53 protein-coding genes (1 of these 53 only partly in view) are annotated in these 56505 nt (G+C 71.9%); 33 read left to right on the top strand and 20 right to left on the bottom strand.

Annotated features, from left to right (window positions below):
• Window positions 1–2008, top strand: the 3' portion of a protein-coding gene (locus tag I4J89_RS38200) for a putative bifunctional diguanylate cyclase/phosphodiesterase (RefSeq protein ID WP_309238659.1). It extends 251 nt beyond the left edge of the window; 2008 of the gene's 2259 nt are visible here — the last part of the coding sequence; the start codon falls outside the window, past its left edge; it ends in the stop codon at window positions 2006–2008.
• Window positions 2009–2010: 2 nt separating this feature from the next.
• On the opposite strand, the gene I4J89_RS38195 is transcribed toward I4J89_RS38200, so the two are convergent.
• Window positions 2011–3300, bottom strand: coding sequence for a WD40 repeat domain-containing protein (locus I4J89_RS38195; RefSeq protein ID WP_196419070.1), 1290 nt, complete (start codon window positions 3298–3300; stop codon window positions 2011–2013).
• A 417-nt stretch (window positions 3301–3717) separates the two neighbouring features.
• On the opposite strand from I4J89_RS38195, the gene I4J89_RS38190 reads away from it, so the two are divergent.
• The 3 genes from I4J89_RS38190 (at window position 3718) to I4J89_RS38180 (ending at window position 7823) form a co-directional block, all read left to right on the top strand.
• Entirely contained in the window at window positions 3718–4266 is a 549-nt protein-coding gene (locus tag I4J89_RS38190; protein WP_196419069.1) for a hypothetical protein, read from the top strand.
• Window positions 4267–4344: 78 nt separating this feature from the next.
• Complete coding sequence (locus tag I4J89_RS38185) at window positions 4345–6579, top strand: GH92 family glycosyl hydrolase (protein ID WP_196419157.1); 2235 nt, start codon at window positions 4345–4347, stop codon at window positions 6577–6579.
• The gene (locus tag I4J89_RS38180) at window positions 6576–7823 is read left to right on the top strand and encodes a glycosyltransferase (protein ID WP_196419068.1); all 1248 of its coding nucleotides are present in this window, start codon (window positions 6576–6578) and stop codon (window positions 7821–7823) included. Before I4J89_RS38185 ends, I4J89_RS38180 begins: the two co-directional genes overlap by 4 nt.
• A gap of 51 nt (window positions 7824–7874) precedes the next feature.
• Here the strand turns inward: I4J89_RS38180 and I4J89_RS38175 are convergent, their stop codons facing one another.
• Both I4J89_RS38175 and I4J89_RS38170 read right to left on the bottom strand, forming a co-directional pair.
• Window positions 7875–8357 carry an SRPBCC family protein gene (locus I4J89_RS38175; RefSeq protein ID WP_196419067.1) on the bottom strand — a complete coding sequence of 161 codons (483 nt, stop codon included), beginning with the start codon at window positions 8355–8357 and terminating at the stop codon, window positions 7875–7877.
• The gene (locus I4J89_RS38170; RefSeq protein WP_196419066.1) at window positions 8341–8700 is read right to left on the bottom strand and encodes an ArsR/SmtB family transcription factor; all 360 of its coding nucleotides are present in this window, start codon (window positions 8698–8700) and stop codon (window positions 8341–8343) included. Before I4J89_RS38170 ends, I4J89_RS38175 begins: the two co-directional genes overlap by 17 nt.
• A gap of 156 nt (window positions 8701–8856) precedes the next feature.
• On the opposite strand from I4J89_RS38170, the gene I4J89_RS38165 reads away from it, so the two are divergent.
• The 3 genes from I4J89_RS38165 (at window position 8857) to I4J89_RS38155 (ending at window position 10716) form a co-directional block, all read left to right on the top strand.
• On the top strand, window positions 8857–9264 hold the full coding sequence (locus tag I4J89_RS38165) for an STAS domain-containing protein (RefSeq protein WP_196419065.1): 408 nt from the start codon (window positions 8857–8859) through the stop codon (window positions 9262–9264).
• An 85-nt stretch (window positions 9265–9349) separates the two neighbouring features.
• Window positions 9350–10153 (top strand): ATP-binding protein, encoded by an 804-nt coding sequence (locus tag I4J89_RS38160; RefSeq protein ID WP_196419064.1) that lies wholly within the window; start codon window positions 9350–9352, stop codon window positions 10151–10153.
• Complete coding sequence (locus I4J89_RS38155; RefSeq protein WP_196419063.1) at window positions 10150–10716, top strand: uridine kinase family protein; 567 nt, start codon at window positions 10150–10152, stop codon at window positions 10714–10716. The genes I4J89_RS38160 and I4J89_RS38155 overlap by 4 nt, the downstream gene beginning before the upstream one ends.
• Here the strand turns inward: I4J89_RS38155 and I4J89_RS38150 are convergent.
• The gene (locus tag I4J89_RS38150) at window positions 10704–11099 is read right to left on the bottom strand and encodes a hypothetical protein (protein WP_196419062.1); all 396 of its coding nucleotides are present in this window, start codon (window positions 11097–11099) and stop codon (window positions 10704–10706) included. The genes I4J89_RS38155 and I4J89_RS38150 overlap by 13 nt on opposite strands.
• A 35-nt stretch (window positions 11100–11134) precedes the next feature.
• Between I4J89_RS38150 and I4J89_RS38145 the strand changes: the two genes are divergently transcribed.
• Complete coding sequence (locus tag I4J89_RS38145; protein ID WP_196419061.1) at window positions 11135–11845, top strand: nucleotidyltransferase domain-containing protein; 711 nt, start codon at window positions 11135–11137, stop codon at window positions 11843–11845.
• A gap of 142 nt (window positions 11846–11987) precedes the next feature.
• Here I4J89_RS38145 and I4J89_RS51755 read toward each other — a convergent pair whose 3' ends face one another.
• Window positions 11988–12710, bottom strand: a complete 723-nt coding sequence (locus I4J89_RS51755) for a GAF domain-containing protein (RefSeq protein ID WP_196419060.1) — start codon at window positions 12708–12710, stop codon at window positions 11988–11990.
• Between the two features lie 124 nt (window positions 12711–12834).
• Here I4J89_RS51755 and I4J89_RS38135 point away from each other — a divergent pair, with 124 nt between their 5' ends.
• Window positions 12835–13716 (top strand): LLM class flavin-dependent oxidoreductase, encoded by an 882-nt coding sequence (locus I4J89_RS38135; RefSeq protein WP_196419059.1) that lies wholly within the window; start codon window positions 12835–12837, stop codon window positions 13714–13716.
• Between the two features lie 18 nt (window positions 13717–13734).
• Here I4J89_RS38135 and I4J89_RS38130 read toward each other — a convergent pair whose 3' ends face one another.
• The 3 genes from I4J89_RS38130 to I4J89_RS38120 form a co-directional block, all read right to left on the bottom strand.
• Window positions 13735–14082 carry an STAS domain-containing protein gene (locus I4J89_RS38130; RefSeq protein ID WP_196419058.1) on the bottom strand — a complete coding sequence of 116 codons (348 nt, stop codon included), beginning with the start codon at window positions 14080–14082 and terminating at the stop codon, window positions 13735–13737.
• A complete protein-coding gene (locus I4J89_RS51750) occupies window positions 14079–14885 on the bottom strand; it encodes an ATP-binding protein (protein ID WP_196419057.1) in 807 nt (268 codons plus the stop codon). Before I4J89_RS51750 ends, I4J89_RS38130 begins: the two co-directional genes overlap by 4 nt.
• 201 nt (window positions 14886–15086) lie before the next feature.
• Window positions 15087–16136, bottom strand: a complete 1050-nt coding sequence (locus I4J89_RS38120) for a glutamate-cysteine ligase family protein (protein WP_196419056.1) — start codon at window positions 16134–16136, stop codon at window positions 15087–15089.
• Window positions 16137–16331: 195 nt separating this feature from the next.
• Here I4J89_RS38120 and I4J89_RS38115 point away from each other — a divergent pair, with 195 nt between their 5' ends.
• Window positions 16332–16925, top strand: coding sequence for a hypothetical protein (locus I4J89_RS38115; protein ID WP_196419055.1), 594 nt, complete (start codon window positions 16332–16334; stop codon window positions 16923–16925).
• 61 nt (window positions 16926–16986) lie between these two features.
• Here I4J89_RS38115 and I4J89_RS38110 read toward each other — a convergent pair whose 3' ends face one another.
• On the bottom strand, window positions 16987–17895 hold the full coding sequence (locus I4J89_RS38110) for a helix-turn-helix transcriptional regulator (protein WP_196419054.1): 909 nt from the start codon (window positions 17893–17895) through the stop codon (window positions 16987–16989).
• 162 nt (window positions 17896–18057) lie between these two features.
• Between I4J89_RS38110 and I4J89_RS38105 the strand changes: the two genes are divergently transcribed.
• The 5 genes from I4J89_RS38105 (at window position 18058) to I4J89_RS38085 (ending at window position 24729) form a co-directional block, all read left to right on the top strand.
• Complete coding sequence (locus tag I4J89_RS38105; protein ID WP_196419053.1) at window positions 18058–20772, top strand: family 78 glycoside hydrolase catalytic domain; 2715 nt, start codon at window positions 18058–18060, stop codon at window positions 20770–20772.
• Window positions 20773–20790: 18 nt separating this feature from the next.
• Window positions 20791–22104 carry an ABC transporter substrate-binding protein gene (locus I4J89_RS38100; RefSeq protein WP_309238658.1) on the top strand — a complete coding sequence of 438 codons (1314 nt, stop codon included), beginning with the start codon at window positions 20791–20793 and terminating at the stop codon, window positions 22102–22104.
• Window positions 22101–23018 carry a carbohydrate ABC transporter permease gene (locus tag I4J89_RS38095; protein ID WP_196419052.1) on the top strand — a complete coding sequence of 306 codons (918 nt, stop codon included), beginning with the start codon at window positions 22101–22103 and terminating at the stop codon, window positions 23016–23018. Before I4J89_RS38100 ends, I4J89_RS38095 begins: the two co-directional genes overlap by 4 nt.
• Entirely contained in the window at window positions 23015–23851 is an 837-nt protein-coding gene (locus I4J89_RS38090) for a carbohydrate ABC transporter permease (RefSeq protein ID WP_196419051.1), read from the top strand. Before I4J89_RS38095 ends, I4J89_RS38090 begins: the two co-directional genes overlap by 4 nt.
• A gap of 71 nt (window positions 23852–23922) precedes the next feature.
• Window positions 23923–24729: an SAM-dependent methyltransferase gene (locus I4J89_RS38085; RefSeq protein ID WP_230860310.1), complete on the top strand. Its 807-nt coding sequence runs from the start codon at window positions 23923–23925 to the stop codon at window positions 24727–24729.
• A gap of 45 nt (window positions 24730–24774) precedes the next feature.
• Here I4J89_RS38085 and I4J89_RS38080 read toward each other — a convergent pair whose 3' ends face one another.
• Entirely contained in the window at window positions 24775–25299 is a 525-nt protein-coding gene (locus I4J89_RS38080) for an RICIN domain-containing protein (protein WP_196419050.1), read from the bottom strand.
• A 344-nt stretch (window positions 25300–25643) separates the two neighbouring features.
• Here I4J89_RS38080 and I4J89_RS38075 point away from each other — a divergent pair, with 344 nt between their 5' ends.
• Genes I4J89_RS38075 through I4J89_RS38065 form a run of 3 tightly spaced genes read left to right on the top strand, consistent with a single transcriptional unit; the run spans window position 25644 to window position 28128 of the window.
• On the top strand, window positions 25644–25925 hold the full coding sequence (locus I4J89_RS38075) for a helix-turn-helix domain-containing protein (protein WP_196419049.1): 282 nt from the start codon (window positions 25644–25646) through the stop codon (window positions 25923–25925).
• Complete coding sequence (locus tag I4J89_RS38070) at window positions 25922–27025, top strand: LuxR C-terminal-related transcriptional regulator (protein ID WP_309238657.1); 1104 nt, start codon at window positions 25922–25924, stop codon at window positions 27023–27025. The genes I4J89_RS38075 and I4J89_RS38070 overlap by 4 nt, the downstream gene beginning before the upstream one ends.
• Complete coding sequence (locus I4J89_RS38065) at window positions 27025–28128, top strand: hypothetical protein (protein ID WP_196419048.1); 1104 nt, start codon at window positions 27025–27027, stop codon at window positions 28126–28128. Before I4J89_RS38070 ends, I4J89_RS38065 begins: the two co-directional genes overlap by 1 nt.
• Window positions 28129–28138: 10 nt before the next feature.
• On the opposite strand, the gene I4J89_RS38060 is transcribed toward I4J89_RS38065, so the two are convergent.
• On the bottom strand, window positions 28139–28648 hold the full coding sequence (locus I4J89_RS38060) for an FBP domain-containing protein (RefSeq protein WP_196419047.1): 510 nt from the start codon (window positions 28646–28648) through the stop codon (window positions 28139–28141).
• Between the two features lie 33 nt (window positions 28649–28681).
• Entirely contained in the window at window positions 28682–29263 is a 582-nt protein-coding gene (locus tag I4J89_RS38055; RefSeq protein ID WP_196419046.1) for a DUF998 domain-containing protein, read from the bottom strand.
• 105 nt (window positions 29264–29368) lie between these two features.
• Here I4J89_RS38055 and I4J89_RS38050 point away from each other — a divergent pair, with 105 nt between their 5' ends.
• Entirely contained in the window at window positions 29369–30145 is a 777-nt protein-coding gene (locus tag I4J89_RS38050) for an SDR family NAD(P)-dependent oxidoreductase (protein ID WP_196419045.1), read from the top strand.
• On the opposite strand, the gene I4J89_RS38045 is transcribed toward I4J89_RS38050, so the two are convergent.
• Together I4J89_RS38045 and I4J89_RS38040 are read right to left on the bottom strand one after the other, a co-directional pair.
• Window positions 30132–31727 carry an acyl-CoA synthetase gene (locus I4J89_RS38045; protein ID WP_196419044.1) on the bottom strand — a complete coding sequence of 532 codons (1596 nt, stop codon included), beginning with the start codon at window positions 31725–31727 and terminating at the stop codon, window positions 30132–30134. The genes I4J89_RS38050 and I4J89_RS38045 overlap by 14 nt on opposite strands.
• 14 nt (window positions 31728–31741) lie before the next feature.
• Window positions 31742–34699: a type II toxin-antitoxin system Rv0910 family toxin gene (locus tag I4J89_RS38040; RefSeq protein WP_196419043.1), complete on the bottom strand. Its 2958-nt coding sequence runs from the start codon at window positions 34697–34699 to the stop codon at window positions 31742–31744.
• Between the two features lie 110 nt (window positions 34700–34809).
• Between I4J89_RS38040 and I4J89_RS38035 the strand changes: the two genes are divergently transcribed.
• The 5 genes from I4J89_RS38035 to I4J89_RS38015 all read left to right on the top strand — a co-directional run bounded on the left by I4J89_RS38035 (window position 34810) and on the right by I4J89_RS38015 (window position 38709).
• Entirely contained in the window at window positions 34810–35472 is a 663-nt protein-coding gene (locus tag I4J89_RS38035; RefSeq protein ID WP_196419042.1) for a TetR/AcrR family transcriptional regulator, read from the top strand.
• Window positions 35472–36626 (top strand): acyl-CoA dehydrogenase family protein, encoded by a 1155-nt coding sequence (locus I4J89_RS38030; RefSeq protein ID WP_196419041.1) that lies wholly within the window; start codon window positions 35472–35474, stop codon window positions 36624–36626. Before I4J89_RS38035 ends, I4J89_RS38030 begins: the two co-directional genes overlap by 1 nt.
• Window positions 36627–36642: 16 nt before the next feature.
• A complete protein-coding gene (locus I4J89_RS38025; protein ID WP_196419040.1) occupies window positions 36643–37200 on the top strand; it encodes a hypothetical protein in 558 nt (185 codons plus the stop codon).
• Between the two features lie 143 nt (window positions 37201–37343).
• On the top strand, window positions 37344–38387 hold the full coding sequence (locus I4J89_RS38020) for a M14 family zinc carboxypeptidase (protein WP_309238656.1): 1044 nt from the start codon (window positions 37344–37346) through the stop codon (window positions 38385–38387).
• A 175-nt stretch (window positions 38388–38562) separates the two neighbouring features.
• Window positions 38563–38709 (top strand): hypothetical protein, encoded by a 147-nt coding sequence (locus I4J89_RS38015; RefSeq protein ID WP_196419039.1) that lies wholly within the window; start codon window positions 38563–38565, stop codon window positions 38707–38709.
• Window positions 38710–39704: 995 nt separating this feature from the next.
• Here I4J89_RS38015 and I4J89_RS38010 read toward each other — a convergent pair.
• Window positions 39705–40466, bottom strand: a complete 762-nt coding sequence (locus I4J89_RS38010; protein ID WP_196419038.1) for a hypothetical protein — start codon at window positions 40464–40466, stop codon at window positions 39705–39707.
• A 714-nt stretch (window positions 40467–41180) separates the two neighbouring features.
• On the opposite strand from I4J89_RS38010, the gene I4J89_RS38005 reads away from it, so the two are divergent.
• From I4J89_RS38005 to I4J89_RS37990, 4 genes are all read left to right on the top strand, one after another.
• Window positions 41181–43529, top strand: a complete 2349-nt coding sequence (locus I4J89_RS38005) for an ATP-binding protein (protein ID WP_196419037.1) — start codon at window positions 41181–41183, stop codon at window positions 43527–43529.
• A gap of 146 nt (window positions 43530–43675) precedes the next feature.
• Window positions 43676–44491 (top strand): SAM-dependent methyltransferase, encoded by an 816-nt coding sequence (locus tag I4J89_RS38000; RefSeq protein ID WP_196419036.1) that lies wholly within the window; start codon window positions 43676–43678, stop codon window positions 44489–44491.
• Window positions 44492–44535: 44 nt separating this feature from the next.
• Window positions 44536–46053 carry an alpha/beta hydrolase gene (locus tag I4J89_RS37995; RefSeq protein ID WP_196419035.1) on the top strand — a complete coding sequence of 506 codons (1518 nt, stop codon included), beginning with the start codon at window positions 44536–44538 and terminating at the stop codon, window positions 46051–46053.
• A 273-nt stretch (window positions 46054–46326) separates the two neighbouring features.
• Window positions 46327–46662, top strand: a complete 336-nt coding sequence (locus I4J89_RS37990; RefSeq protein WP_196419034.1) for a DUF6082 family protein — start codon at window positions 46327–46329, stop codon at window positions 46660–46662.
• A 467-nt stretch (window positions 46663–47129) separates the two neighbouring features.
• Here the strand turns inward: I4J89_RS37990 and I4J89_RS37985 are convergent, their stop codons facing one another.
• From I4J89_RS37985 to I4J89_RS37975, 3 genes are all read right to left on the bottom strand, one after another.
• Window positions 47130–49148 carry a HEAT repeat domain-containing protein gene (locus I4J89_RS37985; RefSeq protein WP_196419033.1) on the bottom strand — a complete coding sequence of 673 codons (2019 nt, stop codon included), beginning with the start codon at window positions 49146–49148 and terminating at the stop codon, window positions 47130–47132.
• Between the two features lie 130 nt (window positions 49149–49278).
• The gene (locus I4J89_RS37980) at window positions 49279–49941 is read right to left on the bottom strand and encodes a hypothetical protein (protein ID WP_196419032.1); all 663 of its coding nucleotides are present in this window, start codon (window positions 49939–49941) and stop codon (window positions 49279–49281) included.
• Between the two features lie 73 nt (window positions 49942–50014).
• Window positions 50015–50236 (bottom strand): hypothetical protein, encoded by a 222-nt coding sequence (locus I4J89_RS37975; protein WP_196419031.1) that lies wholly within the window; start codon window positions 50234–50236, stop codon window positions 50015–50017.
• A gap of 90 nt (window positions 50237–50326) precedes the next feature.
• Here I4J89_RS37975 and I4J89_RS37970 point away from each other — a divergent pair, with 90 nt between their 5' ends.
• The 4 genes from I4J89_RS37970 to I4J89_RS37955 all read left to right on the top strand — a co-directional run bounded on the left by I4J89_RS37970 (window position 50327) and on the right by I4J89_RS37955 (window position 52881).
• The gene (locus I4J89_RS37970) at window positions 50327–50830 is read left to right on the top strand and encodes a macro domain-containing protein (protein ID WP_196419030.1); all 504 of its coding nucleotides are present in this window, start codon (window positions 50327–50329) and stop codon (window positions 50828–50830) included.
• A gap of 17 nt (window positions 50831–50847) precedes the next feature.
• Entirely contained in the window at window positions 50848–51174 is a 327-nt protein-coding gene (locus I4J89_RS37965) for a nitroreductase/quinone reductase family protein (protein ID WP_196419029.1), read from the top strand.
• A 61-nt stretch (window positions 51175–51235) separates the two neighbouring features.
• Complete coding sequence (locus tag I4J89_RS37960) at window positions 51236–51760, top strand: RNA polymerase sigma factor (protein ID WP_196419028.1); 525 nt, start codon at window positions 51236–51238, stop codon at window positions 51758–51760.
• The gene (locus I4J89_RS37955) at window positions 51757–52881 is read left to right on the top strand and encodes a CU044_5270 family protein (protein ID WP_196419027.1); all 1125 of its coding nucleotides are present in this window, start codon (window positions 51757–51759) and stop codon (window positions 52879–52881) included. The genes I4J89_RS37960 and I4J89_RS37955 overlap by 4 nt, the downstream gene beginning before the upstream one ends.
• 10 nt (window positions 52882–52891) lie before the next feature.
• On the opposite strand, the gene I4J89_RS37950 is transcribed toward I4J89_RS37955, so the two are convergent.
• Window positions 52892–53986: a glycosyltransferase gene (locus tag I4J89_RS37950; RefSeq protein ID WP_196419026.1), complete on the bottom strand. Its 1095-nt coding sequence runs from the start codon at window positions 53984–53986 to the stop codon at window positions 52892–52894.
• Between the two features lie 148 nt (window positions 53987–54134).
• Here I4J89_RS37950 and I4J89_RS37945 point away from each other — a divergent pair, with 148 nt between their 5' ends.
• Window positions 54135–55406 (top strand): M20 metallopeptidase family protein, encoded by a 1272-nt coding sequence (locus I4J89_RS37945; protein WP_196419152.1) that lies wholly within the window; start codon window positions 54135–54137, stop codon window positions 55404–55406.
• 630 nt (window positions 55407–56036) lie between these two features.
• On the opposite strand, the gene I4J89_RS37940 is transcribed toward I4J89_RS37945, so the two are convergent.
• Entirely contained in the window at window positions 56037–56369 is a 333-nt protein-coding gene (locus I4J89_RS37940) for a gamma-glutamylcyclotransferase family protein (protein WP_196419025.1), read from the bottom strand.
• Between the last annotated feature and the right edge of the window lie 136 nt (window positions 56370–56505).

Genomic DNA, 56505 nt, shown 5'->3' with positions numbered 1-56505 from the left:
GCTCGGTTTCACGGTGGCCTGCGCCGGCTTCGTCTCGCTCAGCCACGGCCTCACCGAGGCACACTTCACGTTCTTCATCGTGGTCGCCGCGCTCGCGCTCTACCGCGACTGGGCGCCGTTCGGGGCGTTCCTGGTCGCCACCACCCTGCACCACGGCGTCTTCGGCACGCTGGTCGGCGACCACACCTACGACCACCAGAACGCGACGGCGCACCCGCTGATCTGGGCCCTGGTGCACGGCGTCGCGGTGCTCTTCGCGGCCGGCTTCCAGTTGATCTCCTGGAGCCTGAGCGAGACCGAGGAACAACGCGCCCAGGAGAACCTCGACGAGAGCCAGGCACAGCTCAGCGTCGCCTTCGACGAGACGCCGGTCCCGATGGCGATGATCGACCCGGACGGTGTGCTCGTACGCACCAACGCCGCCTTCCGCGAGTGGCTGCGCCTGCCGGCCGAGCTGCCGGCCGGCTTCGCCCTCACCGACCTGCCGATCAAGTCGGTCGACGAGGCCGGCGCGCGACTGTTCGAGACCCTCACCGGACGGACCGAGCCGGTCACCGTGACCCACCAGTACCGGCGCGCCGACGACGGCTCACTGATGTGGGTGCAGGTGCACAGCACCGGCCTCTACGACCGGCACGGCCGGCTGCGGATGGTCTTCGTGCACTGCCTCGACGTGACCGCGGTCCGCGACCACGAGGCCGAACTGCACTACCAGGTGCGCCACGACTCGCTCACCGGCCTGCTCTCCCGCAAGGCCTTCGAGCACGACCTCGCCGGGCTGCTCGACCGCAGCCGGGAACCGGTCAGCGTCATCTACCTCGACGTGGACCGGTTCAAGACGATCAACGACGGGTCCGGGCACACCACCGGCGACGACGTGCTGCGCGCGCTGGCCGTACGCCTGCGCCAGGTGGTGCCGGCCGGCGCCCTGATCGCCCGGCTCGGCGGCGACGAGTTCGTCGTCGCGCTGCCCGGCCCGGCCGGCACCGGCCTGCGGGTCGGCAACGGCATCCTCGCCGCGCTCGCCGAGCCGCTGCCGATCGGCGCCCAGGAACTGCCGGTCTCGGTCAGCGTCGGCGTCACCACCGCGTTCGGCCCGGCCGCCGTCGACGACGTGGTGCTGGCCGCCGACACCGCCATGTACGCCGCCAAGCGCGCCGGCGGCAACCGGGTTCAGGTGTTCACCGACGCCCTGCGGGTGCCCGTGCAGGAGCGGATCGCCGCCGAGACCCGCCTGCGCCGGGCCCTGGCCGCCAGCCCGCGCCACACCCTGCCGCTGTGGTTCCAGCCGGTGGTCTCCACCGTCACCGGCCAGATCATCGGCGCCGAGGCGCTGGTCCGGATGCGTACCCCGGAGGGCACCATCCTCGGACCGCACGCCTTCGTCGGCGTGGCCGAGGAGACCGGGCTGATCGTGCCGCTCGGCGAGCACGTGCTGCGCTCGGCGATCGACCACCTGCTGCACTGGTCGGACCGGCTCGGCTACGTCTCGGTCAACGTCAGCCCCCGCCAGCTCGCCGAACCCGACTTCGTCCCGATGGTCGCCGGCGTCCTCGCCGGGGTGCCGCATCTCGACCCGTCCCGGGTGGTCCTGGAGATCACCGAGACCGCCCTGCTGTCGTCCGCCGGCGACGTGAGCGAACGGCTGGCCGCCCTCAAACAGCTCGGCGTCCGGATCGCCCTGGACGACTTCGGCACCGGCTACAGCTCACTGACCTGGCTCAAGTCGCTGCCCGCCGACATCGTCAAGCTGGACCGCTCGTTCGTGGCCGGCCTGGCCGGCGACCCCCGCAAGTCGTCGATCATCTCGGCGGTGCTGTGGCTGGCCCACTCGCTGGGCATGTCCACCATCGCCGAGGGCGTCGAGGACCTCGCGGACTGGTCCGCGCTGCAGGCGGCCGGCTGCCCGGCGGTGCAGGGCTACTTCTTCAGCAAGCCGCTGCCCGCCCCCGACTTCGACCGCATGCTGGCCTCCGCCGGCCGCACCTCGTCGCTGATCCGGTCCTGACGTCAGCGGAAGTCGCGGATCGGCCAGAGGCGGACCCTGCCGTCGGCGTACGCGGCCGCGAGCAGCACACCGTTCCGGTCATAGGCGATCGTGTCCGCCGGATCGGCGCCGCCGATGAGGGTGTGGACGTGCAGACCGGTGCTGGCGTCGAAGATCTGGACGGTCCCGTCCCGCGGAGCGGCCGCCAGGCTGTTGCGGATCAGCGGGTTGAACGCCAGCGAGCTGACCCCACGCGGCGTACGGACCGGGCGGACGGGCCGGCCGTCGCTGGAGTCCCAGACCCGGGTGGCGGCACCGGCCTCACCGGTGACCACGGTGTTGCGGGTCAGCGGGTCGAACGCGAGGGCGGTCACCTGGCGAAAGGAACCATCCAGCTCGCGGACCGGCTTCCCGTTGCTGGTGTCGAAGACGGTGACCGGGCCGTCGCGGCCGGCCACCGCCAGGGTGTTGCGGGTGAGCGGATCGAAGGCCAGCGCGGTGACCGCCGCCGGCGGCCCGCTCAGCACGCGGATCCGCAGTCCCGTCCCGATGTCCCAGAAGGTCACCGGGCGCCCGGCGACGCCGGCCACCAGCACGTCGCGGTTGTGCGGGTCGAAAGCGAGCACCGCCTTGCCGCCCGGACCGGCGCCGGGCAGCGTCCGCAGCGGGCTGCCGTCGGTGTGGTCCCAGAGCCGGATCAGCCCGTCCGGCCCGGTGGTGGCGAGAACCTGCCGGTTGAGCGGGTCGAAGGCGACAAGCGTCGGCTGCGGATCGCCGGTGTCGATCGTCCGGGCCACCTCGCCGGCGGCGGTGTCCCAGATCCGGACGACACCGGCCGCGTCGGCCGTCGCCAGCCGGTCCCCGAAGAACCGGGGAAAGCTCAGCGACACCGGTCCGGACGGATGTCTCGGCGTCAGCAGCCGCGGCTCGTCCGGATGGCCGGAGGCCGCCTTCCGCACGACCAGCAGCGTGACCGCCCCGGCGGCCAGGACCGCCCCGCCCGCGATCACGGCACGCCGCGACGGGCGCCATCCGGCGTCCTGCTCGCCGAGCTCGGCCCGCAGCCGTTCCCAACGGCGCCGCCACTCCGCGACGTCGCCGTCACAGGCCTGCACGTAGGCCTCGACGGTCGGCCACTTGGGCAGGTGCCGGCCGCCGGCGGCGTCGGACAGCGCGGTGCTCGACCGGCCGGTACGCGTCGCCATCGTGCTGTATTTCGGTGACCCGGCGGCCACCCGGAGCGCGCGCAGCGCGGCAGCGAACTCGGCGAGCGGGCCGTCCGCCGGATTGAGGGGACGCTCCGGACGTGGCATGTGACCCAGCGTCACAGCCGTCCGCCGGGCCGGGCAAGAAACCGTCGGATGTCCGCCGCAGGGCGCGTTGTCCGCCCCGGCAACACATTGTCCGCCCGGGCACCGGCGGCCGGGGAATCGGCTAGGACCGGATGCGGGCCCGGTGTCGCGCCGGGCGACACCCGCACGCGGAGGTCTGGTCAGATGACCAATACGGATCCGGAGGACTCGAGGGCGGCGGCTCAGCCGTCTCCCGAACAAAAGCATCGCCGACCGGAGGAGCCCACGCCTCCGAAGCCCGCGCCCGAGAAGGCGCCCGCGCCCGAGCAAGCGCCCGCCCCGGTGGCCGTGCCCACGCCGCCGGACGAGCCCGGCGCCCACCCAGAGAGCCGAGCCGCTCGCAGCGCCGCGGAGAAGGCTCAGACCTGGAGCGCCGTCGTGTCCGCGGTGCTCTCGGTGGTCGCGATCGTGCTGTCCACGATGGCGTTCGCCGACCAGCGCGGCCGGCAGCGCAAGCAGATCGCGGCGCGTATCTCGATCGTGGAGGGCCTGCTGCCCACCCGGGTGGAGGGACAACTCGGCGCACCCGGGATCGTGATCCGGAACCGGGCGCCGTCACCGATCTTCAAGTCCTGGCTCCTGGTGGAGGTGGCCGGCAAGATCGGAGTCTTCTACCTCGACGCGATTCCCCCATGTGTCGTACTCGGGCTGCCGAAAGAGATCTTCACCGGCAAGCCCGTCCCGGACCGCACCGTGGTCGTGGCGTTGTGGTTCACCGACGACGAGGGCCGCGGCTGGCAACGGCTTGCCGGCGGAGACCTCGACCCGTTCGCCGTACCGGACTACCGGGGCGCGGCGACGTCGCTGCCGGCCGGCCGGGGCCTGCCGCCGGCCACGGCCATCGACACGACGCTGAACTCCGAGCCGGCCCGGCTGGCTCGCGGCATGGTGATCCGTGACGCGTCGGACTGCAGCGAGGCGACCTGACCCCCGCGTAACACCTCAGCGGAAGCAGTTCACCTGCCGGAAACCACAGCAGGGGCAACGGCCGGTTAGAGTCCGGCCATTCTTGACAACGTTGATCCTTTCATCGGCACCGCGGCCACCGACCTGCCTCGCGCACACGGTCTCGCCGCCACCTGGTGGTGGCCGAAACCGCAGGTGGGCAACACCCACCCGGGCGCCACCTCGCCGCTGGGCATGGTTTCCGCCTGCGCCTACTCGGGCGCCTACCCGACCGGCTACGGCCGGTACGCCAAGAACACCGAGGGCGTGCCGGAGGAGATGTTCGGCCGGTTGCAGGCCTCCGGGTTCACCCACTTCCAGCAGTCCGGCACCGGCGCGATCCGCAAGTACTACAACTACGTCCGGGTCACCCCGATGGTGCAGCCCCTCGACGACCTGGGCGGGTCCTGGCCGCTGGAGGACGAGCGGGCCGGGCCCGGCTACTACGCCGCCAACCTGGACACCGGCGTGCGCTGCGAGATCACCGTGGGGGAGAAGGTCGCGGTGCACCGCTACACCTTCCCCGACCACGACAGTGCCCGGGTGGTCGTCGACCTGTCCTGCGGCGGGCTGGCCATCGACCTGGGCCGTACCGTCCCGCTGCGCGCCCAGGTGGAGAGCATGGGACACGGCCGGGCCCAGGGGACCGTGGTCATGGAAGGCGTGCCGCTCTCGGTGTACCTCGAGGTGGACAGCCCCGGCTGGCGGCAGATGCTCTGGTACGACCAGCGGCTCATCCCCGGCGGCACCCGCCTGGACTTCGACAGCATCCGGCACACCACGCTGCGCCCGTTCGGCATGCTCTTCATGGGACCCACCCGGGCCGGGCAGAGCGTCGAGGTGCGGATGGGCTTCTCGCTGCGCGGGTGCGACCAGGCCCGGCAGAACCTGGAACGCGAGTGCGGCGTCGCCCGGACCGCCTTCGAGACCGTCCGCGCCCGCACCCGCGCCCGCTGGCGCGACCACCTCGGCAAGGTCGAGGTCGACGGCGGCACCGACGCCCGCCGCACGGTCATGGCGACCGCCCTCTACCACTCCCTGATCAAGCCGTGCGTCGCCGACGACGAGAGCCCGTTCTGGCCCAGCTCCGGCCCGTACGCGTTCGACATCTGCACCATGTGGGACATCTACAAGACCCAGCTGCCGCTGCTCTCGGCGCTCGTCCCGGACCGCTACGGCGACCTGCTCGAATCGCTGATCCGGGTCTGCGAGGAGGAGGGCAACTTCCCGATCGGCTACCGGATGGCCCGCGGCGCCGACCGGTTCTTCCGGCAGGCCAGCGCCCTGGCGCACACCGCGCTCGCCGACGCGCACGCGCTGCGCCGGCCGGGTATCGACTGGACCTGGGCGCTCGTGCACATGGTCGACGACCTGCGCCGGCTCTACGGCGAGGACTTCTTCGAGCACGGCGTGGCGCACCCGATCACACACACCCTGGATCTCGCGTACGCCCACCACTGCACCGCCCAGCTGGCCCGCGCGCTGGGCGACCACCGGCTCGCCGCCGACCTGGAACGCCGCGCCGGTGGCTGGGTGAACGCGTTCGACCCGGCGACCGGACTGCTGCGCGACTCGGAGTTCTACGAGGGCGGCAAGTGGAACTACTCGTTCCGGCTGCTGCACGACATGGCGGCCCGGATCGCCCTGGCCGGCGGGGACGACGTGTTCCTGGACCGGCTCGACCGGTTCTTCGGCTTCGGCGCCGACCCGGTCAAGCAGCCCGGCCGCCGCCCGCCGCCCGCCGAGATGGCCGCCGGCTACGCCCTGAACCGCTTCGAAGGGCTGAACAACGAACCCGACATGGAGGCACCCTGGGCCTACCACTACGCGGGCCGTCCGGACCGTACCGCGCAGATCGTGCACGCCGCGCTGACCTGGCAGTTCGGCACCGGACCCGGCGGTCTGCCGGGCAACGACGACTCCGGTGGCCTCAGCTCCTGGTACGTCTGGGCGTCGCTCGGCCTGTTCCCGGTGGCCGGCCAGAACCTGTTCCTGGTCAACGCCCCGGCCTTCGAGCGGGCCGCGCTGCACGTCGAGGGCGGCGAGTTCGTCATCGAGACCAGCGGGCACCGCTCCCGCCCGATCGGCGTCGACGGGATCGACCGCGACCCGCCCCCGCAGTACGTCCAGTCCGCGACGCTCAACGGCAAGCCGCTGCACGCCACCCACCTGACCGCGGCCGACGTCCACCACGGCGGGCGGCTGCACCTGCGGCTCGGCCCGGAACCCTCCACCTGGGGTCACCGAACCCGGCCGCCGTCTCTGGCACACCCCCACCCGAAGGAGGTCCGATGAGCCGACCGACCCGCCGCCTCGTCATCGCGGTCCGCGCCGACCCGGTCATCTGCGGACACTCCGGCGAGGCGCGCAACCTCGCCGAGGTGGCCCTGACCCGCGGCTTCGACGACGTGCGGTTGCTCACCTGGCCGGTACCCGCACTACAGGCCGCCGGGCTGCCGCTCAAGCCCCTGGACCGGCTGCTGCCGTACAGCCCGGGCATCACCGTGGAACGGCCGGAGGCGGTCGGCGACTACCGGGTGCCCGACGGGCGGCACCTGGCCGGGCTCACCGGGCGCCTGGTGGAGCTGCTCGCCGACGGCGTGCCCACCGTCTGCCTGTCGATGTACCTGGTCCCGCACACCCAGGTGATCAACGACGCGGTCACCGCGGCCCGGGCCGCCGGCTTCGACCCGAAGGTGCACACCATCGCCAAGGCGGTCGGCTCGGACGTCACCAACGTGATCCGCAACTGCCTGCGCGAGGGCCGCTTCGGTGCGGCGACCGTGCTGCTCACCACGTTCCTCGCCAGCGACGAGGTGGTGGCGGTCTCCGAGTACACCCGCGACGAGATCATCGCCGCCGCCGAGGAGGTCGACGCCAACTGCGGCACCGGCTTCGCCGGCCAGTGCCGGCGGCGGGTCACGGTCAGTTACCCGCCGATCGACGCGTCGGCCTTCCTCGGCCTGGACCCGGAGGCGGTGGACGCCGCGCTGGCCCGCCGCGGGCTGCGGCGCGAGCGGTACATCCTGTTCCTGTCCCGGGTGGCCCGGGCCAAGGGCATCTACGACCTGATCATCGCCTACGGCCAGATGCGCTGCCGGGACGACGTGAAGCTGGTGGTGGCCGGCACCGGCCCGGCCCTGGAACACGTCCGGGCGATGGCGAAGGAGGACGACCGGATCGTCTTCCTCACCGATGTGGACGACGACGAGAAGCCGCTGCTGATGGCCGGCTGCGCGGCGTACGCCCTGCCCACCAAGCCGGAGCCGGACTTCGTCGAGACCTTCGGCATCGCCCTGGCCGAGAAGGCCCTCGCCGGAGGCGGGCCGATCGTCACCACGCTGACCGGCGGCACCGGCGAGGCGGTCGGCGACGCCGCCGTCATCGTCGAGGCCGGCGACATCGGCGGCCTCGCCGAGGCACTGGACCGGGTGGTGCTGGAGATGCCCGCCGAAGAGCGGGCGGACCTGGAGAAACGCGCGCGGGCGCACGCCCTGGCCTTCGACCGCGCCGCGGTCTTCGATCAACTGCTCCATTGAGGGGTACGCGAAAACGGCCGCCCCTTCCCCGGGGGCGGCCGTCTCCGTCGATCACAGCTTGCCGTCGGCAACCATTTTCTCCAGCTTGGCGTAGCCCTCGTTGACACCGACCTCCATGCCGCTCTGCAGCCAGGCGTCGCGGCCCTCGATGCTGTCCACCACGGACTGGGCGCGCAGCCGGGTGCGCCCGTTGCCGAGGTCCTCGAACCACAGCGTCTCCAGGGCCACACCGTCCGGCATGCCCTCCCAGGTGAAGGTCTGCACGATCTTGGTCGGCGACACCTCGTGGAAGGAGCCGTGGAAGCCGAACTCGTCGTCGCCGCGCGAGGAGACGTAGCGCCAGCTGCCGCCGGTCCGCGCGTCCCAGTAGTCGATCTTGGTGTCGATCGAGTCCGGGCCGTTCCACTGCAGGAACAGCTCCGGGTCGGTGTGCGCGCGGAACAGCTGCTCCGGCGTCGCGTCGAACTCACGGGTGATCCGGACGATCGGCAGCTTCGGGTCGGCCTCGATGGTGGCCTCAACGTTCTTGGTCATTGCCCTTCCCCTTTTCCTTGTCGTCGGTCATCTTCGCCAGCAGCGTGTCGAGGCGGCTGAACCGCTCCTCGGCGCGACGCCGGTAACGCTCGATCCAGGCGTCCATCTCGTCGAACACCTCCGTCTCCAGTCGGACCATCCGGGGTTGCGGTCCCGGCGGCCGGCTCACCACCCCGGCGTCCTCCAGCACCTTGAGGTGCTTGTAGACCGCCTGGAGCGACATCCGGTACGGCTCGGCCAACTGGTTCACCGTGGCGTCGCCCTCGGCGAGCCGGGCCACCATGTCGCGGCGCGTCGGATCGGCGAGTGCGGAGAAGACGCGAGTCAACGTGTCCGCCGGCATCGAACCCTCGTTTCAACTTGTCGGTTGAAAGTAACCGTAGACGTGGTGCCGGTCACCTGTCAACCATAAAGTTGAAAGCGCAGCTCAGAGCGGATCGGCACGCCGGGCTTACCGGTAGTTCGCAAGCCGTACACATCGTCCGAGTAGACCGGCGGCATGGAACAAGCGCGTTGTGTGATCCGCCGCGAGACCACCCCGGCCGGCCCGGCCGTGCGGGTCCACGTCACCGGCAGCCTCGATCGGGCCGCCCACGCCGAGCTGCGCCGCGCCCTGCGCCGCGCGTTCGAACAGACCCGGCGCGCCGCCGTCCTCGTCGACCTGACCGAGGTGGACGACATCGGCAGCGAATGCATCGAGGTGCTGCTGGTCGCCTACACCCGCGCCCTGCGCGGCGGCCACGGCTTCGAGGTGGCCGGCGCCCGCGGCGCCGTGCGCCAGGCACTCGAGATCACCGGCCTGTGCCCGCCCAGCGCGCTCTACGCGCCCAACACCGCCGACACCCTCGACGCCATGCTGGACGCCGGTTCACTCCTGCCGGTGATGTCCGGCCGTCCCGGAGCGTGATAGGTCTCTAGGGTGGCTCGTTCGCGAAGCGAAACGGCCATGCCTGGAACGACGCCAGCCGCCCGAAGGGACCGGAAACCTGTCGATGGAACGTGACGCCACCGGCACCGGTACCGACCCACCCGTCGCCGCACTGATCGACCACGAGACCGGCATCATCGAGCTCACCGTTAACGGTCACTGGGACCGGCGGCTGAGCGCCGCGGCATACCGGACCGCACAGAAATGCCTGGCCGAGCACCCGGCCGGACTGGCCATCGACCTGCTCGGCCTGCACGACCCGCGCTCGGCCAGCGCGCCGGTCTGGATGACCGTCGCCGCACAGGGCGGGCGCCTCCAGCCGCCCGTCCCGGTGGTCGCCTGCGTACCGCCGGCCACCCGGCTGGCCGGCCGGCTCGACCGCCTCGGCGCCCGCGCCCACCTCTCCCTGTTCAGCACCGTCGGGCTGGCCCGCACCGCGATCACCAGCCACCGCCCGACCACCAGCCAGGTACGCCTCCAGCTGCCACCCGTACCGGCCAGCGTCGCCCACGCCCGGCAGATCGTCAGCGCGGCCTGCGCCGAATGGCACATGGAAGCGGTACGCCCACGCGCCCTGCTGGTCGTCTCCGAACTGGTCGCCAACGCGGTCCTGCACGTCGGCGGCCCCATCGATGTCGTCATCTCACACCGCGGCACCCTGCGGCGCGCCGCCACCCGCGGCGCCACCAGCCTGCATCTGGCGGTCTACGACAAGGACGTCCGGATGCCGCCACCCAGCGGCAGCGGCATGGGCCTGCGCCTGGTGAGCGTCGCCTCCCAGGCCTGGGGCGTCCTGCCGGCCCGCGACGGCAAGGTCGTCTGGGCGATACTGCGGGAAACCGCCCGCCCCAACGAGGTGACCCGATGACCACCGAGGACCTGACCCGGATCAGCGCCGAGATCAACCAGCGGCCGCCGGTCAACGGCATCCGCCTGGTCGGCGTCGACGGCCCGAGCGGATCCGGCAAGAGCCACCTGGCCACCGGGCTGGCCGCACTGCTGGACGCGCCGGTCCTGCCGATCGACGACTTCGTCTCCTGGGACGACTTCGCCGGCTGGTGGCCCCGTTTCGACGAGCAGGTCCTGACGCCGCTGCTGGCCGGCAAGGCCGCCCACTACCAGGCCCGCGACTGGAGCGACTGGTACGGCTCGTCACTCGGCGAGTGGAAGACGCAGCCGTGGGCGCCGACCGTGATCCTGGAAGGCGTCACCTGCACCCGGCGCGAGACGGTGGGCCGGTTGGCGTACGCCGTCTATGTGGACGCACCGGCCGAGACGCGCCTCGCGCGCGGCCTGGCCCGCGACGCCGCGTTCCCGGGCCACGAGGAACTCTGGCACCGCTGGATGCGCGCGGAAGACGAGTTCTTCACCAGCGACGGCACACGCGCCCGCGCCGACACCGTCATCGACACCGGGCCTCAGCTCACCTGAAGGTAGAGGTGGCGGCCGGTGGCCCGCGCGGTACGCGCCAGCCCCGCCACCTCGGTGACCAGCTCCAGAGCGAGCTCCTCGTCCTCCACGCCGGCCTCGTCCCCGGCGATCCACTCCCGGGTCACCCACGCCAGGCGCTCCGGGCTCGCCTCGGCCAGAGCGGTGACCAGCTCGCCGCGCGCCCGGAAGACCAGGTCCCCCACATCGGGGGAGTCGTCGCTCTCGATCAGCTCCATCGCGTCGCGGCCGGTCAGCAGGGCCTCCCACTCGAACAGCGCGGTGTACGCGTCGAAGTTGCCGTATTCAGCGGACTCGCCGTCACCGGGCCCACCGGCCGCGGCGGCGTCGTCCGGCGCGAGATAGAAGTCGATGATGCTGCTCACCCGACCATGGTGACAGCAGCGCATAGAGTGCCGTCATGATCCCCCCAGCCGTCACCGAACTCGGCCGCGAGCTCGTGGCACTGGGCTGGGTCACCGACCTGCTGGTCGCCGGATCCCTGGCCACCGGCGACTACCGGCCCGGCGTCAGCGACATCGACCTGGTCGCGCTCACCGACCGGCCACCCCACCAGGACGTCCTCGCCGAGCTGCACCGCCGCCTCGACGCCGGCCCGGCCCGCGGACTCGCCCTCGGCTGCGTCTACGTCGAGACGGCCCGCCTGGCCGACCGCGACGCCGAACACCCGACCTGGACCCACGGCCAGCTGGTGCAGCGCATCCTCTCCGGCATCACCCGGGCCGAACTGGTGCGGCACGGGCATGCGATCGCCGGTCGCGCACCGCGCGACGTGCTGCCGGCGATGACCGACGACGACGTACGCGACGCCGCCCGCGCCGAGCTGACCGGCTACTGGGCGTGGGCCGCCCGCCGCCCCTGGCTGTTCCGGGATCCGGTCATGGCCGACCTGGGCCTGACCTCGATGGCCCGGGGCCGGCACGCGCTCGCCACCGGCAACCTGCTCACCAAGACCCAGGCCGTGGCGGCGGCCGACGCGCCGGCCTGGCTGATCGGCCAGCTCCGCGCCCGCCGCGACGGCGAGCACGTCACCTCGCCCCGCCTGCGCACCGCCCTGATCGCCTGGCGCGACGTGCGCCGCACCGTCGCCCGGGCCCGCCGGCCCGGCTGAGCCGGTTCGGCGCCGGACGCTAGAGAGCCTTGGTGGTCAGGGTCTTGTCCGGCCCCACGTGGGTGCTGTCTGGCGGCCGTTGAGACGGCATTGAGCATGGGCCAAGCAAGATCACCGCTTGGGGAGCCTGACTACGGAAGCTCTAGCTGCCGGCTGAGCGGCTCAGCCGGCGCATCCCCGCGGATGCCACCGTTGCCAGCAGCTGGCGCTCCACCGGGTCCGGGTCGTGCGGCTTGTGGTAGTGCACCGACAGCACCCCGAGCTGGACCCCGTCGCTGACCAGCGGAATCGAGCGCACCGCCCGTACCCCCGCGGCCAGCACCACGTCGCGGGCCGGGCCACGGCCGAAGAGTTCGCTGCGCTCCACGTCGTGCACCTGCACGGTGCGCGCGTCTGCCAGGGCCACCCCGCACGCCGACCGCCGGTCGTCGACCAGGGCGAAGAAGTCCAGGAAGTCACGGCCGAACCCGTACTGCGTGACGATGCGCAACCCGCCGGCGGCGGCGTCGTACAGCTGGATGTTGCCCATCCGCGCCGGGCTCAGCGCGAGCGCCGCCTCCAGCGTCGCCGACATGATCGCCGCCGGTTCCTCGACCCGGAGGAAGTCGGCCGCGAACAGGGTGAGGCCCGGCCGGCCGGGCGGGCGCAGCGCCGCGGCGGCCGTCCGTTCTCCGGCCTGCGCCCACCAGACCCGCAGGTATTCGTGCACCTCGTGACGCCAGCTCTCGGCGGCCCTGCGCCGGGCCTCCGCCTCCGCCCTTGCCTGCTGGGCCCGGCGCATCCGGAGGGTCGCCTCGGCGTACCGGCGGCGGGCCGGCTCGGCTTGCCCCCCGGCCGCGCGGCCGGGGTGCGGCGGGGGGGGCACCAGCACGTCGTGCGCGAGCGCACGACGTGCTGGTCCCGGGTCTGCGGCGCGGGAAAGGCGCGCCGCGTCAGGCTCGCCCACCCCTCAGTCGTATCACAGCTGCCCCGATGGCAGGCTGAACGGCATGCGAATCTCGATCTGGCCGGGTGCGGCACAACCGTACGGTGACGTCCTCGAGGTGGCTCGCCACGCTGCCGAGACCGGGTGGGACGGCGTCTACGTCGCCGACCACTTCATGCCGAACGCCGGCGGCACGCTCGGCGCCGACCACCCGGTGCTGGAGTGCGGCTCGCTGATCGCCGCTCTCGGCGCGACCGTCCCGCGGCTGCGCGTCGGCACGCTGGTCTACGGCAACACCTACCGGCATCCAGCGGTGCTGGCCAACATGGCGGCGACCGTCGACCAGATCACCAACGGCCGCTTCGTCCTCGGCGTCGGCGCCGGCTGGCAGATCAACGAGCACGAGCAGTACGGCATCGAGCTGCCCCCGGTCAGCAAGCTCATCGACCGTTTCGTGGAGGCCCTGCAGGTGCTCCGTGGCCTGCTGCGGGAGAGCCGCACCACGCTGCACGGGGAGTACTACACGCTCACCGACGCGGTCTGTGAACCCAAGCCGGTGCAGGACCCGCTGCCGATCCTGATCGGCGCCAAGGGGGAGAAGCGGATGCTGCGGGTGGTCGCCGAGTACGCCGACATGTGGAACGCCTGGGGCCGCCCGGATCTGATCGCCCACAAGTCGGCGGTGCTCGACCGCCACTGCGCCGACCTGGGACGGGACCCGAGAACGATCGCGCGGACCGCCCAGGCGCTGATCGTGGTCGACGGCCCGCTGCCGGAGAACCTGCCGGTGCCTGTCATCGGCGGCTCGCCCGAGCGGCTGGCCGACACGATCGCCGAGTACCGGGCCGGCGGGCTCGACGAGCTGATCGTCCCGGACGGCCTGCTGGGCACCGGCGCCACCCGGTTCAAGGCGATGGACACCGTCCTGAGCCTGGTCCGCGGCTGACCCGATCCGCCGGCCGCCTCAGTCGGCGAGCAGGTCGCCGGCCCCGACCTGGAGACACAGCCACCGGATGTGCGGCTGCGCGTCGCGCAGCCGCAGGCTGCCGCCGCGGTCGGCGGCGGCCACGGCCAGGCCGTCGAGGGCCCGGATCGCGGCGGCGTCGCAGAAGGTGACCTCGGCGAGGTCGGCGACGACATGACTCGCCGAGCCCGTCTTGATGATGAGGTGGGCCTGCTCGAGCAGGGCGGGCGCGGTGAACGCGTCGATGTCACCGGTGAGCCGCAGGGTCAGCGTGTCGCCGTGCACCTCGGCGACGATGGCGGGCATCACCGGATCGTTGCCGACCGGGCCGTTCGCGTAGGTCCTCATCGCCGGGCCGTCCGGGGCCGGATCGTCGCCCACACCGCCTTACCGTCGTGCGTCGGCATCGCCCCCCACGCGGTCGCGGCCGCGTGCACCGCGACCAGGCCCAGCCCGCTCACCGGGATCTGACCGGGCGGCGCCTCGGATACGCCGAAGCGGTGCGGCAGGGCCGGACCACTGTCGCGCACCATCACCTGAATCGCGGTGCCGCGCCGGGCGATCACCACGGTGATCGGGGTGCCGGCGTGGTCCACGGCGTTGACCACGAGTTCGGAGACCACGAGCCGGGCCCGGTCGGCGAGTTCAGGCAGGTGCCAGGCGGTGCACGCGTCGGTGACGGCCGCGCGTGCCCGCGCCGCGGCGTCGGCCGCCGGGGTGAGCCGCAGGCGGATCCGGTCGGCCGGCGGTGACGGCTCGGACGCGGCAGCGTGTGCCTGCGCCGCGCTGGGAAACGTCGGCAGGAATCGTGGTGCGCCCATCCGGTCCAGGCGGGCCGCGAGCGCGGTGCCCTGGGGAACACAGATCAGCACCCGCACCGGCGGATTCAGGTTGGCGCTGAGGCGCCGGGCCATGAGCCAGGTACTGACACTCGCCGCGTGCGGGTCCCGCAGGCTCTCCAGGTCGATGACCAGGCTGTTCGGGTGCTCGCTGAGGCACTTACGGATCGCGACGTACACGTCGCGTTGCCGGGTGCGTCCCCAGAGGCCGTGGACGGCCAGCGTGACCGTCGACGACTCGATGTCCAGCGTGACGCTGACACCCTCGTCCTCTCCGTCCTCGAACCGGTCGAACAGATACGGCGAGCGCACGCGCGGCATCGCCAGGCCCGCCCGGCCGAAGAAACCATCAGGCCCACGAGGATCCACTACCAGTAATCCTCACCGATCGGTGCACCGCGGAGAGTGCGGCGCGTTACTTCGAGCGTCGCAACCGGCATCCCATGGTCACAACTGTTCGGCGAAGGTTCACCGTGACGGCTACCGCGAACGGCACGCGCGGTCGTCGAGCGCTCACGGGCTGGCCGTCGCCTGGTCGAGGACGTCGTCGGCGGGGCAGCGGCCGCGGGACACGTACCGGTCGGTGAACTCCGCCAGGGCATCGCGCAACTCCCGGGCGGCGCCCTGGCGGGCGAGGGCCGCGTACGCGGCCAGGAAGCAGTCGCGTGCCGCGGCGGCCAGCACCGGATCGGTGAGCGCGTCGCGCCCGGCCCGCTCCCACAGGCGCGCTTCGCCGGCGAGCGGTGCGGTGGCCGCCCAGGCCTGCTCGGCCGCACGCCGATCGTCGAGCAGCACCGTGGTCACCGCGGCCACCAGACGCCAGCCGGCGCCCGGCTGCCGGTCGGCCGGATCCAGCTCCAGGTGACCGCGGGCGGCCACCGGCGGGCGCAGCGCCGCCAGGTGCCGGTCCAGGTCGGCCGGGGCCGGCCGGCCGCCGGACCGGATCCACTGCCGCAGGGAGCGGCCGGTCGCGGCCGGAGCGTCCATCGCGTACGCCGCCCAGCCGGCCCGGGGCTCGAGGGCGGGAAGAACCGGCAGGTCACGGCGCAGCGCGGTACGGACACTGCGCCAGCCGGTGGGCCGCCCGTGGCGCAGCGGCGAGTTCGCGAACGCGGCCGCCAGCACCGGGGCGAGGGTGTGCGCGAGGGCCCAGCGGCGGCGCAGGCCGAGTGGGCCGCCGTCGTCGAGGCCCGCCTCCAGACCGATTCGGACGCCGGCCGTGGCCGTGCCGAGCGCGTGCGCCGGGCCCTCCGGGTGCGCGGTGCCGGTGGCCAGCGGCAGGACGGTCAGGCGGTGCTGCTCGGCGATGCGGCCGGCGGCGGCCAGGTCGTCGCTCATCCGCCGCAGGGCCACGTCGAGCCCGGGGGAGGGCGGCCCGCTGACCACCATCAGCCGCGGCGAACGGGTGTCCAGGAAACCGTGCCGCAGCGGCCGCCGGCCGCCCGGCGCACCGGCCGGATCGAGAAGCAGGTCCACCGCGATGCCGACGAATCCGGGAAGGCCGGTGGTGAACGCGCGCCCGGCGATGAAGCTCTCGGCGGCCTGTTCGGTCTGGGTGGTCACGGGCGCCTCACTCGTCCTGGGGCGGCGAGCATATCAGTCCTACCGATTCGATAGGAGTGAGGCACGTTACCGCGATTGAGATAGGTTCCTAGGATGCCTTAGAGGTGGTGAGGGTGGTCCCCGAGGGCGGGATGGGGGGACAGGCAGGGAAACCGCCGGTATTCCAGCGCGCCGCCACGGCCGTACGGTCGGCTCATGTCATCGAACAACGTCACCGTCCGCCAGGCCGCCATGGACGCGCCGCTGCTGCTGCTCGCCTACGGCGTGCTGCGCCTGGCCGACGGTTTCGACGGCGACCGCGGCCCCGGCCTCGCCTGGAACCTCGGCCACCTCGCGTTCTTCGCCGCCATGGTCCTGTTCGGCGTGCTCGCGGCGAGCCTGGTCGCGCTGGCACCGGCCGGCGCCCGGCGGGTCGCCTCGGTCGCCGCCGCCGTGACGGTCTTCGGCGTGGCCTGCTTCCTCTGGGTGATCACCGGCGATCTGTCGCCCGGCTTCCGGCAGGCGATGCCGCTGCCCGCCGCACTGGAGGCGGCCGGCCCGATGGCGTTCACCCTGGGCATGCTGACGTTGCTGGGCCTGCTGGTCGCCGCCCGCGCGGTGCCGGTCCGCAGCCCGCTGTTGTTCGGCGCCGGCATCGTGGCCGTCACCGTGCACCTCGATCTGCTCCCACTCGCCGCGTTGCTGCTGCTGGCCGCTCTGGCGCCGCTGGCACGCGGCGCCGGCCGCACCGCCCGGCGCGAGCCGGTAGCGGCACCCAGCGCCCCGCTGCGAAGCCGGGCGCTGCACTGACCGGGGGGATCGGGGGATGGCTGGGGCCGGGCGGGAGACCTCCCGGCCCCAGCCGTAGGGCTCAGTGGATCGGCTTGCCGGTGGCCCCTAGCCGTACCGTCCCGTGCGTGAACCGCGCCCGGTACGTCGAGGCGCTCAACCCGTAGTGCGACCGGAACCGCCGGGCGAAGTAGTTCTGATCCGGCCACCCGACGTCCTGCGCGATCTGGGTGATCGGTTCATCGGTGTGCAGCAGCAGGTTCGCCGCGGTCTCCACCCGGTGCCGGGACAGGTACGCCACCGGCGGCAACCCGGTGGTCGCCTTGAAGATGCGCACCAGATATCCCGCGCTCAGCCCCAGATGGTCGGCGAGTTCGGTCAGCGACCACCGGCGGGCCAGGTCGGCCTCCATGAGCCGCATGGCCTGGGTGACGGCCGGATGGGTCGGTGCGCTCGCCTGTTCCCCGGCCACCGCCCGGGCCAGCACCGACAGGAACAGCGTGAGCCGCCCGATGATGTCGCCACGGTGCGCCCCGACCGGATGGGCTCGCAGCTTGTCGAGCGCGTCCAGGTGCTCGATGCACTCCGCGAGCTCGGAGCCGGACAGGTGGGCGGTGAGCATGCCGCGGCGCTGCATCGCGTACGGCCCGGTCCACAGCAGGTAGCCAAGCAGCGGATCCTCCCGGGTCCAGGCGAGCTCGCGATGCAGCAGATCAACCGAAAAGCAGCAGTTGTACAGGTCGAGCGAGGAACACTGTTCGTACCCGTGCCAGACGCCGGGGCGCAACAGCACCACGTCGCCGATGCTGAGCTGCTGGTCGCCGAGCACGGACCGGTGCCGTCCGGCTCCGCCGACCATGACGGCGATCTCCAGGAAGCTGTGCGTGTGATCGGGGTGCCGGTCCTGGTGCATGTAGTGCCCGGCGTACGCGAGCGACCCGTCGGCGAAGTACAGCAGGCCGCGATCGCTTCCCACGGGAGGTTCGCTCATCCCGACACCAAACCACGTCAGGTCAATATCGTGCTAGGCCAGGTGCAGCTTGGCCTATCGACGCCGGTGCGCCGGAACCACGATGGAGCTGCGCCCGCAACACCGTGTTAACCCACGGGTAACGCCCCGGGCAGAGTCACATCGTCCTGATCGAGGAGCCCCATGCTGGTCCTGCGCCTGGAACACCACACCGACGGCGACGTCGTCAACACCCCGGCACCGCGGCTGTCCTGGATCGTCGAGGACGCCGAGCCGGGCTGGCGGCAACAGGCCTACGAGATCGCCGTCGGCGACCAGCGCCACCTGGTGGAGTCGGCGGAGCAGGTGCTGGTGCCGTGGCCGGGCGCGCCGCTGCGCTCGCGCGAGCACACCGAGGTGCGGGTCCGGGTGCGCGGCGACGGCGGCTGGAGCGAGTGGAGCGATCCCAAGACTGTGGAGGCGGGCCTGTTCGCCGCCGAGGACTGGACCGCGCGGTTCATCAGCCCCACCGGGCAGGATGACAACGCGGTCCAGAAGGCGTTCACGGTGACCGGTGAGATCACCAGGGCCCGCCTCTACACCACCGCGCACGGCCTCTACCGGGCCGAACTCAACGGCGAGCGGGTCGGCGACCTGGAGCTCGCCCCCGGCTGGACCAGCTATCCGCGCCGCCTGCGCTACCAGGTCTACGACATCACCCACCAGATCCGGCCGGGCGAGAACAGCCTGCGCGTGCTGCTCGGCAACGGCTGGTACCGCGGCCGGCTGGGCTTCGCCCAGGGCCGCGCCCTCTACGGCGACCGGCTCGCGCTGCTCGCGCAGCTCGAGCTCACGTTCGCCGACGGCACGACCCAGCTGGTGGTCACCGACGAGACGTGGCAGGACGCGCCCAGTGCGATCAAAACCGATGATCTGTACGACGGACAACGCACCGACCTGCGCAAAAACGAGGAACAGGCGCACCCGGTCCAGGTGGTGGCTGCCGATCTCGGCCGGCTCGTCGGCGCCGACGGGCCGCCGGTCCGGGTCACCGGCGTGCTGCCCGCGGTGAAGATCGACGGCACCCTCGTCGACTTCGGTCAGAACCTGGTCGGCTGGGTACGCCTCAAGACCCGCGGCCACGCCGAGGGCCACGAGATCACCGTCCGGCACGCCGAGGTGCTCGAGAACGGCGAACTCGGGGTCCGCCCGCTGCGCACCGCCGCCGCCACCGACACGTACGTGCTGGCCGGCCCGGACGAGGTCACCCTGGAACCCTGCTTCACCTTCCACGGCTTCCGCTACGCCGAGATCACCGGCGCCGGCGATCTGCGCCCGGAGGACGTCGAGGCGATCGTCGTCGGCTCCGACCTGCGGCGTACCGGCTGGTTCGACAGCTCGCACGAGCTGCTCAACCGCTTCCACGAGAACGTCGTGTGGGGCATGCGCGGCAACTTCCTGGACGTGCCGACCGACTGCCCGCAGCGCGACGAGCGGCTCGGCTGGACCGGTGACATCCAGGTGTTCGCGCCGACCGCCGCGTTCCTGTACGACACCGCCGGCTTCCTGACCAGCTGGCTGGCCGATCTCGCCGTCGAGCAGCACAAGGACGGTTCGGTGCCGTTCGTGGTGCCGGACGTGCTGCGCGACCAGTCACCGGCGGCCGCGGCCTGGGGTGACGCGGCCACCCTGGTCCCGTGGACGGTCTACCGGCGTACCGGTGACCGGCAGGTGCTGGCCCGGCAGTTGCCCAGCATGCGCGCCTGGGTCGACAAGATCGCCGAGCTGGCCGGTGACGACCTGCTGTGGACCGGCGGGTTCCAGTTCGGCGACTGGCTGGACCCGGCCGCGCCGCCGGAGAACCCGTTCCAGGCTCGCACCGACGCCGACGTGATCGCCACCGCGCACCTGGCCCGCTCGGCGCAGGTGCTGTCCGAGGCGGCCGCCGTGCTCGGCGAGACCGCGATCGCCCGGCGGTACGCGGACCTGGCCGCCCGGGTGCGCGAGGCCTTCGCCGCCGAATACGTGACGGCCGGTGGCCGCGTGCTCGGTGACGCCGAAACCGCGTACGCCATGGCGTTGAACTGGGCCCTGCTGCCGGACGCGCGGCAGCGTGAGCGAGCCGGGCGGCGGCTGGCGGATCTGGTACGCACCTCGGGTTTCCGGATCGCGACCGGTTTCGTCGGCACCCCGCTGATCGCCGACGCGCTCACCGACGCCGGGGAGTCCGCGGTGGCCTACCGGCTGCTGCTGCAGACCGGCTGCCCGTCCTGGCTGTACGCGGTGACGATGGGCGCGACCACGGTGTGGGAGCGCTGGGACAGCATGCTGCCGGACGGGTCGATCAACCCGGGGGAGATGACCTCGTTCAACCACTACGCGCTCGGTGCGGTCGCCGACTGGCTGCACCGCCGGGTCGCCGGGCTGGCCCCGGCCGCCCCCGGCTACCGGGAGATCCTGGTGGCGCCGGTGCCGGGTCACGGCCTCACCTCGGCGTCGGCGCGCCACCTCACCCCGTACGGAACGGCGGAGGTCTCCTGGCGCCGGGCCGGCGGCGAATTCCACCTGGACCTGCGCGTGCCGGTCGGCAGCACCGCGACCGTGCGGCTGCCCGGCGCCGACCCGGTCACCGTCGCGCACGGCAGTCACTCCTGGACCGTCGCCGACCCGGTGGCCGACGCACCCCTGGTCACCGTGCGTGACGTTCTCGACCGCGAACCGCTGTGGCAGTCCGTGGTCGTCGCCGCGGTGGAGGCCGGCGCCGCCTCCGGCGAACCGGCGGTCGCGGCCCGGCTCGGCCGCTACCTGGACGCCCCCGCCGAGCAGCTCATCGAAGCCCTCACCGCGGCCGGTTTCGCGCCGGGCGCCGCGGACCTGCGCCGCCGTCTCGCCGAGCTGCTGCCCGGCACCGATGCCTGAACCCCCCTGGAGGAAGAAGTGAGACTCAAGATAGCCCTGGCCGCGTTCACGGCCGCCGCCCTCGCGCTGTCCGGCTGTAGTGCCGGCAGCCTCGGCTCCAGTGACGACGACGGCAGCGGTGTCACGCTGTCGTTCATGGTCGACAACTCGGACACCAACAGCAAGATGGCCGAGGGCCTGGCCAAGGAGTTCAACGCCAAGAACCCCGGCATCGTGGTGAAGGTGGAGACCCGCCCGCAGGGCACCGAGGGCGACAACCTGGTCAAGACCCGGCTGTCCACCGGCGACATGACCGACGTTTTCCAGTACAACTCCGGCTCGCTGATGCAGGCCCTCGCCCCGACCAAGAACCTGGTCGCGGTCGACGACCAGCCGTGGGCCGGGAAGCTGGACGAGAACTTCAAGACCTCGGTGACCAGCGAGCAGAAGCTGTTCGGCGCGCCGTTCGGCACCTACAACGCCGGCGCGATCCTCTACAACCGCGAGGTCTACCAGAAGAACGGCCTGCGAGTCCCGACGACCTGGGACGAGTTCATGGCCAACAACGCCAAGCTCAAGGCGGCCGGCGTCGCCCCGGTGATCCAGTCGTACGGCGAGACCTGGACGTCACAGCTGTTCGTGCTCGGCGACTTCCACAACGTCACCGCCGCCCAGCCCGACTTCGCCGAGAAGTACACCGCCAACCAGGCCAAGTACGCGACCACCCCCGCCGCGCTCGCCGGGTTCGAGCACCTCCAGGAGGTGCACGCCGCCGGGTACACCAACAAGGACTTCGCCTCGGCCAAGCTCAACGACGCCGTCGAGCAGCTGGCCAAGGGCACCGGCGCGCACTACCCGATCCTGTCCGGCATCATCAGCCAGCTCCTCGGCACCTTCCCCGAGGAGAAGGACACCATCGGGCTGTTCCCGATCCCCGGCGACGACGCCGCCAAGAACGGCCTCACCGTCTGGGCGCCCGCCGGCGCCTACATCCCGGCCAGCACCACCGGCGAGAAACTCGACGCCGCCAGGAAGTTCCTCGCCTTCATCGCCAGCCCCGAGGGATGCGCCGCACAGGCCAACGCCACCGTGATCAACGGCCCGTTCGCGGTGCAGGGCTGCACCCTGCCGGACGACGTGCCGCAGGTGGTCAAGGACATGCAGACCTACATCGACAAGCCGGGTGCCTCCAGCCTGGCGCTGGAGTTCCTCTCCCCGGTCAAGGGCCCGGCGCTGGAGCAGATCTGCGTCGAGGTGGGCTCCGGCATCCGCAAGGCCCCCGACGGGGCGAAACTGTACGACGAGGACGTCAAGAAGCAGGCCCAGCAGCTCGGCCTGCCGGGCTGGTCATGAGCGTTCTTCTGGAAACCCGCGACGGGACGGCCCGGGACACCGGGTCGCCCCCCGCGCGGGTCCGCAGCCCGTACCCGCACTGGTTCTACCTGCCCGCCGCGATCGTCTACGGCGTCCTGTTCCTGATCCCGACGTTCGCCTCGTTCTACTTCAGCCTGACCCGGTGGACGCTGTTCGAGTCGCACTTCATCGGACTGGACAACTTCGTCCAGTTCTTCCAGGAACCGGCCCTGGTCAAGGGCTTCGTCAACACGCTGATCTACGGTGTGGTCACCTCCGGGGCCAAGGTGGTCCTCGGGCTGCTGCTCGCCGTGCTGCTGACCTCCCGGATCGTGGCCCGCGGCTACCTGCGCTCGGTGGTCTTCTTCCCGGTGCTGGTCAGCACCATCGGGGTGGGTCTCACCTTCACCGTGCTGATGAACCCGGAGCAGGGCCTGATCAACCAGACCCTCGCGACGGTCGGTATCGAGGGCCCCGGCTGGCTCACCGATCCCTCGTACGCGCTGCTGTCGGTCGCGCTCGTCGACGTCTGGAAGGGCGTCGGGCTGGCCACGCTGATCTACATCGCCGGGATCGTCTCCATCCCGCAGGAGTACTTCGAGGCGGCCCGGGTCGACGGCGCCGGCGCCTGGGCGAACTTCCGGCACCTGATCCTGCCGCTGGCCCGCCCGGCCACGGTCACCGTGATCATCCTGTCGCTGATCGGCGGCCTGCGCTCGTTCGACCTGATCTGGGCGATGACCCGCGGCGGCCCGGGCTTCACCTCCGACGTCATCGCCTCGGTGATCTACAAGCAGTACCAGGCCGGGTTCTACGGCCTGTCCACCGCCGGCAACGTCGTGCTGTTCGTCGTGGTCACCGCGATCGTGCTGCCGCTGTCGCGCTTCCTCAACCGCAAGGAGGTCGAGCTGTGACGCTCACCGCGCGAGCCAGGAGCTGGCTCATCGGCTCGGCCGCGATCCTCGTCTCCGCCGTGGTGTTCCTGGTGCCGTTCGCGTTCATCCTGCTCACCGCCGCGAAGGACGCCCGGCAGGCGGCGCAGCTGGACTTCTCCTGGCCGTCGTCGTTCCACTTCGTGCCGAACCTGATCGAGGTGCTTCAGGCCCGCGACTACATGCTGATCATCGCGTACATCAACAGCACGATCCTCACCGTCTCCAGCGTGGCGATCATGGTGGTGCTGGCCGCGATGGTCGCCTTCGTGCTGCAACGGCGGGCCTCCCGCTGGAACGGGCTGATCAACTTCCTGGTGCTGTCCGGGCTGATCATCCCGCCCGCGGTGGTGCCGACCATCTGGGTCCTCGACGGCCTCGGCCTGTTCGGCACCATGCCCGGGCTGATCGCCATCGAGGTCGCCTTCGGGCTCAGCTTCTGCGTGCTGCTGTTCCGCGCGTTCATCGCCACCATCCCGCGCGAACTCGACGAGGCGGCGGTCATCGACGGCGCCGGCCCGCTACGGCTCTTCTTTCAGGTGATCTTCCCGCTGCTCCGCTCGGTGATCATCACCGCGGTGGTGGTCCAGTCGGTGACCGTCTTCAACGACTTCGTCAACCCGCTGTACTTCCTGCCCGGCTCGAACAACGCCACCGTGCAGACCACCATCTACAACTTCTCCGGCCAGTTCGCCACCCAGTACCACCTGCTGTTCATGGACATCCTGCTGGTCACCGTCCCGCCGCTGATCATGTTCCTGTTCTTCAACCGCCGCATCGTCGCCGGGATGACCGCCGGAGCGATCAAAGGCTGATCAGCCGGTTCAGTGATGCGGATCCGCCACGATCGGGCGCGGGGTCTATCCTTGTCGATCATCCTTGATCGATGGGGGCAGAGATCATGGTCGAACCACTCGACACCGGGCGGCCACATCCCGCCCGGGTGTACGACTACCTGCTCGGCGGCAAGGACAACTTCGCCGCCGACCGGGCGGCCGCCGCCGAAGGACTCAAGGCCAACCCGGACGCGGCGACCGCGCCCCGGCAGAACCGCGCGTTCCTGCAGCGCACCGTACGGTTCCTGGCCGCCGAAGCCGGCATCCGCCAGTTCCTGGACATCGGCACCGGCCTGCCCACCGCACCGAACGTGCACCAGGTCGCGCAGTCGGTCGACCCGTCCGCCCGGGTCGTCTACGCCGACAACGACCCCCTGGTGCTGGCACACGCCCGCGCCCTGCTCACCGGCACCGGCGAGGGCCGCACCAGCTACCTCGACGCCGACCTGCGCGAACCCGAGCGGATCCTGGCCGCACCGGAACTGCGCGACACCCTCGACCTGCGCGAGCCGGTCGCCCTGCTGCTCTACGCGGTGCTGCACTTCCTCGACGACGCGGCCGACCCGTACGGCATCGTGGCCCGGCTGATGGCCTCCCTGCCGCACGGCAGCTACCTGGTCATCTCGCACATCACCGGCGACCACGACCCGGAGGCGTGGGCCCGGTTCACCGAGGTGATGCGCCGGCAGGGCGTCACCACCCGGGTGCGCAGCAAGGCGGAGGTGGCCCGCTTCTTCCCCGGCATGGAGATGGTCGAGCCGGGCGTGGTGCCGATCCAGCGCTGGCGGCCGGAGGGCGAGCCCCCGTACACCGACGCCCAGGTCGCCCTCTACGGCGGTGTCGCCCGCAAGCACTGACGCGCCGGGCCTGGACCGGGGCCGCCACCCCGGTCCCGGCCGGATTCAGAGCGACTCGCGTGACCAGGCCTGGTTCGGGGCCAGGTTGCAGGTGAACAGGATCACCGCGGTGTTGCGGCCCCAGTTCGAGACGTCCAGGCACTGACCCGGGTAGCGCACGCTCTCCAGCACCATCGCCCCCGGCTCCGAGCCACGCTGCCGGAAACGCTGCCCGGTGCTGCGGTCACAGTTCCAGACCGTCAGTTGCTGGCCGTGCCCCGCCACCCCGTCCAGGCACTTGTTCACGCCGTTGTGGGTGTAGAAGACGTCGAACGTGCCGTTGCCGTAACCCTTGTACAACGTCCAGACCTGGTTGGCTCCACCATGGCAGGGATACATGTGCACCCACGGCCCGACACCCCAGTTGTAGGCGTCCAGGCATTTGCCGGCCGCGTCGGTGTCGAGGCTGCGGATCACCGGACCGGCGAGGGCCGCCGCCCGGGCTGGGCCGGCCGGCGCGGCGGCCGCCGGTGTGGCGAGCACCAGCGATCCGAGGACCGCCAGAGCGGCGAGCAACCGAGAAACACGCATGATCATGCCTCCATTTCGGCGAGTTCCACGATGACGGCCCGGAGGTACGCGACAATGCGGTGCCGGCATCCCCCGTGCCGATGCCGGACCCGTGCTCGCTCCGGGCCGTATCCACGGCGGGTGGTCCCGCCGTGTGATCGCAGCGTGCGGGCGAGCACTTCGGACGGTCAACGAATGCCGCGCCGGGCACCGCGGATTTGCGGGATTCCGCAACCATGGCCGCGATCCACCGGCGACAAAACGGGCAGGTCTGGTCACCGGTACAGCGGTGTGGTTGAGTGCGGCGACGGGGCGTGGGCGGGGGTGCCGCCCGTTGCCGATGGCGGTCCTCGATGGAGACAGACTTGCCGAAGATCACGTTGTCGGAGCGCGAGCGAGAACTGATCGCTCTGCTCGCCGAGGGCCACACCGACGCCGGCGCCGCCGAGCGCCTCGGCATCAGCCCACGTTCGGTGACCAACATCCTGCGCAGCCTGATGGACCGCCTCGGCGTGGCCAACCGCTTCCAGCTCGGCCTGGCGCTCGGCTTCCTGCGCCGGTCGCACACACCCAAGGCACCGTCCGACCCGGCGGTCACCGAGCAGACCGCCGGCAGCGCGGTGGCTTCCACGGAGATCCGGCCGTGACGATCACCGTGCCCGCCGCGCGGGCCGGCCGGGCAGCCACCACGCTGCCGATCGGTGCGGCGCTGCCGTCGCTCGTACGCTGGGGCGCCTCCGCCGACGCCGACCTGGTCTATCGCACGCTCGTGACGTTCGGCCCGCGCACCCGCCGTGATCTCGGCCTGGAGCTGGCGATGCCGGTCCGCCGCATCGATGACGCGCTCGCCGAACTGCGGTCCGCCGGCGCGGTCACGGCCGGCGAGGCCGTACGGAGCCGTACCTGGGCCGCCGTGCCGCCGGACGTGGTGGTCGCCGCCCTGCGCACCCGGCGGTTGTCGCTGGCCGACGAGCGTGCCCTCGCCGAGTCGCACCGGCGCATCGTCGGCGATCTGCGCACCCGGCTCGGCGCACTGGCCCTGCCGCTGTCCGCCCCGGTGCTCGGCGGCCTGCAGGACGAGCAGGTGCGCTACCTGCCCACCCGGCACCTGACCCGGGCCCGCTACGCCGAACTGCTGCCCGGCCGGCAGGAGACCCTGACCATCAACCCGGAGCAGGCGTTCGACGCCGAGTCGGCCCGCACCGGCGCGGAACTGGACCGGCGGCTGATCGCGCAGGGCACCCGGATGCGGGTGCTCGGCGTGCCACCGGCCGACCGGGACACGCTGAACCCGCAGGAACGGCCGCATCCGGCGTACCGGATCCGCGAGTCGCTGCGGGTGCCGCTCAAACTGATCGTCCTGGACCGGGCGGTCGCCCTGCTGCCGGCCGACCCGGAACGCATCGAGCGCGGGTACCTCGAGATCGGCCACCCCGGCGTGGTGAGCGCCCTCGCCGAGCTCTTCGAACGGCACTGGGAGGTGGCGGCGGACCCATACGTCGGCGCCGTCACCCCGATCGTGCTGACCAGCCGTGAGCAGGCGCTCGTCGACCTGCTCGCCCTCGGGCACACCGACGTCACCGCGGCCGGGCAGCTGCGGATCAGCGCCCGCTCGGTCACCAACACCCTGCGCCGGCTGATGGACCACCTCGGCGTGGAGAACCGCTTCCAGCTCGGCCTCGCTCTCGGCGCGATGAACGCCGCACGCCCACCGCAGCTGTCCACCTCGGAACAGGATCGAACCTGATGATCGACCGCATAGTCGCCGGGCTGGCCGGCGTCCTGCTCATGCTCTCCGCCGCCACGGCACCGGCATCGGCGAGCCCTGCCGCCGCTCCGGCGCCGGCCGCCGAACCCTGCGTGACCGTCACCCTGGACGGGATGCGCGGGGTCTACCGGCCCGACTCCGATCTCTGGGAGCCGTGGTTCGACGCCACCGTGGCCGGCCGCTCCCGGGCCTGCGGCGGCGGGGCCGCCACCCTGGCGGTCACCCAGTACCACGTCCGTGACGGGGCGACGATCGGCCTGATGAGCACGCCGTGGACGGCCGCGGCGCAGGGCACCACGGCGTTCTCCCGGTTCGGGCGCATCCGGCCGGACGTCGCGGCGCTGTGCGTCAGCACCGGCCTGACCAGCCGGGACGGCGCCGTCGTAGCCCGCAACGCGGCGTGCGTGCGGCCGGTGCGCACCGGCACCGACCACCTGGTCACCCGGTTCGCCCCGGTCCGGCTGACCGATCCTCTGGTCAACGCCGCGCTGAGCGAGCACCCGGCCGACGGGGTCACGCCGACCGGGCCGCTCTGCCCGGTCAACTGCCTGGTGTCGCCCTACGTCCACGTCCCGGGCAGCCCGTGGACCACCCGGGACACCCCGATCAGCGAGCCGGCCGTGCCGCTCGAGCCGTACGAGTCCGAGTGCCACACGATCGCGATCACCGACACCTTCGCCGGGCCGTCCGACGACCCGGCCAACGGCTACGACGTCTGGATGACCGGCGCGGTCGACGCCTGCCCGGGGGTCGAGACCCTGCCCCAGGTGCACGCGATCCGCTACTGGTCCGACCGGGGCATCGTGATGGAGTGGTGGGACCAGGCCCAGTGGCCGCTGGCCAAGAGCGCCACGGTCAACGAGAACACCGCCGCGATCTGCCTCGCGACCGGGATGCGCGAGCGCGGCGGCCGGCTGTACGGCGTACACGACCTGTGCTGGAAGATCGTCAAGGATCGCCCGGACCGCTACCTGCTCGTGCCGATCCGCACCGACGACCCGCGCGTACGCAAACCGCTACAGAGCAACATGCGCGTGCCGGACCCCGAGTACCCGCCCGGCGTCTGCGCCTCCTGCCTCTGACCCGCCTCGCTCAGCCCGCGACCACCCGGCCGGTGAAGGCGGCCAGATTCGTCATCGCCCGCTCGACCCGCTCGGCCAGACCGAGGGTCTCCTCCCGGCGGACCAGCCGCATCCTCGGCTGGCGCCGGCCGCGCAGGTAGAGCGAGCAGGCCAGATCGGCGCAGATGTACTCACCGACGGTGTTGCCGTTGCGCCCGGCCGCCCCGGCCAGCGGCGCCACGAACAGCGCCACCCCGGACGCGGCGTGATCGGTCAGGCAGATCCGGCACATGCTGGACCGCATCGCGCTCACCCGCCGTGCCTCCGGCCGGCGCAGCACCAGACCGGTCGGACCGTTCCCACCCGGCACGACCAGCAGCGCCCGCAACGGCGCGCCCGGATCGGTCCAGCCGAGAAAGTCCAGGTCGCTCCACGGGACACTGCCGTCCGCGAAGCCCGCGGGCATCTTGATCCGGCCCGCTTCGCCCTTGCTGCAATTGACGAAGGAGGCGCGGATCGCCCGCTCATCGAGTGGTTCCATGCCGGCGAAGCTAGCCGCCAGCGGCCTGGTGGATCACCTGGTTTTCCGGACCGCGGCGGCCGCGACCGCCAGCCACGCCATGTCGACCGCGATGACGAGGCGTTCCACCAGGCCGACCAGCGGCGTGCCGCCGACCGTCAGCGACGGCCCGTCCATCACATCGGCCAGCACCACGAACAGGCCGGCGGTGGCCAGCAGGCTGATGCCCGCCAGCGTGCCCAGCAGGCGGCGGTGCCGTCCGGCGGCCCGGCTGAGCAGCACGGCGGCGACCGGGAACGCGATCAGAGCGATCCAGGCGGCCGCGCCGTGCACCATCTCGGCGACGGACGGCCGGGACCACCGGCCCGGTGGGTCCGCCGGGACCAGCCCGGCGATCAGCAGCCCGCCGGCCCAGACGGCGAGCGCCCAGCGGCCCGGCCCGCGCACTCCGGCGGCGAGTACCGCCGAGGCGACGCCCATGCCGATGATCGCCACCGGGATCAGCCAGCCGGCGGTGCCGTTGACGTAGCGGCTGACCGTCTCAGCGACGGGGCTGTACTGAGGGTTGACGATGTCCGCGGTGACGATGGCGGTGGCGGCGACGCCGAGGCAGGTCCGGATCAACTTCGTGCTCATGGCGGAACCGTAGAAGCGCGGCCGCCCGCCGGGCGTCGTCCCCGGGCAGGCACTCGCGCCTACACCGATCGGTGTACCCGCTACGCCATAGGGCATGGTGATGCCATGGCGACGATTCTGATCACCGGGTCCAGCGACGGCATCGGGCGGCACACCGCACTCACCCTCGCGGAGCAGGGCCACCGGGTGGTGCTGCACGCGCGTAACGAGCGGCGTGCCGAGGAGGCGGCCAAGGAGGTGCCGGCGGCCGCGGCCGTGGTGGTGGGGGAGCTGGCCTCGCTGGCGCAGACCCGGGAGCTGGCCCGGCAGGCGATCGAGGCCGGACCGTACGACGTGGTGATCCACAACGCGGGTGTCGGCGGCGGGCAGAGCGCACCGGTGATCACCGAGGACGGCCTGGAGCGCATCTTCCAGGTGAACACCCTGGCCCCGTACCTGTTGACCGCGCTGCTGCCGGCGCCGGCCCGGCTGGTCTATCTGACCTCGGGCCTGGAGGCCGGCGGGCGGGCCCGGCTGGACGACCTGCAGTGGCGGTCCCGGCCGTGGAACGGCATGCAGGCCTACAGCGACTCGAAGCTGTACGACCTGATGCTCGCCTTCGCGGTGGCCCGCCACTGGCCGGGCACGCTGAGCAACGCGGTGGACCCGGGCTGGATCCGCACCCGGATGGGCGGGCCGGGCGCCACCGACGACCTGCCGCAGGGCTCGGACACGCCGGTGTGGCTCGCCACCTCCGAGGACCCGGAGGCCACGGTGACGAGCCACTACTTCAAGGAGCGGCGGGCGCTGCGGGCCAACCCGCAGGCGTACGACGAGGCGCTGCAGGACGAACTGCTGCGGCGCTGCGCGGAGCTGACCGGGACCGAGCTCACGCCTCGTTGAGCGGTCCGGTCGGCAGTTCCCGGCGCAGCAGCTTGCCGGTGGCGTTGCGCGGCAGTTCGTCGACGAAGACCACGTCGCGGGGCACCTTGTAGCGGGCCAGGCTCGCCTTCACGTACTCCTTGATCTCCTGCGGGTCGCGCGCCGAGGAGTCGGTGGGCACGATGAAGGCGCGCAGCCGCTTGCCGAACTCGTCGTCGTCGACGCCGATGACCACCGCCTCAACCACGTCCGCGCGTTCGGCCAGCAGGTTCTCGACCTCGACCGGGTAGACGTTCTCGCCGCCGGAGATGACCATGTCGTCGTCGCGGCCGTCGATGAACAGCAGACCCTCGTCGTCGAAGTGGCCCTGGTCGCCGGTGGCCATGTAGCCGTCGATGACCTGCTTGTGCTGCCCGTCGGTGTAGCCCTCGAACGGGATGCCGGTACGCACGAACACCCGCCCGTGCACGTGCGGCTTGTCGATCCGCTTGTCGTTGTCGTCGAACAGCGCGAGGTGCACGGTGACCGGTGGCCGGCCGACCGTCCCGGGCGCCCGGCGGGACTCGGCCGGCTGGGCCACCGACGCGACGGCCACCTCGGTCGACCCGTAGACGTTGTAAATGACGTCACCGAACTGCTCGTGGAAGCGGGCGGTCAGCTCGGGCGCCAGGGCCGACCCGGCGACGAAGACGGTCTTCAGCGACGACGTGTCGTACTTGTTGATGACGTCCGGGCCCAGCGCGAGGATGCGGGTGAGCATGGTCGGCACCGCGACCAGCATCTGTGCCCGGTGCTCGTCGATCGCTTGCAGGATCCGTTCGGCGTCGAAGCGGCGCAGCAGCACGGCGTGGTTGGCCAGCGACAACCCGACGGTCCAGGAGCCGAAGCCGGTGCTGTGGAACAGCGGCGACGCGAACACCGCGGCGCCCTGCCGGGGGAACGGGATGCGGTCCGCGATCAGGGCGCTGGCCAGCGGGGACACCTTGGTCCGCGGCGCGCCCTTGGGCAGCCCGGTGGTGCCGCTGGTGAGGATGATGAACCCGCCGGGCTGGTCCGGCGGTGGTAGCGGCGTGCTGCGATGCGCGGCGATCAGCTCGTCGATCGTGGGTACCGGCCCGGAACCCCAGGTCAGGTAGCGGGGGATGTCCTCGGGCAGCCCGTCGACCAGGTCCGCGAACTCGTCGTCGTAGAGCACGACGCGGACCTTCTCCCGGGCCACCACCTCGGCGAGCTGCTGCTTGGCCAGGCCGGTGTTCATCAGGGCCAGGCGCAGGGCGGCGCGGGCGGTGCCGCTGATGGCGAGCAGCAGGCCGCGGTGGTCGCGGGCCAGGACGCCGACCACCGAGCGGTCCGGCAGGCCGAGTTTCTTCAGGGCGTGTGCCAGCGCGTTGGACTGTTCGTCGAGCTGGCGGTAGGTCAGGGTGCCCAGTTCGTCGGTGACCGCGGGCAGGTCGGGATGCTCGGCGGCCGCTTTCATGATCAGGGCGGCCTGCGGGCCGAGCCGGGCGTTGTTGACGGCGGCGCGCAGCAGCCGGCGCGGGCGCAGCAGGTTGACGATGCCTATCTGGTGCATGCGCAGTACGGCGTGCAGATTTTCGAGCATGTCAGGAACCTTTGTTAGGCGGGCGGGAGGTCCTTCCAGACGGGTGCGCGCTTCTCGGCGTACGCGCGGACACCCTCGATGGCGTCCGCCGAGCCGATCACCTCACCGGCGATGCCGGCGAGCTTGTCGAACGCCTCCGCGGTGCTCCAGTCGCGGTGCTCGTCGGCGATGCGCTTGGAGAGGTACACCGCCAGGGGTGCGTTGGCGGCGATGTCGTGGGCCAGTTCGAGAGCGGTGTCCAGGGCCTTGCCGGCCGGGGTGACCCGGTTGACCAGGCCGAGGTCGTACAGGCGGCGGGCCGGCATCGGCGCGCCGGTCAGCGCCAGTTCCAGGGCGATGCTGCGGGGCAGGCTCTGCGCGAGCCGCAGGACACCGCCGGCCGCGGCGACCAGGCCGCGCTTGACCTCGGGGATGCCGAACACGGCGTCCTCGGCGGCCACGATCAGGTCGGCGGCCAGGGCCAGCTCGCATCCGCCGGCCAGGGCGGCGCCCTCGACCGCGGCGATCAGCGGCTTGCGGGGCGGCCGGGCGGTCAGGCCCAGCAGCCCCCGGCCCTCGGTGACCGGATATTCGCCGCGGGCGGCGGCCTTGAGATCCATCCCGGAACAGAACGCGACGTCGCTCCCGGTGAGCACGGCGACGCGCGCTTCAGGATCAGCCTCGTACGCGTCGACAGCCCGTTCCAGCGCCCGGGCGGTGGCCAGATCGACGGCGTTGCGGGTGGCCGGCCGGTTCAGCCGGATCACGGTGACCGGGCCGTGCCACTCCACCAGCACCGGCGGCTCACCGGCCGGCGGCAGGGCGGCGCGCGTGGTGTCCGCGATCGTGAACCCGTCGGCGGTCATCTCGAGCCGCCAGCCGAGCGGGTCGTCCTCGAGCAGCCGGTCGATCAGCTCCCGGTCGGCGACCCGGCGGACCACCCGGTCGCCGCCCGGGGTGATCGCGGTGACGATGACGGCTTCCGGTTCACCGTCGCGCCCGTACGGGACGGTGTAGGCCTCGCACACGGCCGGCCCGGTCCAGCCGGTGTCGACCTTGCGGGCGGCCGGCCGCGGCAGCCGCAGGTCGGCGTCGATGTCGCGGTACTCCCGGCGCGGCGGCCGGGCGGACAGCACGGTCGCGGCGTGCTTGGTCAGATACCACCCCAGGGCGGTGGCCAGGCCGTACTGGTCCGGGTCGGCGCGCAGCAACGGTACGAGGTTCGCCACCGCATGGCTCGTGTAGTTGTTGCCCGGCCCACCGGCGAAGGTCAGTCCACCGGTCACGGTCAGCGGACGCCGCGGGTCGTCGAGCGGCAGGTCCAGCTCGGCGGCGCCGATCTCGACGGCGGACGGGAAGCAGGCGTACAGGTCGATGTGCCGGACCTCGTCGATGGTCAGCCCGGCGTGCCCGAGCACGGCATCGCCGGCGGCCCGGATCGCCGGCGACGAGGCCAGGTCGTGGCGTTCGGTGACGTACCACTCGTCGGTGGCGTGCGCGCCGGCGTGCACGAACACCCAGCGGTCCTGCGGGATGCCGGCCTCGTGCGCCGCTGACGCGCTGCACACGATGATGCCGGTGGCCTGGTTGACGCTCAGGTTCGCGGTGAGCAGCTTCGGGTACGGCGCGGAGATCGGCCGGTTGTCCGCACCCGGTTCGGCGAGTGCGGAGGCGCTGTGCCGCTCCGGCCGCCAGGCGTGCGGGTTGTCCGCGGCCACGCCGGAGAACCGGGACCACAACTCGGTGATCCGCTCCCGGTGCTTGGCCGGGCTCGACCCGAGCTTGCCGCGCACCGCCGACTCGATGAGCGCGTACAGGTAGATCGGCGCGACCAGCCCGGCCGCGATCTCGACGTCGGTGTTCGGGGCGGTGTCCACGCCGACCGAGCGAGTCGGCGCCGTACCCTCCGGCTGCCCGGGCCAGGCGAGATCCCGGCCGGCGCGTTCGGCGGCGGCCGCGGTGGCGGCGGCCTCGGCGCCGCCCAGCAGGGCGATCGACACGCGGCCTTCGGCGATCGCGGCGGCCGCGTCGTTGAGCAGCCGCAGCGAACCGTCCCCGCCGAAGATGCTGGTCTGCACGGTCTCGGCAGGCGTCGCGCCGACCGTCTCGGCGATCAGCGCGGCGCCGTCCGGGTACTGCCAGGACACGCTGGCGACATAGCCGACCGAGTCGGCGCGGGCAAGGAGGTCGGCACCGGCGTCCTCGGCCGCCAGCCGCAACGCGCGGACGGCGAGCGAGACCGGGTCACCGCCGAGCGGCTCGGTGGACCGCTCGCAGACCTGCCCCACCCCGACGATCACCGGCGTCCACGCGTCGATGTCCTGCCCACCGCGCTCGTGCCGGATCGGCGCGGGCCTGGGGTGAGCCGGCCGGGAGCGAGCGGCCGTCGTGCCGGTACCGGACGCGGGGCCCCGGGCGGCGGTCGGCGAGTCGCCGGCGGCCGGGCGCGTGACCACGTCCGCGAGCCGGTCCAGGGACTTCTGCATCGCCTCGGCGAGGTTGCGGGCGACCATCGGACCGAGCGGCCCGTCCGCGGTCCCGCCCTCGACACCCCCGTCGACGCGGACCAGCGTGCCCGGACCGCTGGGCGTCAGCGACAGATAGAACCCGACGACGATCCCCATCGGACCGGTGCCGTCCAGCCAGACCGTACGCCCGGGATCCAGGCCGACCACCGTCCACCGCACCTCGGTCGGCATGCCCATCAGCTTGACCCGCTGCGCGAAGCGCGCGCCCTCCTCGATGGCACCCGGCGGCGACACCGGCCAGCCGGTGTGCATGACCAGCCACTCGGCCATCCGCGCCGGTTCGGCGAGCACCGCGAAGACCCGCGACGGCTCGGCCGCGATCTGCACCGCGGCGCTGAACGGGTACGCCAGCTCCCGGGGCGGCTCGACCGCCGGCGGCGCGACGGGCTCCGCCGGCCCGCGAGTGATCCGGCTCAGGACCGTGCCGGCCACCGCCGCACCGACGGCGAGCACTCGACGCAGCATCGACGTCCCCCTAACAGTCTGCCGTGACGGTAAAGGGGTGAGCTGGCTCACGGCAAGGCCGCGAGAAATCCGCCGGAGACAAACTAACCGTCACGCCGTACGGTAAGTGCGTGATCGGACAGGGCAGGCGCACCCAGGCGCAACGCAGCGAGGCCACCCGGGCGAAGATTCTGGACGCCACCGTCCAGTGCCTGGTCGAGCGCGGCCACGCCGAGACCACCACCACCGAGGTGCTCGCCCGCGCCGACGTGCCCCGCGGCACCTTGCTGCACCACTTCCCGACCAAGGTGGACCTGCTCGTCGCCGCGGTCCAGCACGTCGCCCGCCGCCGCCTCGACGGCCTCGCCGCCGAACTGGCCGCCGCTGAGTTGGCTACCGCGTCAGCCGGCACCGACCGGCTGGACGCCCTGATCGACATCCTCTGGCGGCACTTCTCCTCACCGCTGTTCTGGGCCGCCCTCGAGCTGTGGAACGCGGCACGCACCGACGCCGAGCTGCGCGGCGCGCTGGTCCCGGTGGAGAAGGAGGTCTTCGGGGTGCTGCACGCCCAGTCCCGTGCCCTGCTCGAGGAGTCCATGCCCGGCGACCCCCGGCTCGCCACGGTCGTTCAGCTCAGCTTCGAGGTGCTCACCGGGCTCGCCATGACCGGCATCGTCAGCGGCGACCTGGCCCGCCGCGAGCTGCTCATCCGCCGCTGGAAACGCGCCGCCGCCGTGCTGCTCGGCCGGCGAGCCCCGGAAACCCTGGTAGAACGTCCCGCAAAGGAGCGTTGATGTCCTATACCGACCCCTTCGACACCCCCGAACGCGCGGCCCTGAGGGACGCCATGCACCAGTTCGTCACCCGCGAGGTCCATCCCTACCTCGCCGACTGGGAGAAGACCGGCGAACTCCCGCGCGACCTGCACGAACGCGCCGCCAAAGCCGGTCTCTACGGCATCGGCTTCCCGGAGGAGCACGGCGGCGAGGGCGGGGACACGGTCGACACCGTGGTGGCCACCGAGGCGTTCCTGGAGGCCGGCGGCTCCTCCGGCGCGCACGCCGCGCTGTTCACCCACGGCATCGCCCTGCCGCACATCATCGTCACCGGCGACACCGCGCTGATCGACCGGTTCGTGCGCCCGGCGCTGGCCGGCGAGAAGGTCTGCTCACTGGGCATCACCGAACCGGACGCCGGTTCCGACGTGGCCTCGCTGCGCACCACCGCGGTCCGCGACGGCGACGACTACGTGGTCAACGGCGCCAAGATGTTCATCACCTCCGGCACCCGCGCCGACTTCGTCACCACCGCGGTGCGTACCGGCGGGCCGGGGGCCTCCGGGATCAGCCTGCTGGTCATCGAGAAGGGCACGCCCGGGTTCACCGTGTCACGCAAGCTCGACAAGATGGGCTGGCTCTGCTCCGACACCGCGGAGCTGTCGTTCACCGACTGCCGGGTGCCGGCCGCCAACCTGATCGGCCCCGAGGACGGCGGGTTCCTGCTGATCGCGCAGGTCTTCGTACCGGAACGGATCATCGCCGCGGTGCACGCGTACGCCACCGCGCAGCGCTGCCTGGACCTCACCCTGGAGTACGCGCGCAGCCGCCACACGTTCGGCAAGCCGCTGATCGCCCGGCAGGTGGTGCAGCACAAGCTCGTCCAGATGCGGCAGCGCATCGAGCTCGCCCGCGCGTACACCCGGCAGGTCGCCCTGCGCCACGCCGCCGGCGAGCAGGTCGTCGGCGAGGTCTGCCTGGCCAAGAACGCCGCCGTCGACGCCTGCAAGTACGTCGTCGACGAGGCCGTCCAGCTGCACGGCGGCATGGGTTACATGCGCGAGAGCGAGGTCGAGCGGCACTACCGCGACACCCGCATCCTGGGCATCGGTGCCGGTGCCACCGAGGTGATGACCGACCTGGCCGCGAAGATGTTCGGCTACGGCCGCTGACGGGTAGCACTCCGATGTGGACCTGCAGGCCCGCGCCGACCGGCGCTTCCGGATCGTCCTGATCGTCTTCGGGCTGCTGATCCCGCTCGCCCTGGCCGCCGGGTTTCTGGCGGCCGGGCCCGGGCGGGAGCCCCGGACGTGGCTGATCGTCCTGGCCGTGCTGATCGGCCTGATCGCCTTGTGCGGGCTGGGCCTGACACTCATGGTCCGAGCGGTCCGCCGGCGGACCGGCACCATGGTGTCGCCGCTGTGGGGCGCCGACCGCAAGACCCGCGCTCAGGTCGGCCAAGCCATCAAGAACCAGGAGAAGCCGGACGGTGAGATCGGCCGGCTGGCCCTCGCCGAGGCCCAGCGCGGAGTGAAGCTGGCGCCGATCGTCCTGCCGCTGGCGACCCTGGCCGCGGTGTTTCCGCTGATCAACGTCGGCCTGCTGCTCGGTGACGGCGATGCTTCGCCGGGCCGCGTCGCGGTGCACGCTGTCCAGGCGGCCGGCTTCGCCGGCCTGGCGATCTACCATGCCATCTTGCGGCGGCGCTCGCGCGCCTATCTCAACCGCTTCCAGGGGTACGCGTAACCGCCGGTCCCCGCCTGTCCCGCGCGATCCCGGCGGGCCGCCCCGGCCCCAGCGCGGCCGCCGGGAAACGCAGCACCGGTGGCGAATCTCGGCAGGCATCCATACGGTGAGCTTTGACATCGACGTCAAACGATGGAGCCGCCGTGAGATCCACGATCGCCGCCCTCGCCACCGCCACCCTGCTCACCCTGGGCCTGGCCGCCACACCTGCCGCCGCCCAGCCCGCCACCACCCCGGACACCCTGACCACCGCCGTACCGGCCAGCCTCGTCCCGCCGCGGCCCAGCCCCGACGACGTGCGCCGGGCCCTGACCCGCATCGCCCGGGACAGCGACGGCCGGGTCCGCCTCGGCGTCATCGGCCGCAGCAACGAGAACCGCCCGCTGCGGCTGGCTACCGTCGGGCACGGCCACACCCGCCTGCTCTACGTCACCCAGCAGCACGGCGACGAACCGCTCGGCACACCCGCCGCGATCCGCGCGTTGTGGGCGCTCGGCGTACCCGACACCGCCTGGCACCGCTGGCTGCGCAGCCGGATCACGCTCGACATCGTGGTACAGGCCAACCCCGACGGCGCCGTCCGCAACCAGCGCTACAACCACGACCCGTCCGCCACCGGCGACTACTCGGAACCGGGGGTCGGCTACGACATCAACCGCTTCCACAACCCGCTGACCCCGATCGCCGACAACCCGGTGCCCGAGTCACGGGCTGTGCTGCGGCTGTGGCAGCGGACCCACCCGCGGATCGTCGTCGACTACCACATGCAGGGCCGCTACCTGCAACCCGACGGTGAGGAGACCACCGCGTCGCTGCTGTGGCCGACCAGCCCGCTGGTGGAAGCCGGCGCGGTGACCGCGGGACGCCAGCTGGCGGTCCGCAACACCGAGGCGATGACGCTAGCCGGCGCGAACGTCACCCTCTACCCGGGCGGCGACTACGAGGGGATCGCGCGGAACGCGTACGGGATCCTCGGCAGCGCGTCCCTGCTGGTCGAGCTCTCCGACCTACCCGAAGACCAGGTCGAGCTGCAGATCCGCAGCGCCTTCGCCTCGATGATCGCCACCGCCCAGGGCGCCGCCGACCGCTCACTGTGGCGCATCGACCCGGCCCGAGCCGACCGGATCCCGGCGCGCGGCCCCGCCCTACCCGGCATCCAGTCAACGCTCGAACTCGACGCCGCCTAGCCATCCGTCGCGGTCAGGGTCTCGTCCGGCCCAACGTGGGTGCTGTCTGGCGGCCGTTGAGACAGCATTGAGCGTGGCCAAGCAAGATCACCGCTTGGGGACCCTGACCACGGAAGCCCTTTTTGGCATCTGTCGCGGTCAAGGTCTGGTAGGTGATCGTTCCAGGGAAGGCCGTTTGCGGCAGTCGCGCGGTGAGCCGGTACGCGGCGCCGAGCCCGGCCAGGCCCGGCCCGGCCCGGCTCGGCCCGGCGGCGTGGCCCGGCCAGCCCTCGGCGCGGCCGGCCCGGCGCGGCGTGGCTCGGTGCTGTCCGGGAGGTGGTGACAGCCATCAGGCACAGCCGGGCCGGCTTTTGAGGCCTGTTTGATCATTCGGCTGTGCGCGAGGGCTGCTTCCCGGCCGTTCAAGCAGCCCTCGCGCATAGCCGGCCGCAGAAACCGCGCCTTGTCGATCACCGAGCTAGCAGCAGTGGCTGTCTCGCTGATCCACACCACACCCGCCATGCCCGGTCGGCCGGCAACCACCGGCCGACCGGCTTTTCCGCACCGCCCCAGCGCGACCGCCGGGAAACAGCTTCACCTGGCGGTTACGGCGACGAACGTGGGCAATTGCGGTCCGCCCTCCGCGCCTGGGGTAGGCGCTGCGGTCGTCACACGGGGTTGGCGCACGGCTGAAGTGACGTGGGGTAGCCAGAGTTGGCCGGGTTTGCGGCCGGTCTCGCGGACCGTGGTGGATCGGGTGGGTAGACGTGCACCGGATCCACCGCATTCCCCGAAACCACCACGCAACGGCGGCTACCCGCAGTAGTCCCCGCGTCGACCGCCTCCCGTAAGTGTCCCTACCACCCGGACCCGGCACCCCGGGCGCTGGCAAGCAACCACGACGAAACCGCGCCGGGCCCCGCACAACGCCGGGCAGGCAGTCCGGCCGCGTGGCGAGCAACCACGACGAGTCCGCGCCCGGCCCCGCACAACCCCGGGCATGCAGCCCGGCCGCGTGGCGAGCAACCACCACGAAACCGCGCCCGGCCCGGCAAACCTCGGGCAGGCACCCGGCCGCTGGCAGCAACCCCGCCGTCACCGCGTCCGGTCCGGCGAACCCCGCAGCAGGCAGCCGGCCGTTTGCCGAGCACCCACCTCGGTCTGCCCGCAGCGCGACGGACTGGTGTTTCCCGGCGGCCGCGCTGGGGCCGGGACGGAAAGCCTGGCTCGCGCCGGGAGAGCAGGGACGGGCACGGCTTCGGCGGGACGCCGGTTACGCGTACCCCGAAGAAGCGGAACCGGCAATGCAAACCTCGACCCACAAGGCCCGAACACCGATCAGCCGTCCGACGGCACTTCCCGGCGCCCGAACTCCACGGCGTCCAGATCACCGTGGAACTGATCGGTATCGACGTCGCTCTGCCCAGCCCGGATCCGCTTGCCGCCGATCACCACGGCACCGCTGGGCAGGATGTCCCGCAGCTTCGCGGTCTGCCTCCTCGGCGGCAGCACCTGGCGGCCGGTGCGCGGATCGTCGACCCGGATCTGGAACAGCACCGGCGACAGGCGTACGCAGGTCACCCGGTACCACCGGCCCACGGTGAGCCGGAAGTCGTCGCCGCCGGCGCCCAGCAGCACGAAGTCGGTCCCGTCCGACCAGCGGCACGACGGCCGCCCGGAGTCGACCTGTAGTTTCCACTGGCTCAGGCCGGTCCCGGCGGCGCCGAACTGGAACACGTTCATCCCGGCCTCCGACGACGGTGGCTCGGTCAGCCGGATGTCGGCGCCGTACACGAACCGGCCTTCGGCCGGCACCAGCGTGACCGTCCGGACCGGCTGGATGATCGCCTGCGGGCAGGGCGCCACCGTGCAGCTACCTCCGGGAAAGCGCAGGAACGGATCGCCGTCCTCGGTCACCACCGCCACCGCACCGCCACCTCCGGTACGGATATCGCCGTGCAGATCGTTGCCGCTGCTGTCAGCCACCTGGGCCGGACCGGTGAGGCCGCCCTCGTAGCGCAGTTCCAGGGAGCCCGGCGGTGGAGCGATGGCGGCGGCCGCGGCAAGCGCGCCGGCCACCACGGAGTGCAGAAGTGTCATGACGACCAACCTCAGCCGAGGTGGCCGACTCTGACCAGGGTGAAGACGCGCCCGGGTGGCAGTTGCACCCGGCCGGGTTAATACTGCAACGGCACTTCACCTGAGTGGGTAGCCACGCACGAAATGCGTCCGCGGTCAGGCGGGTGTGGTCACGGTGTGGTGGTCACGCTCAGCGCCAGAGCCCTTTATTGACGAACCCAGTTCGCTCGCCGTCGTCCAACAAGAAGGTTGCGGCTCAGCCTGCGAAAATCTCGCGGGGATTCATTGTTCAGCGGCGCACGATGCTGCCGATCGGGTAGCGTGAATCGCGCTTAGATGGGGGTTTGCCGTTGCCGGCGCGTGTCGCCTATGTGGGGCGTCAGATGGCTGCTCCGGCGTTGGCGGCGGTGCTGGATGTCGATATCAGTGAGGACGCCTGGCGGGTTTCCGTTGGTGGAAATGCGCACCGGACAGCGGCGGTCGCCGATCGGCTCTCTGCTCGCGAGCGGATCAGCCACCGGTGATCCGTGCCTGGCGGCCGCGGCCCTGACCGAGGCCGATTGCGCGGCGCTGCGTTGCGGCCGGCCCGTGCCTAGCAGCCAATCGCCGCTGGCCGGGGCCGGTTGGGCCCGTGACAGCGGCAGCGGCCGGAGGCACTGCGGACCCGGCTGATCAGGATCCGGCACCGCATGCCGCACCGGGGCACTGAGAGGTTGTCTCATGATGGTTGACACGGTGAGCCAGGCCGGCTTAGCGGGGCCGATGGGACTATTGCGCAACAAGAAGATGCGCCGGCATCTGCTAATCGGCGTCAGTGTGCTCGTGGCCGCGATGGCGATGTTCCTGCCCCTGTGGTCACTGACCAGCAGTAACTTCGACAAGGTCGAACACCGTGACGCCGTCCGGCAGGCAACCGGGTTGCAGGCGGCGTTGAACGCCCAGGCACAACGGCTGATCGACTTCGGGATCACCAACTCGGTATGGACCGGCGCCGTCGACGTCATCCGCACCGGAGACCCCGACATAGCGCTGACGAACTTCCCGCCCCATCTGATCGGCGGTGCCTACCACTTCGCCGGGCTGATCGCGGTGAACCGGGCCGGGCAGATCCGCGGCGGCGGCCTGGTCGTCAACGGCGTTTACCAGCGCCTGCCCGGCCAGTTCCCCGACGCACCGGTCCTGCAACGCATGTGGCAACCCGACGCCGCCGCGGGGACACCGGCGTGCGGACTGGTCGCCATCGCCCGGGCACCGCACCTGTACTGCGGGTTCCCCGCCTACCACACCAACGGCAAAGGCAGCAGCAACGGCGGCTTGATCATGCTGAAACCGGTCGACGCCGCCCTGCTCACCATACTGTCCGAGGCAGCCGACGCCCGGGTGTCTCTGGATTCGGGCGCCGGACGGGCCCAGGTAGCCCACGGAGAACTCCCCACCCTGCTCGGCCCGATAACGGTCAACACCGACCTCTCCGAACACGCCATGACCGCTTACGCCGCCATCACCGGCGTCGACGGGCAGGTCGTCAGCCTGCACGCCGTCCGGGACCGGCCCATGCGCGAGATGGCCTCCACCACCCTGCGCATGGTGTTGCTGGCCGCTGCGGGATTCACCATCGTAATCGTCGTGCTGATGATCCTGCTGGTGCGCGGCAGCGTCCAGGTACAGATCGGCCCACTACGGCACACCACCGAGAGGATCATGAACTCCGGTGACCTGAGCCTGCGCGTGCCCGCCGTCGGCGGGGGCCACATCGCCGCGCTCGGCAGAACCATCAACGCCATGCTGGCCGCCCTGCAACAACAGGAACAGCAGATCCTCCAAGCCCATGAGCGGGAAGAACAGCAGCTGAACGCCCGCCGGCTGGAAAGCCTCGGCCAGCTCGCCGGTGGCGTCGCTCACGACTTCAACAACATCCTGGCGGTGATCAGCAACTACGCAGAAATGATCTCCGATACCCTCGACTCACCGGTACCAGACCCGCAGGACCTGGCCGACGCGCGTAAAGACATCGGCCAGATCAGCCGCGCCGCCGAACGCGCCACCCGGCTGACCAAACAGCTACTCGCCTTCGGCCGCCGCGACATCACCCAGGCCGAGATCCTCGACCTCAACCACGTCATCGGCGACATCGAACCCATGCTGCGCCGCACCATCGGCGAACACATCCACCTGATCACCAACCTGGACCCGCAGCTGTGGCCTACTAACGCCGACGTCGGCCAACTCGAGCAGATCCTGCTCAACCTCGTGGTCAACGCCCGTGACGCCATGCCGGGCGGCGGCACGCTCTTCATCGAAACCAACAACGCCGAACTCGGCGAACACGACATCAGCGACGGCTCACCCCTGCAGGCCGGACGCTATGTACGCGTACGCGTCAGCGACACCGGCGGCGGCATGCCACCCGAAGTCATCGAACGCGCCTTCGAACCCTTCTACACCACCAAACCCAAAGGCTCCGGCACCGGCCTCGGACTCGCCACCGTCCACGGCATCGTCGCCGCAGCCGGCGGCGACGTAAACCTCTACTCCGAAAACGGCATCGGCACCACCGTCACCGTCACCCTCCCCGCCGTCGACACCCCCGCGGACACCCCAACACCCGACACCGACAAACCCCTCGAACAGTTCAGCGGCAGACCGCCGCACGAGACCATCCTGATGGTCGAAGACGAGCGTGCCCTGCGAGTCATCACCGACCGCGTCCTCAGCCGCGCTGGCTATCACGTGCTCACCGCCAGCGGCGGCGAACAAGCCATCCACCTCGCCCAAACCCACCCCGGTCCCATCGATCTGCTGCTCACCGACGTGATCATGCCGAAGATGACCGGCAACCAGGTAGCCGCCCGCGTCGAAGCGCTCCGGCCCGGCATCCCGGTGCTCTATATGTCCGGCTACGCCGAACCCGTCCTCGCCGAGAACGGCACCCTCCCCGAGGGCGTAACCATCGTCGAGAAACCCTTCACCAGCAAGGAGCTCCTCGACCACATCCGCACCCGCCTCCACCAAGCCGGCAGTCGGGGCCTGCAAATGGCTTCTTTGTCAACTGGTGAGGGCGATGTCGACAGGCAAGGCCTGTAGACGACGTTGGAGCCAGGCGTAGGCGGCCATGGCCAAGGTGATGTGGGCATATCGGGCCCGCCAGTCGCGGACCTGGTACTCGTCCGGGCCGGCCCGGCGCGTAACCGGGCCCGGTTGCCTTCCGGCGCCCGGACCGATAGACAGTTGTGGTTCTTGGAACCGGAGACTGTAGAGGGTGCGCCGTGATCGACGTGAATCAGCCCAGCGCCGCCCGGGTGTACGACTACTTCCTCGGCGGCACGCACAACTTCGCCGTGGACCGCGCCCTCGCCGAGCAGATCGCCGCCATGACGCCGAACATCGCCGAGACGATGCGCTCCAACCGCCTTTTCCTGCGCCGGGCGGTGCGGTACCTGGCCGGCCAGGGGATCCGGCAGTTCCTGGACATCGGCTCGGGCATCCCGACCGCCGGCAACGTGCACGAGATCGTCCGGGAGGCGGCGCCGGGTGCGAGCGTCGTCTACGTCGACATCGACCCGGTGGCCGTCGAGCACAGCCGGGACATCCTGGCCGGTGTGGAGCGCACCGGGGTGATCTGCGCCGACGTACGTGACGTGGACCGGCTGCTCACCGAGAGCGAGGAACTCGGCCTGATCGACTTCGACGAGCCGGTCGCCGTGCTGCTGGCCGGGGTGCTGCACTTCGTGCCGGACGCCGACGGCCCGGCGAGTGTGGTCGCGGCGCTGCGGGACGCGGTCACCACCGGCAGCTACCTGCTGATCTCGCACGCCACGGCGGACGGTCAGCCGCCCGAGGTGATCGAGGCGCAGAAGCTGTCGGGGCGTACGGCCACCGAGATCGTGCTGCGTACCGGGGCGGAGATCACCGCGTACTTCGACGGGTTCGACCTGGTGGAGCCGGGGCTGGTGTTCATTCCGCGGTGGCGGCCGGACCCGGGTGACGAGGCCGACGGGCATCCCGAGCGGGTCGGCGCGTACGCCGGAGTCGGCATCAAGAACTGAGACAGCGGCACCGATCTATGTGAATACGTGAGAGTATGCGGCTCATGTTGGCTCGGGCGGCGGTCGTGCTCTCCGTCCTGTCCGCCGTGCTCGCGGTGCCGGCCGCGGCGGCCGCGGCACCGCCGGTCGCCTGGGCGCCGTGCGCGGAGCAGACTCTGGCCGGATTGGACTGTGCCGGCTACGAGGTGCCGCTCGACCACGACCGGCCCGGCGGCACGACCACGACGATCGCGCTGGCCCGGCGCCCGGCGAGCGACCCGGAGAGCCGGATCGGCACCGTCTTCATCAACCCGGGCGGCCCCGGCGGCAGCGGCCGTGAGCAGGTCAAGAGGGCGGTGGCACGGCTGCGGCCGGAGGTGCTGGCCCGCTTCGACGTGGTCGGCTTCGACCCGCGCGGCGTCGGCGCCAGCGACCCGATCCAGTGCTTCGCCACCGACGCCGAGGCGGCGGCGCTGATCGCGCGGATGACCGGTGTGCCGGTGACCGCCGGGCAGATCGACGAGACGCTACGGGCGACCTATGAGTACACCGAGGGCTGCAAGCGCAACGCCGGGCCGCTGCTCACCCACATGAGCACGCTGAACGTGGCGAAGGACCTGGACCTGCTGCGCCAGGCGGTGGGCGACGACCGGCTCACCTACGTCGGGTACTCGTACGGCACGCTGATCGGTGCGACCTACGCCAACCTGTTCCCCGGGGCGGTGCGCGCGCTGATCCTGGACGGCAACGTCGACCCCGAGCAGCGGACGGACGCGCGGCTGGCCAACAAGTTCGCCCGGGCCGGCGGCTTCGAGATCGCCCTGCGCGGCTTCCTGGCCGAATGCGACCGGGCCGGGGTGAACTGCGCCTTCGCCGGCAACGCCCGCGCCAAGTTCGACCAGCTGCGCGATCGGCTCCGGCAGGGCCCGGTCACGCTGCCCGGCTTCGGCACGGTCACCCTCGACGACCTGGTCGGGTTCGCCGGCTCGACGCTCTACGACGTGGCCAGCTTTCCGGAGGCGGCGCGGACCCTCCAGCTGGTGCACGACGAGATCTTCGGCGATCCGCTGACGATCCGCCTGCCGCCGGCGAAACCGCTGCCGAAGGCCCCGCCGGTGCGCGGCTGGCTGCCCGACGCCTACTCGTACACCTCCCGCGACGCCCTGTTCGCGGTCAACTGCGCCGACGCCCCGCTGCCGCGCCACCCCGCGCTGTACCCCGGTTTCGCCGCGGCGTTCGAGGCCGTGCACCCGACCTTCGGCCGGGCCGAGGCGTTCAGTGAGGCCGGCTGCGCGAACTGGCCGCTGATCGGCGAACGCTACGCCGGCCCGTGGGACCGCCGCACCGCACAGACGATCCTGGTGGTCAACCCCACCTACGACCCGGCCACCCGCTACACGTTCGCCGTCCGGATGACCCAGCAGCTCGGCAACGCCCGGCTGCTCACCCTCGACGGCTTCGGCCACACCAGCGACTTCAGCAGCTGCGTCGACGACTGGTACACCCGCTACCTGATCAACGGCGAACTGCCCGCGGTGGGCACGCGCTGCACGCAGGATCGCGCTCCGTTCCCCGCAGCTTGAACCCCTTTGGGGTACGCGTGACCGGCCGTCCCGCCGAAGCCGGCCCGTCCCCGGACTACCCGCGCGATCTCGGCCGCCGCTCGCGGCCCCAGCGCGACCGCCGGGAAACGGTGCCGGGATCAGCCCGCGCGGTGCGCCGAAGCCGGCCCGTCCCGGGCCGCGGCCTCAATGGGGACCAATCCTCGTTTCCAGCGCGAGCATCGACCCACGAAAGGGGAGCACGATGGAATCATTCGCCGTCACCGGACCGCCACCATCACGCTCGCCGCAATAGTGGTTGTCATCGCCGTAGCACTGTCCCCGCTCGTCCTCGCCGCCGCCGGTGAAGCCGTAAACCTCGACTGGCAGCACATGAGCGACATCGGCCAGGCCTACGGTGCCGCAGCCGCCGTGTTCTCCGCACTCGCGTTCACCGCCGTCGCCGTATCGATTGCCTACCAGGCACGAGCGGTCAATCAGCAGCACTTCCAAGCCGTCCGCGGGTTCCAGTGGGAGCTGTTGAACATGGTCGCCGACGAGGTAACTCCCACGACGCACGGTTCGCGCGGATCGTCGATGAGGAGCACCGCAAGGCTGTGGCGTCAGGGCCGCCGGTTGAACCCGCAGTGAGTGCCGATATCCGGAAACCGCCGGAACAGGCGAAACGGTCGCATGGCGCAGCGGCTGCTGTCATTGCGGGGATTCTGCTGTTCGGCTCGGCTGCCGCCCGCCGCCGACGTTGACGTCGACGCAGCGCATCCGTCTGCGGACAGCCGGCCTGCGCGGCAGCACGGGGCGCCCGTTGTCGACCGCCGGGAGACGGCGCCGGGATCAGCCCGCGTGCGGTCGTGGTCAGGGTCTTGTCCGGCCCAACGTGGGTGCTGTCTGGCGGCCGTTGAGACAGCATTGAGCGTGGGCCAAGCAAGATCACCGCTTCACGGAAGCTGTCTAGCGTGGCCGCCGTAACCGTTGGGTGATGCTGTTTCCCGGCGGTCGCGTTGGGGCTCGGAGGGAAGCCCGGCGCGCGCTGGAGAGACGGGGACGGGTCGTTTTGGCGGGACGGCCGGTCACGCGTACCCCGAAATAGCGGACAGCCCTCAGCTCAGCGCGACCACCGCGGCGTGCGCGTCCCGGCGTAGCCGGTCGTCCAGCCAGACGATGTCCTGGTAGCTGCCGGCCCGCACCACCCGTTCGTCGCCTTCGGCGAGCTCGCGCAGCCTGGGCAGCGCGGGCGTCGCCCGCATTTCCACCAGCAGCCCGATCGCGCCCTGGTCGCCGTGCGGATCGGCGGCCGCGGCCAGCAGCGGATCGATCAGCTCGGCGGGATCGGTCCCGTAGCGCCACAGCGCCCGTGCCACGTCCAGCGTGGCCCACCGGTTCCGCAGTGCTTCCCGCAGCGCCGGGAGCAGCTCGGTCCCGGCGGGCGCGAGGTCGGCTGCCAGCGTCGCCGCGGTACGCACCGGGACGCCGCCGGCACGCAACACGGCGTCGACGGTGGGCAGCACGCCGGGCACCTCGCCGGTTGCCCGCCATAGGACCCGGGCCGCGGCGATCCGGGCGTCCCGGTCGGGGTAGGTCTCCGGCGCGGTATCGGTCAGCACCGCGCGCAGCAGCGGAACCAGGGGTGCCGCCGCCGGACCGGCCTCGGCGAGCATGCGCAGGTCCCAGGCGTACCGGCCCGCCGGGCCTCGGGAGAGCGCCGTCCGCGCGGCCGCTACCAGCGGGCCGGGGTCGCCGGTGATCCGCCAGAGCGCGTACCCGGTCTCGATGCCGCCCATCCCGTCGCGCAGCGCGTCGACCGCGGAGGCGGCGCCCGGCCCGATCCGGCCGAGCGCGGCGACGGCCGCCATCCGGGCGGCCGGCAGCGCGGCAACGATCTCCGGGACCGCCGCCGAGGCCGCCGCGCCCCAGCCGCGCAGCACGTTGACCAGGCTGATCACCGGGTTGCCGGTCAGCCCGGCGGCCGACTGTGCGGCCAGGCGGCGCCGTACCGCGGCCAGCATCTCCGGGTCGAACGCCGGCGGGTGTTCGAAGAGCAATCCGACGGCGTCCGGGTCGTAGCCGGACTCCCATGCCGCCAGCAGCACCGGCCGCCAGCGTGGATCACCGAGCCGGACCAGCGTGCTCAGCGCGGTGTTCGCCGGTCCGCCGGATTCTGCCCAGTCACCGGCGTCGGCGATCCGCGCCAGTTCGCCGGCGACCCCGGCGGCGGCGGTGCCGGCCTGCGCCGCGGTGTCCACCGCGGCCGCCCGGACCTTCTCGTCGTGGTCGGCCAGCAGTTCGCGCAGGCGCGGGAGCAGGGCGACCGGCGCGCCGCGCCGTTCCATGAAACGGCGCGTCAGCGCATGGGTCAGCCGGATCCGGCTCTGCGAACCGCCGCCGGCGATCAGCCTCGCGGTGAGCGTGTCCACCGTCGCGCTGCCGGCCAGTGCCAGGATCTCGCCGAGCGGATCGCTGGACCACGGACTCTGCCACTCCTCGTCGGCGCCGAGGTCGCGGGCGACGTGCCCGAGCACCTCCGGCGGGATGGGCAGCCCGGCCCGGGCGTACCCGAGCGCGGCGGCCACCGGCACCGGGAACGGCTCGGTCGTGGCCGCTTCACGCAGCAGCTCGACCGCACCGGCCCCGTCGTGCAGGGCGACCGCCATCAGCAAGGAGGCGCGCACCCGCGGGTCCGGCTCCGGCTGAACGAGGCTCAGCCGTTGCGGGCCACTGTGCGCGAGCGCGAACGCCGCCGCCTCGCGTACCCCCGGGTCCGGGTCGGCGAGCTGCGGCAGCAGCGTGTCGCTGTGCGCGGCGAGGGCGGCGCGCACGGCGGGCAGGTCGTCGCCGTAGCTCTGCCCGGGATCGCCGAGGACGCCGACCGTGTGTAGCAGCATGTCCCGCCGGTGCACGCCCGGTGTGGTGGCCAGCTCGATCAGGAACGGCACCGCGGCCACCGTGACCGGGTAGACCGTGCCCTGATGCCAGATGGCGGAGTGGAAGTCGAACCGGCCGTCGCCGGCCACCTCCGGATCGGGATCGGCGATGGCCCGCAGGATGTCCGGCGCTTCCGTGGCGGGCCCGTAGGCCCCGTCGTACGCCGCCCAGTCGATGTCGTCGAGTCCCGCGAGCATCGGGCGACTATAGATCTTCTCAAGAACGTGAATGTGTTGTAACGTTCTCTGGGAGCGCTCCCACAGTGCTCTCCCAGACTCGAGCCGCTTCGTCGCCGATTCCCCGGTGCCGGGGCGGCTCGCCCCATTCTTACCGGCGCAGACCCACCGCCACCAGCACCGATCGCGCCGCCTCCGCCGCCGGGCGCAGGATCTCCTCGCGCACCCACCGCGCGGCCGGCGTCACCGTGACACCCCAGACCCAGGCGATCCCGCGGAACAGCGCCCCGAACGTGTACCGCCACAGCCACGCCACCGCGATGCCGAACGGGCGCAGCAGGAACCGGTAGAGCTGGCGGCCCAGCCAGGACGTCCCGGCCCACCCGGCCCGCAGGAACCACAGGAGCGCCCGCCCGACCGGGGCCAGCAGCCACTCGTACACGAACCTGCCGACCGGCGCGATCAGCCGCTCGATCACGAACGTGACCGCCAGCAGCACGCCCACGAACACCGGGCGCAGTACGTACCGCCAGAGCGCCCGCAGCGCCGGCTGCAGGGCCTGCTGCCACAGCCAGGCCAGCGGCACCCCGATAACTATCCGCACCGCGGTCCAGATCAGCTGGGCCAGCCAGAGCACCGGGATCACCACCAGGTGCTGCCACAGCCAGGCCAGGGGCGCGAGCAGATACCGGTTCAGGAACCGGCCGATCAGCTTCGCGGCCTCCCAGAGCAGGCGAAACGGCAGTACCACGACGACCGCGATCGCGCGTACCGGCCAGAGGAGCCAATGTTCTTGATCAACCTGCTTCCGCACGCGCACAAGGTAGCCCACGCCGCAAAGACGACCGCCCTCCGCACCCGGGTGCGGAGGGCGGTCGCAGCGCAGGTCAGACGCGCTGGGTCTCGGTCGTCGAGGGGTGCAGTTCGGCGGTGGTCGCGCTCACGAACCGTCCGGTGCTCGCGCTGCGATGCACCGCCCGCTTCTTGCCGCCCTTGTCGCCCCCGACGTGCTCGGTCGTCGTGGACCGCGGCTGGCGCTTGGCGGTGCTCTCCTTGACGAACCGTCCACTGCGGGCGCTGCGGTTCACGTCGTGCTCGTTGCGGGCCATCGGGAAAGACCTCCTCCTGGAATCTGTCTGGCCTTTTACCTGCCCACCTCGCCCCGGCCGAAAACACACCGGTGTGATTCCATCGATGCCATGGCCCGTGAACACGTCGACGCCGTCGTGACCGCCGCCAACGAATCACTGCTCGGCGGCGGAGGCGTCGACGGCGCCATCCACCGCGCCGCCGGGCCCCGGCTCCCCACCGCCGGCTCCGCCGTGGCCCCCTGCGACCCCGGCGACGCCAAAGCCACCCCGGCCTTCGACCTCGACCCGCCGATCCGGCACGTCATCCACACCGTCGGCCCGGTCTGGGAAGGCGGCGGCCACGGCGAGGCCGAGGTGCTGGCCTCCTGCTACCGGCGCAGCCTCGAGGTGGCCGACGAGCTCGGCGCCCGTACGGTCGCGTTCCCCGCCATCGCCACCGGCGTCTACGGCTTCCCGCCCGAACAGGCCGCGCGGATCGTGGTCGACACCATCCGGTCCACACTCACCGCGGTCCACCAGGTTCGCCTGGTCGCCTTCGACGAGCAGACCCGTGCCTCGCTGGTCTCAGCCCTGCGAGAGTCGGCCTGGCGTCTTGTGATGAAGCCCGGTTGAGGTTGCACCATGACCGCATGATGACCGTGGAGATCACCACCATCGGGCGCCGTACCGGGCGGCCACGGCGGATCGAGACCTGGCGCTATCGAGCGGACGGCCGCTACTGGCTGACCGGAAGCCCGGGAACGCGTGACTGGTACGCGAACCTGGTCGCGCATCCGGAATTCACCCTGCACCTCGAAGATCGGGATCTCCCGGCCCGCGGACGGGCGGTGACCGACCCGGACGAGCGTGCGCGGGTGTTCGGCGAGATCGTGCCGGCTCTGGACTGGGCGGGCAGCCTGGAGAGCTGGATCGAAGGAAGCCCCCTGGTCGAGATCCAGCTGGATGAGGTGCTGTAAGAAATCGGCTCTCCGGCGCATTACCAGGTGACAGGACACCTTCACTAAGGACGGCCCATCAGTGGCAGACCCTGAGAGTGCGCAGGAGTTCACCGCGCTGTATGCCGACAACCACCCACGCGTGTACGCGTACGCCGTCGCCCGCGCCGGGCAGCCGCTCGCCGACGAGGTCGTGGCGGAGACGTTCCTCGTCGCCTGGCGGCGCTTCGCGCAGATGCCGAGCGGAGCGGCACTGCCGTGGCTGCTCGGCGTCGCCCGCAACGTGATCCGCGAGCGGTATCGCGACGAGGGACGGCAACGAGCTGTCGCCGCCGAGATGCTGGCGTGGGCGGCCGACACCCCCGACGTCGCCGACGGGGTCGCCGAGCGATCGGCGGTCCTGACGGCACTCGCCCGGCTCTCGGAGAACGACCGGGAAGTGCTGACCCTGATCGCCTGGGACGGGCTCTCGCCCCGTGCGGCGGCCCGCGTCGTGAACTGTTCCACCCCGGCGTTCCTCGTACGCCTGCACCGTGCCCGCACCCGCCTCGAGCGTGCCGTAGCGGCCGCCGAGGAACCGGCCATCACCAAGGAGCCCAGCCGATGAAGAACCACCCCGACGTCATGAAGGCTCTCGCCGAAGCGCGGCCGGCGCAGCTGGACCCGCCCCGGACACCACCGTTCCCCTTTCCCCTGCCGGACCGGACCGTCACCGGGCGCCGCCACCGGCGTTTCCGGGCCGCCGCGCTGATACCGGCCGGGGCACTCGCCGCCGCGGCCGTCACCGCGGTCGCCGTGGTCGCGATCGACCCGGGCGGCCCGGCGCCGACGCCCCACGGGCCCGGCGCATCCGTCGAGGCGGCACAGCCGCTGGCCGCGTCCCAGATCCTGCTGACCGCCGCCGAACGCAGCACCGAGGACGCTCCCCGGTCCGGGAGATATCTGGTCGTCCGGAGGGAGAGCGGGTCGGTGATCACCGTGGGTTCCGGCACCGCGACGTACGAGATGACGGCCAAGTCGTCGCAGGAGACATGGTTGTCCCGCTCGGGTGAGGAGCCCACCTGGGTGACGTTCCAGAAACTCGGCCTGACCCCGCTCACGCCCGCCGACGCCGCCGCCTGGCGTGCCGCCGGCTCGCCCGAGCAGGTGATGATCGGCAAGCCCCTGCCGACCGGCGAACTCGGGCCCGGCTCTGCGGTCAGCACCTCCGCAGGCCCGCGGGAGAGCTCCTCATGGGGCGCGGACCTGTACGCCCTGGGCGACACCAGCGTCTCCGTACGCGATCTCGAGAACCTTCCGACAGACCCGCCGGCCCTGCGGACCGCGCTGCTCGAGCACTTCCACGGTGGCGGCGGCGATCTGCCCACCGATCGGGACCAGTGGTTGCTGGCTGTGGCGTCCAGCCTGATCACCGACATCCCGGTCAGCGGCCCGGTCCGGGCGGCGGCCTTCCGCCTGATCGCCACCATGCCCGGTGTGCGCTCCCTCGGCGTGGTCACCGACCAGCGCGGGCGCGAGGGCCAGGGTTTCGCGTTCACCTCGGTGAACGCCGCCAGCGGCCCGATCGAGCGTCGCTTCGTGATCGACCTCGCGACCGGGCGCGCGCTCGGCGAGGAGTCGCGCGTCCTGCGCCCGTCGGGCACGACGGCGAAGCTCAAGCCCGGGAGCCTCCTCGGCTACAGCGTCGTCCTGGAACAGCGGACCACCGACGAGACGCCACCGAAGTAGGAGTCGGCGGTCAGCCGCCGGCAAGCCGCTCCAGCGCGGGAACCACCGAAGCCGGTGCCGGCATGGCAGCGATCTCCGCCGCCACCTCCTGAGCCGCCGTTCGCAGCGCGTCGTCGGTCAGCAGCCGGGTCAGGTCAGCCGGACCGATGGTCTTCGCCTCGACGGCCAGGCCGGCACCGCGCTTCGCCAGCAGTTCGGCGTTGTGCCTGCGGTCGCCGGCACCGGGTGTGGTCAATTGCGGTACGCCCGCCGCGAGCCCACCCAGCACGCTGCCCGCGCCGGAGTGGTGAACGAAGGCCGCGGCGTACGGAAGCACCTCGTTCAGGGGCACGCGATCGACCACCCGCACGTTCGGCGGCAGCCCCCGCGTGGTCGCCGGGCGGACCAGAACGAACTCGGCGTCCACCCGCGCGGCCGCGGCGACGACCGCCGGGCCGGGATCGCCGTCGTTCGGGCCCTTGAGGGTGCTGCGGCTGACCAGGACGCGCGGCTGCTCACCCGGCGTGAGCAGCCAGTCCGGGACCGACCCGCCACCCGAGAACGGCACCGGCCGCATCGCGATCGCACCCGCCGCCGGGGTGCCGCGCAGGCTCGGCGGCGTGACGGTGATGGTCAGCGCGGGCGCGGGGATGTCCTGCTCGGACAGGGCCGCGCTGGCCGTCACCGCCCGGAACAGGTCGGCGGCCGGCCACAGCGTGTTCTCGTGCAGAACCGACGGAACACCCAGCCGACCGGCCACCACGGCACCGGCCTCACCCAGCGACTCGTAGACGATCAGGTCGGGTCGCTCCCGCTCGGCCAGCGCCAGCAGCGGGCCGACCAGGGCCAGATTCGCCCGGCCGAACAGCTCGCCGACCATGGCGAGGCCGGCGGTGCCCCGCATCTCGGCGCGAGCGAGGCCCGGATGGCGAAGGGCCACCCGGATCGCGCTCCTCGGCAGGCTGAAGCGCGCTCCGATGTCGGCGGTGCGCAGACCGAGTACGTCGGACGGGAAGCCGCCGCTGGCCACGACGACGTCATGACCGGCGTCACGACACGCCGCGGCGAGCGGGATCAACGGCAGCAGGTGGCCTTGCAGTGGCGCGGCGACGAAGACGATACGCATGATCCGCCTTATAGCACGGCCGGGCGAGAGTAGGGCTAGCCCCCGGACGCAGGGGAAACCAGGTCCACTGTGCCGGCGCCGAGATCACGCCACGCTGATGGTGATCGGCTCGCCGGGTGGCGGCCGCAGCGCAGGGGAGGCATTCGTGATGGGTCCGGAGGAGCGTGCCGTAAGCCGGCGGGCTGTGCTCGGCGGTGTGGCCGCGGGCGTGGCGACGGGAATCTGGCCGGCGACGGCGGCCCAGGCCGGTGGCGTACCGGCGGCAGCGACGGTGGACGCGGTGGCGTCCCGGCTGGACCGGCATCTGATCGAGCTGCGCCGCGACCTGCACCGGCACCCGGAGACCGCCGGCCAGGAGCAGCGCACCGCCGACGTGGTCGCGAGGCACCTGCGCGCGGCCGGCCTGCGGGTCACCACAGGCGTCGGTGGGCACGGTGTGGTGGGTGTGCTGACCGGGGCACGGCGCGGCCGGACGGTCGCCTACCGGGCGGACATGGACGCGGTCGGCGCGCAGGACCAGATCGGCGGCAGCGGACAGGCCGCGCACCTGTGCGGACACGACATGCACACCGCCGTGGGCGTCGGGGTCGCGCTGGTGCTGGCCGCGCTGCGGGAACGCCTCGCCGGCCGATACGCGTTCATCTTCCAGCCGGCCGAGGAGACACTGACCGGAGCCGCCGCGATGCTGGCCGACGGTGTGTTCGACCGCATCCGGCCCGCGGAGATCCACGCCCTGCACTGCGGCCCGTTCCCGGTCGGCCAGTTCGTGGTCACGCCGGGCACCGGCCTGCCGGGCCAGGACCGCGGCGTCATCACGCTCACCGGCCCAGACGCGACGGCACGCGCGCAGCAACTCGCCCTCGAGATCAACAGTCTCGGTACGGTCGCCCGGCCCGCCACACCCGCAGACTTGGAGCGGCTGATCGCCGACGTGCAGACACCGGACGGTCCACTGGCCCGGTTCGTCTTCATGCAGGCCCGGGCCGCGGAGTCCGAGGTGCGGGTCTCCTACCGCTGCTGGCCGCAGCACCGGTACGCCGAGATCCGCGACGCCATCAGCCGTCTCGCCCGATCGGCCGGCCCGGCGTCCGTGGACTTCCCGAACAAGCCGTTCCCCGCCCTGATCACCCCACGGCGCGAGGGCCGGCAGTTGCAGCGCCACCTGCACCGCACGATCGGCGCCGAACGCACCGGCGTGCTGCATGCCGCGATCCCGTTCAGCGGCGAGGACTACGCGCTGTTCCTCGACCGGATCCCCGGCACGTACACCTTCCTCGGCGTCCGCGCACCCGGCGCCGCGATCGAGACCAGCTATCCACACTTCGGCACGTTCAACCCGGACGAGCGAGCCATCGGCCACGGCGTGCGCACGATGGCCGGCTGGCTGGCCACACGCGCCTCCGCCGAGACGCCGGCCTAGGCAGCTTTGGGGTACGCGTTCACGCGGTGTCCTCCGCGTTCCCGCGCGAGCTGATTGCCTGCGTCGCGGCCTTACCGCGACCGCCGGGCACGGGCAGAGTCGTTCGCTTGCGGAGTGCAGGGCCGGTTGCGGTAGGTCGGTGGTTGCCGGCCAGCGGCTGGGGTGCCTGCTTGCGGTGTGTAGGGCCGGCTGCGGTCGGCCGGTGGTTGCCGGCCGACCGCAACCGAGCTTGGCGGGTTTGGTGTGGATCAGCGAGACAGCCATTGCTGCTAGCTCGGTGGTCGACAAGGCGGGGTTTTGCGGGCCGGCTGTGCGCGAGGGCTGCTTCGACGGCCGGGAGGCAGCGCTGGCGCACAGCCGGGTGATCAAATAGGCCGGAAAAGCGGGCCTGGCTGTGCCTGATGGCTGTCACCGCCTCCCGGGGCCGGGCCGAGCCGGGCCGAGCCGGGCCGAGCCGGGCCGAGCCGAGCCGGGCCGTGCCGTGCCGTGCCGGGCTGGGCCGGGCCGGGCTGGGCCGCGTCGGGCCGGCTGCCGCGTATGGGCTCACCGTGTGGCTGCCGCAACGGCCGCTCCTGGAGGGATCACCAACCGGGACATTGCCGCGAAAGAGGTCTGGCTCCCGGACCGGAGTCAGCCGCCGACGTAAACCCAGGCCGTCTTGCCCGAGGCGAGGCTCGCCTCCACCCGGTGGTAGTCGTCGACCTCGTACTCGTCGGCGCGGAGCAGATCGTCCTCGGTCACCTCGAGGGCGGAACCGTCCACACCGTCGGCCGCATCGCCGGTCACGCGCAGGATCGGGTGATGAGTCTGACCGCTCACCGCCAGCACACGCGGATCGGTGATCTCGACCTGTTCGAGGCGGAACCCGAGAATCCGGTCGTCCCGGCCGGCCAGCTCACGCCCGAAGTTGGCCCTCTGCACGGCCGGATCCCGCAACGTCCCGTAGGAGAACAGCAATGGCATGACGAAACTCTAGACACCTTTTGGGGTCAGGGTCCGGCTGAGGTTGGTGGGGATAGACCGGTTCCGGTGAGGTAGCCGTCGATCAGTCCGTGGCGGTATTGCATGCGTTTGAGGCGGTTCTTCACGGCGGTGGTCA

It is taken from the genome of Actinoplanes aureus (assembly GCF_015704865.1).
GTDB classification, from domain to species: Bacteria; Actinomycetota; Actinomycetes; order Mycobacteriales; family Micromonosporaceae; genus Actinoplanes; species Actinoplanes aureus.
Note: the sequence above shows the minus strand (reverse complement) of the source record. Positions and strands in the feature narration are given on the sequence as shown.

What these genes read in the sequence shown, in the direction of transcription:
- I4J89_RS38195 (WP_196419070.1), bottom strand. Translation starts at nt 3,300, where the DNA reads ATGCCACGTCCGGAGCGTCCCCTCAATCCGGCGGACGGCCCGCTCGCC.
- I4J89_RS38180 (WP_196419068.1), top strand. Translation starts at nt 6,576, where the DNA reads ATGAGCCGACCGACCCGCCGCCTCGTCATCGCGGTCCGCGCCGACCCG.
- I4J89_RS38175 (WP_196419067.1), bottom strand. Translation starts at nt 8,357, where the DNA reads ATGACCAAGAACGTTGAGGCCACCATCGAGGCCGACCCGAAGCTGCCG.
- I4J89_RS38170 (WP_196419066.1), bottom strand. Translation starts at nt 8,700, where the DNA reads ATGCCGGCGGACACGTTGACTCGCGTCTTCTCCGCACTCGCCGATCCG.
- I4J89_RS38165 (WP_196419065.1), top strand. Translation starts at nt 8,857, where the DNA reads ATGGAACAAGCGCGTTGTGTGATCCGCCGCGAGACCACCCCGGCCGGC.
- I4J89_RS38160 (WP_196419064.1), top strand. Translation starts at nt 9,350, where the DNA reads ATGGAACGTGACGCCACCGGCACCGGTACCGACCCACCCGTCGCCGCA.
- I4J89_RS38155 (WP_196419063.1), top strand. Translation starts at nt 10,150, where the DNA reads ATGACCACCGAGGACCTGACCCGGATCAGCGCCGAGATCAACCAGCGG.
- I4J89_RS38145 (WP_196419061.1), top strand. Translation starts at nt 11,135, where the DNA reads ATGATCCCCCCAGCCGTCACCGAACTCGGCCGCGAGCTCGTGGCACTG.
- I4J89_RS38135 (WP_196419059.1), top strand. Translation starts at nt 12,835, where the DNA reads ATGCGAATCTCGATCTGGCCGGGTGCGGCACAACCGTACGGTGACGTC.
- I4J89_RS38130 (WP_196419058.1), bottom strand. Translation starts at nt 14,082, where the DNA reads ATGAGGACCTACGCGAACGGCCCGGTCGGCAACGATCCGGTGATGCCC.
- I4J89_RS38115 (WP_196419055.1), top strand. Translation starts at nt 16,332, where the DNA reads ATGTCATCGAACAACGTCACCGTCCGCCAGGCCGCCATGGACGCGCCG.
- I4J89_RS38110 (WP_196419054.1), bottom strand. Translation starts at nt 17,895, where the DNA reads ATGAGCGAACCTCCCGTGGGAAGCGATCGCGGCCTGCTGTACTTCGCC.
- I4J89_RS38105 (WP_196419053.1), top strand. Translation starts at nt 18,058, where the DNA reads ATGCTGGTCCTGCGCCTGGAACACCACACCGACGGCGACGTCGTCAAC.
- I4J89_RS38095 (WP_196419052.1), top strand. Translation starts at nt 22,101, where the DNA reads ATGAGCGTTCTTCTGGAAACCCGCGACGGGACGGCCCGGGACACCGGG.
- I4J89_RS38085 (WP_230860310.1), top strand. Translation starts at nt 23,923, where the DNA reads ATGGGGGCAGAGATCATGGTCGAACCACTCGACACCGGGCGGCCACAT.
- I4J89_RS38080 (WP_196419050.1), bottom strand. Translation starts at nt 25,299, where the DNA reads ATGCGTGTTTCTCGGTTGCTCGCCGCTCTGGCGGTCCTCGGATCGCTG.
- I4J89_RS38065 (WP_196419048.1), top strand. Translation starts at nt 27,025, where the DNA reads ATGATCGACCGCATAGTCGCCGGGCTGGCCGGCGTCCTGCTCATGCTC.
- I4J89_RS38060 (WP_196419047.1), bottom strand. Translation starts at nt 28,648, where the DNA reads ATGGAACCACTCGATGAGCGGGCGATCCGCGCCTCCTTCGTCAATTGC.
- I4J89_RS38055 (WP_196419046.1), bottom strand. Translation starts at nt 29,263, where the DNA reads ATGAGCACGAAGTTGATCCGGACCTGCCTCGGCGTCGCCGCCACCGCC.
- I4J89_RS38050 (WP_196419045.1), top strand. Translation starts at nt 29,369, where the DNA reads ATGGCGACGATTCTGATCACCGGGTCCAGCGACGGCATCGGGCGGCAC.
- I4J89_RS38045 (WP_196419044.1), bottom strand. Translation starts at nt 31,727, where the DNA reads ATGCTCGAAAATCTGCACGCCGTACTGCGCATGCACCAGATAGGCATC.
- I4J89_RS38040 (WP_196419043.1), bottom strand. Translation starts at nt 34,699, where the DNA reads ATGCTGCGTCGAGTGCTCGCCGTCGGTGCGGCGGTGGCCGGCACGGTC.
- I4J89_RS38030 (WP_196419041.1), top strand. Translation starts at nt 35,472, where the DNA reads ATGTCCTATACCGACCCCTTCGACACCCCCGAACGCGCGGCCCTGAGG.
- I4J89_RS38010 (WP_196419038.1), bottom strand. Translation starts at nt 40,466, where the DNA reads ATGACACTTCTGCACTCCGTGGTGGCCGGCGCGCTTGCCGCGGCCGCC.
- I4J89_RS37995 (WP_196419035.1), top strand. Translation starts at nt 44,536, where the DNA reads ATGTTGGCTCGGGCGGCGGTCGTGCTCTCCGTCCTGTCCGCCGTGCTC.
- I4J89_RS37985 (WP_196419033.1), bottom strand. Translation starts at nt 49,148, where the DNA reads ATGCTCGCGGGACTCGACGACATCGACTGGGCGGCGTACGACGGGGCC.
- I4J89_RS37975 (WP_196419031.1), bottom strand. Translation starts at nt 50,236, where the DNA reads ATGGCCCGCAACGAGCACGACGTGAACCGCAGCGCCCGCAGTGGACGG.
- I4J89_RS37970 (WP_196419030.1), top strand. Translation starts at nt 50,327, where the DNA reads ATGGCCCGTGAACACGTCGACGCCGTCGTGACCGCCGCCAACGAATCA.
- I4J89_RS37965 (WP_196419029.1), top strand. Translation starts at nt 50,848, where the DNA reads ATGATGACCGTGGAGATCACCACCATCGGGCGCCGTACCGGGCGGCCA.
- I4J89_RS37955 (WP_196419027.1), top strand. Translation starts at nt 51,757, where the DNA reads ATGAAGAACCACCCCGACGTCATGAAGGCTCTCGCCGAAGCGCGGCCG.
- I4J89_RS37950 (WP_196419026.1), bottom strand. Translation starts at nt 53,986, where the DNA reads ATGCGTATCGTCTTCGTCGCCGCGCCACTGCAAGGCCACCTGCTGCCG.
- I4J89_RS37945 (WP_196419152.1), top strand. Translation starts at nt 54,135, where the DNA reads ATGGGTCCGGAGGAGCGTGCCGTAAGCCGGCGGGCTGTGCTCGGCGGT.
- I4J89_RS37940 (WP_196419025.1), bottom strand. Translation starts at nt 56,369, where the DNA reads ATGCCATTGCTGTTCTCCTACGGGACGTTGCGGGATCCGGCCGTGCAG.